This window comes from Streptomyces sp. NPDC088124, from assembly GCF_040685895.1.
In the GTDB taxonomy this organism is placed as follows: domain Bacteria; phylum Actinomycetota; class Actinomycetes; order Streptomycetales; family Streptomycetaceae; genus Streptomyces.
This window is the reverse complement of sequence record NZ_JBFBJB010000018.1, coordinates 57,672-112,162: the sequence shown is the minus strand read 5'-3', so window position 1 is coordinate 112,162 and position 54,491 is coordinate 57,672. Positions and strand designations below refer to the sequence as shown.

The window sequence follows — 54,491 nt, the reverse complement described above, 5'->3', positions numbered from 1 at the left end:
GGGGAACGCGTCTGGCCGGCCTGGGCCTCGGCCAACCGCGATCCGGACCGGTTCGTCATGCCCGAGACCTTTGATCCCACGCGTGACACTCATGGGCACCTTGCCTTCGGCCACGGCCCCCATTACTGCCCCGGTGCTTCCCTCGCACGGCTGGAGAACGAGATCGCCGTGACCAGTCTGGTTCGCCGGTTTCCGGAGCTGTCGCTGGTCGGCCCTGTCAGCGAGTTGCGGTGGACCACGTCGCTGCGCAACAGGAGCCTGGACGAATTGCCCGTCTCCGTGAAGCGCAGGCAGACCCGCACGCCGCCCGCCCAGAGCACACCGCGCGCCTGACCCGCTCGTACGGAGGCCGTTCCTTGACTCTCCTACCTCGCGGTCGGGGTGACGGTAAGTCCGGCCGAGCCGTGGCCGCGTTCGCGCGACCAACGGCGCCGGGTGCCACCGAGTCCGTACGCCATCATGACCTGGCCGGTCTCAGACCCGGCGCAGCGCGGACCACTGCAGGACGGCGAAACCGGCGACGGTCAGCGCCTGCACCGGGATCCAGACCGCACCGGCCGTGGTCGGCTCGAACCAGAGCAGCAGTGCCGCGACGCTGAGGACGGCCCACAGCAGATTCGCCTCGACGACGACCTGCACCGGTAGCGGCGGGGCCTGCCGACGGTTCGCGAGAAAACCGACCCCAGCCGCGAACAGAACGAGGAAGACACCCACTCCGAACAGGAACGTGCCATCGATCCCGAGCAGCCGGCCGAGCGGTCCGGACGCCACGACGTACGCCAGTCCGTTGACCCCGGTGACCATGGCGTCGAGGGCGAGAAAACGGCGCAGCATCGCCTGCGGCTCAGTCGTGCGGGAAATACCGGCGAGCAGGGTTACGGACATGGCGAATCGGCCTCCATCGAGTACACACGGGCTGGTCGAGGAACTGGAACTCGGACGAAGTGCGTCGCCCGAGTTCCAGTTCCTCAAGCGTGCCCGGCCGCACCGGGAGCGTCGATTACGTACGAGGTAATGCCGGCCGGCCGCTCCCTGCCGTACGGCTCAGATCGTCGCCGTGTCGTTCACGAGGCGGTAGCGGACGTCCGAGGTGAGCACGCGCTCGTACGCCTCTCGAAGGTGAGCCGGGCCCGTCAGCCGTTCGGATACAGCTCCGCCCCCAGTCTCGCCTTCAGCATCGTCCACTGCGCGGTCATGTCGTGCACCAGATAGAGGTCACGCCGCCTCGTCCAGATCTGCCCGGACTCGGGATCGTAGGTGCCCGGCATCTCGAAGCCCTCGGGCGCGAACGCCTCCATGTTGCGCCCCCGCGTGGTCAGCACACAGCGCTTGATGTGGTCACGGAATCCGACAACGCCGGCTCTCCCGGGACCACCAGGGCTCCCCTTGCGCGCCTGCTCGATCTGCGCGGCCACCCCGTCGGTGCTCAGGTATGTGATCGTGCCGTCCGCCGCTATCTCGGGCTCGATGGAAACAACGTGGGACATCCGGTACTTCGACTCCAGGAACCGCGCGATCTCCCACTGCGCGAACACCGGCACAGTGCGCTTCGCCCTGATACGGGCGATCGTATCGGCGAGCTGCTCGTTCACCGGGCCCGGCTCGTAGAGCACCTTCGCCGGATCCCCGCCGCCCGCGGGCGCACGGTTACCGAACGCGTAGCCGACAAGGAAGTCGAACGTCTCGACCCGCGCGGTGGGCGGGGACCAGTCGAAGCCGATGTCGTAACTCCAGGGAGCCACACGCCGCGCCGTGGCCCTGTCCTCCAGCTCCCCGGCCAGCACGGCCGCCATGTCACGCTCAAGGCGGGCCCCGCCTGCGCCCGAGTGGTGCCCGGCATCCCCGGCGTAGGCCGGCGTGGCCCCGAACAGGACCGGTGCGCCCGCCGCCACGGACAGCGCGGCGGTGAACTTACGTCGCTCCACGATGATGTGACCTCTCTCGCTCTCGAAGTACCCCTCATGGGAATCAACGCCGGCTCCTTCTCCGGCCGGGGTGAACAGGATGTCCTTCGCACGAACCATGGAAAAACCCTGATGACTCCCCACCGGAACCCGATGAGATGTGTTGCGAGAAGCGTCATCTCTCAGTGCCGCGGGTGCAGCGCTGAGGGGGCTCGCACTCGCACGGAAGCCGGTGTCCGGCTCCGGCGCGGAGCCCGGGCAGCTGTTCGCCGGTGTGCCGCGAGCGCGCTCCGGCTCGGCCGACCGTGACCGGCCGAGCCGGCTCACGTCACCGGCGTCGCTGGTCGGCCCGCAGCTCGAAGTCGCCGTAGCTGTTGTCGACCGGGTTGACTGTGACGCCGGGAGCGACGATCTCGTCGATGGCGTCGAGTACGTCGGCGGAGAGTGTGACGTCGGCGGCGGGCAGGAACGCCTCCAACTGCTCCATGGTGCGCGGGCCGATGATCGCCGAGGTGACGCCGGGGTGGTTGATGACGAAGGCGACGGCGAGCTCGATCAGGGTGAGGCCGGTCTTTTCCGCCAGGACGGCGAGTTGTTCGACGGCGTCGAGCTTGCGCCGGTTGGCAGGGGTGCTCATGTCGAAGCGGGCCGTCGGGCGGGCCGCGGAGGCGGGACCCTCGGCGGTGTTCTTACGGTAGCGGCCGGAGAGCCAGCCGCCGGAGAGCGGGCTGTAGGTGAGGGTGCCCATGCCGTGGCGGCGCACGGTGGGCAGCACATCCTCCTCGATGCCGCGGACCAGGATCGAGTACGGCGGCTGCTCGGTCACGAACCGCTCCAGGTTCCGCTCGCGCGAGGTCCACTGGGCCTCGACGATTTGGGACCCGGCGTAGGACGAGGAGCCGATGTAGCGGACCTTGCCCTGGCGGACGAGGTCGGTGAGGGCGCCGAGGGTCTCGGCGACGTCCGTGTCGGGGCTGGGCCGGTGGACCTGGTAGAGGTCGATGTGGTCGGTGCCGAGCCGCCGCAGGGAGTTCTCGACCGCGCGGAAGATCCAGCGGCGCGAGCCGCCACGCTGGTTGGGGTCGTCGGGGTCCATGGGCATGAAGAACTTGGTCGCCAGGAACACGTCCTCGCGGCGGCCCTTGAGCGCCTTGCCGACGATCTCCTCCGAGACGCCGGCGGAGTACACGTCGGCGGTGTCGACGAAGTTGATACCGGCGTCGAGGGCGCGGTGGATGATCCGGATCGAGTCGGCCTCGTCCTCGTTGCCCCAGGGGCCGAACATCATCGCGCCCAGGCAGAGCGGGCTGACCTGGACGCCGGTGCGGCCGAGCGGACGGTAGCGCATGGGAGTTCTCCTCGTTCTTGTGGTCGTTCGGTCAGTCGTTTCCGGCCGGGACGACCGTGCCGGTGGTCGTCCAGCTGGCGAGCAGGTCCAGGGCCTCCCGCTCCGGCGAGTCCGGTTCGGGGGTGTAGAAGTTGAGGCGCAAGCCGGGGTCGGACGGCAGATCCATCGCTTCGTAGGGCAGCGCGAGGCTGCCGACCAGCGGGTGGCGGAAGTTCTTCACTCCGGATCGGTGGAACTTCACATCGTGGCGGGCCCAGCGGCGGGCGAACTCGTCGCTCTTGGTCGTCAGCTCGCCGATCAGGTCCGTCAGCGCCTTGTCGTGCGGCGCGCGGCCCGTTTCGGTGCGCAGGAAGGCGACCGCGTCGTCGGCGCCCTTGTCCCAGTCGACCCAGAAGTCCTGGGCTGCGGGATCGAGGAACAGGAAGCGGGCGCTGTTGACCGGCCCGCGCTGGGCGAACAGCGGCGAGTCGAAGAGCGGCGCGTACAAAGCGCGTCCCAGGGCGTTGGCGGCCAGGATGTCGAAGCGGGCGTTACGCACGAAGGCGGGGACACCGGTCATCGAGTCGAGCAGCCGCAGGATCGTGGGCCGTACCCGGGATGAGGTCGCGGTGGGCCGCCGCCCGGCAGGGGTGGCAGCACGGGCCAGGTCGTAGAGGTGGGTGCGTTCGGCCTCGTTCAGCTGCAGGGCGTGCGCGAGGGCTTCGAGGACGGAGTCGGAGGCGCCGCTGAGGTTGCCGCGTTCGAGGCGTACGTAGTAGTCCACGCTCACGCCCGCGAGCAGGGCGACCTCCTCACGGCGCAGACCGGCAACGCGGCGGTTGCCGCCGTAGACCGGCAGCCCGGCCTGTTCCGGGGTGATGCGGGCGCGCCGGGTGCTGAGGAACTCGCGGACCTCGGCGGCCAGGTTGTTCCGATCAGTGCCGGCCATGGTCGGGCTCCGCGCTGGTGTGCCACGGCGATCCCAGGCGGCATCGCCGGTGGCGGACGGTGGCTTCGGGGGTGGTCAGTGGCACGGGGAGACTCCTTGGGATCGGCGTGAATCTTGTGCCGGTTTCTCCACGGTAGGTCGCCCGGCGAGGGCCTGCGAGGTACTGCCAGTACCTGGAAGAGCAGTGACTCCCACCTGCACGGCCGCGCGAGGTTTCCTGGAGAGGACCGAGACCAAGGACGCGGCGATCACGCGTCTGACCTCGGCGTTCTACCGATCTGAAGGAGCACCGTGCGCGCAGCACTCATGTACCGAGCCGGTGACGTCCGCGTCGAGGACGTGGCCGCCCCGTCCCTCAAGGAGCCCACCGATGCCGTCGTCCGCATCACCACAGCATGCGTGTGCGGCAGCGACCTGCATCCCTACCGGTCCATGCCCGGCGCGGGCGGCCCGGTCCGGATGGGCCACGAATTCATCGGCGTCGTCGAGGCGACGGGCCGGGACGTCCGGACGGTGACGAAGGGTGACCTGGTCGTCGCCCCGTTCGCCTACTCGGACGGCACGTGTGAACACTGCCGGGCCGGGCTGCAGACCTCCTGCGTACACGGGGGCTTCTGGGCGGTGAACGGCATCGACGGCGGACAGGGCGAAGCGGCCCGGGTCCCGCTGGCCGACGGGACCCTGGTCAAGCTGCCGGTCGGTGCGGACGACGCGCTCATCCCGTCCCTGCTCACCCTCTCCGACGTCATGGGCACCGGCCACCACGCCGCCGTGCGCGGCGGGGTACAGCGGGGCAGCACCGTCACCGTGATCGGGGACGGTGCGGTCGGTCTGCTCGCCGTGCTGGCCGCCAAGCGGCTCGGCGCCGAGCAGATCGTCCTCATGGGGCGGCACACGGCGCGCACTGACCTGGGGCGTGCGTTCGGGGCGACCGACGTGGTCGCCGAGCGCGGCGAAGAAGGCATCGAGAAGGTCCGCGAGCTCACCGGCGGCGGCAGCGCCATCGTCCTGGAAGCGGTCGGACACCGGCCCGCCTATGAGCAGGCGTACGGCGTGGTCCGTGCCGGCGGGACCATCAGCCGTGTGGGCGTACCGCAGTACGAGGAGGCCCCGGTCGGCTTCGGCAGCCTCTTCGGCCCGAACATCACCCTGACCGGAGGCCCCGCTCCGGCCCGCGCCTACATCGAGGAGCTTCTCCCCGACGTCCTCGACGGCCGAATCGAACCCGGCCGGGTCTTCGACCGGACCGTCTCTCTCGACGAGGTCGCCGAAGGCTACCGGGCCATGGACACGCGCGAGGCTCTCAAGGTGCTGGTACGCCCGTGAACAGGCACTCTGTGATCAGCACCGGGGCGCCTCCGCCCGCGTGGACGGCAGCCTGCCCGTCGCCCGGGTGCTCACGGCAACCGATGCCGGGATGGGGCTGGTGACATCGTGACCGCCACCGCGCATCGTGTACCGGCGTCCATGGCGATGCGGCCGGGCAAGGCGCCGGTCCACTCGACGGTGATCCTCACGATCATCTGCGTCAGCTACTTCATGGTCATCCTCGACAACTCGATCGTGTTTACCGGGCTGCCGCAGATCCGCTCCGACATGGGCTTCTCCGAGACCGGTCTGTCCTGGATCACCAACGCCTACGTTCTGGTCTTCGGTGGGCTGCTCCTGCTGGGGGCCCGGGCCGGTGACATGTTCGGCCACCGCAGGGTGTTCCTGTTCTCCCTGGCCGTCTTCTCACTGACCTCGCTCCTGGTGGGGGCCGCGGGGACCCAGGGGTGGCTGATCGCCGCCCGTGCGCTCCAGGGCGTCGGCGCCGCCGTCCTGGCGCCGTCCGCGCTGTCCCTGCTCACGCGCAGCTTCGCCGAGGGCCGGGCCCGCAACCGGGCGATGGCCGCCTACAGCGCGGTCGCTGGTCTCGGCGCCGCTCTCGGTCTGGTGGTGGGAGGGCTCGCCGCGGAGCTGATCTCGTGGCGGGCCGGATTCTTCCTGAACGTTCCGGTCGGCGTTGTGATGATGGTGATGGCCCTGCGGTTCCTGCCCGAGACCGACCGCCAGGGCGGTCGTTTCGATGTGGGCGGGGCTCTGCTGGCCACGCTGGGGTCCACCGCGCTGGTTCTCGGCATCGTGGACGCGGCCGACTTCGGCTGGACCGCTCCAGCCACCCTGCTCCCGCTGGCAGCAGGCGTGGTGATGCTCGGGCTGTTCGTGAGGGTGGAGCGACGAGCCGCGCAGCCGATCGTGCCGCTGCGGCTGTTCGCCGGCCGGGAGCGCTCCGGCGCGTACGTCACCCGGATGCTCTACATGGGCGCGATGATGGGGTTCTTCTTCTTCACCGCGCAGTTCGTGCAGAGCGTCTACCAGTGGACGCCGCTGCAGGCCGGTCTCGCGTTCCTGCCGATGACGCTGGTCAACTTCTGTCTTGCCGTCCAGGTGCCCCGGCTCCTGGAGCGGGCCGCCCGGCCGCTGGTGCTCCTGTCCGGTGTCGCCCTGACCGCGGCCGGCATGGCGTGGCTGAGCCGTCTGGGCCTTCACACGCCCTACCTGACGGGCGTGGCGTTGCCGATGGTGCTCATCGGCGCCGGCCAGGGCCTGACCCTGGCCCCCCTGACCTCCAGCGGCGTCGACGGTGTCGCCCCCCAGGACGCGGGGGCCGGTTCGGGTCTGGTCAACGCCGTGCACCAGATCGGCAGCGCGCTGGCCCTGAGCATCCTGACCGCCGTGGCCGCCACCGTCTCCACCGGCCACACGGCATCCGACATCGCGGCCCGTTCAGGCGCGGCCCTGACCGGCTCCGCCGTCCTGCTCGCCCTGGCCGTCGTGACCGTTTCGATCCTCATCGTGCCCGCACGCGCATCCCGTAAGGAAAGGACCCTGTGATGCAGACCCTCACCCTCAACAACGGCGTCGAGATGCCCGCCCTGGGACTGGGCGTCTTCCAGACCCCGCCCGACGAGACCCGGGCCGCCGTCACGGCCGCCCTCGACCTCGGCTACCGGCACATCGACACCGCCGCCGCCTACGGCAACGAACGCGAGGTCGGCCAGGCCCTGCGCGCTTCCGGCGTGCCCCGCGACGACCTGTTCGTCGAGACCAAGATCTGGATCAGCGACTACGGCTACGACGAGACCCTGCACGGCTTCGACAAGAGCGCCGCCAAGCTCGGTATGGACCGGATCGACCTGCTCATCCTGCACCAGGCGCTGCCGTCCGGCTTCGACAGGACCCTCGCCGCCTACCGCGCTCTGGAGAAACTCCTGGCCGACGGCAAGGTCCGCGCCATCGGCGTCAGCAACTTCATGGTCGACCACCTGACCGCCCTGCTCGACGCCGCCACCGTCGTCCCGGCCGTCAACCAGCTGGAGATCCACCCCTACTTCCAGCAGCGCGCCGTCCTCGACTTCGACGACACCCACAGCATCCTCAACCAGGCGTGGTCCCCCATCGGCGGCATCACCTTCTACCCGGGCTACGGCGAGAACCGCCGAAGTGTCCTCCAGGATCCGGCCGTCACCCGGATCGCCGAGGCACACGGCAAGAGCCCGGCCCAGGTCCTGCTGCGCTGGGGCCTCCAGCACGGCCGCTCGGTCATCCCCAAGTCCACCAAGCGGCACCGCATCGCCGAGAACATCGACGTCTTCGACTTCGACCTCACCCCGGACGAGCTGAAGGCCCTCGACGCCCTGGAGACCGGCCGCCGCGGCGGACCCGAGCCGGCGGCCGTCACCCTGGCGGACTACGGCCGCGCCATCCCCGAAGCCTGACGCCGAACCCCGCACAACCTGCAAGAAGGAACAACATGCCCACCACCGTCCACGCGTTCGGCGCATACGAGGCCGGCCGCTCACCCCCGTCACCATCGAGCGCCGTGACATCGGCCCGCACGACGTCAGGCTCGACATCCTGTACTGCGGCATCTGCCACTCCGACATCAACTTCGTCGACGGCTCCTTCGGCCCGCTCCCGGTCAGCCCGCTCGTGCCCGGCCACGAGATCGTCGGCCGGGTCACCCAAACCGGCCCGGACGTCACCCGCCACTCGGCGACCTGGTCGGCATCGGCTGCATGGCCAACTCCTGCCGCGAGTGCGAGAACTGCCGCGCCGGTCAGGAGCAGTACTGCCTCAAGGGCCACACCCTGGTCTTCGGCAGCCCCGACCCCGCCGAGCCCGGCACCCACACCCAGGGCGGCTACTCCGAGGCGATCGTCGCCCCCGAGGACTTCGTGGTCCGCGTCCCCGAGACTCTCGACCCGGCCGCCGCCGCTCCCCTGCTGTGCGCCGGCATCACCGTCTACGCCCCGCTCAAGCGGTTCGGTACCGGCCCCGGGAGCAAGGTCACGGTCGGCGTGAACGGCGTCGACGGCGGCCAGGGACAGGCCGCCCGCGTGCCCCTGGCCGACGGCACCCTGGTGAGGCTGCCCGTCGCCGAGGACTCCGGCCTGCCCCCGGACCTCCTCACCCTCTCCGACGTGCTGTGCACCGGCTACCACGCCGCCCGGACCGCCGGTGTCCGCCGCGGCGACACTGTCACCGTCATCGGGGACGGCGCGGTCGGGCTCTCCGCCGTGATCTCCGCCAGGCTGCTCGGCGCCGAACAGATCATTCTCATGGGCCGTCACCAGGCCCGCACCGACCTCGGCCGCGACTTCGGCGCCACCGACGTCGTCGCCGAACGAGGCGACGCGGGCGTCGCCCGGGTCCGCGAACTGACCGGCGGCGAGGGCACCCGCAAAGTCCTGGAGTGCGTCGGCCTGAAGGACGCGCTCGTACAGAGCTTCGGTGTGGTCCGCGACGGCGGCACCGTCAGCCGTGTCGGTGCCCCGCAGTTCACCGACGTGCCGTTCGGCTTTGCGGACTTCCTGCGCAACATCACCCTCACCGGTGGCGTCGCGCCCGCCCGGGCCTACATCGAGGAACTCATGCCGCACATCCTCGACGGCTCCATCCGGCCCGGACGCGTCTTCGACCGCACCGTCGCCCTGGAAGACATCGCCGAGGGATACCACGCCATGAACGACCGCGAGGCGCTGAAGACGCTGGTACGCCCGTGACCGCCCGCAAGCCGAACCCCGACGCGGCGGCCGCGCACGAGCGCCTGTTCCCCGGCCACGTCTCCACCCTCGCCGTCACCGACCCGGAACTGATCGCCTACTTCGACGACTTCGCCTTCGACGAGGTACTGCGCCACACCGGCGTCCTGCCGGAGCGCACCCGGCTCATGACCCAGCTCGCCGCGATGATCGCAGTGGGCGCCGTCGCCGAGTACCGGGTGATGCTGGGCGCCGCGCTCACCACCGGTGTCACCCCGGTGGAGGCGAAGGAGATCGTCTACCAGGCGGTGCCCTATGCCGGCATGGCTCGCGTCTTCGACTTTCTGCACGCCACCAACGACGTCCTCACCGAACGAGGCGTCCCACTCCCGCTGGAGGCCCAGTCGACGACCACGCCCGACACCCGCGGGACCGAGGGACTGGACATGCAGAAGCGGATCGTGGGCGCCGACGCCGTCGACACGATGCACGCCGGCGCCCCCGCCGACCAGCAGCACATCCAGCACTTCCTGAGCGCCAACTGCTTCGGCGACCACTACACCCGCGGCGGCATCGACGTGCCCACCCGCGAACTGCTCACCCTCGCCATGCTTGCCGCGCTCGGCGGCGCGGACGCCCAGGTACGCGGCCACGTCGCCGCCAACCTGAACGTCGGCAACGACCGCGCCCAACTCGTCGCCGTACTCACCGGCCTGCTGCCTTTCATCGGCTACCCCCGCACCCTCAACGCCCTGGCCGCTGTCAACGCCGGTACCACCTCGTGCCCTCAGGAGGACGCATGACCGCGCATACCCAGCTCATCACCGGCGTCAGCAGCGGCTTCGGCCACGCACGCGCCACCCACGTTCACCGGGGCCTTCAATGAGACAGATGTGGTAGCTCTCATAATGGTCGCAGCAGCCGCGTTCGAACATGGCAAGGACGAAAGGTTCCCGAGTGAGTGACTGCCCCTTCTGCTTGATCGGCCAAGGCGAGATCGACGCGGACCTGGTCGCATACCGATCGAAGAACGTCTTCGTCATCCCCACTCTCATGCAGCGCGAGAACAATCCAGGTCACACCCTGGTGCTGCCGCTCGCCCACGTGACCGGCCTGCATAAAGCCGGAAGTGACCTTCTGCAGGAAGTCTTTGAGGTCGTCGCGCGAGTGTCGACCGCGGTGAAAGACGCCTACCAAGCTGTCGGAAGCACGATCACGCAGAACAACGACATACCCGGTCAGGTACTTCACCACCTGCACGTCCACGTCATCCCGCGCTTCGACGGAGATGCCTTCCAGATGCCTGATCCCGAAGTATCCGAAGCACCGCGCGACGCTCGGCTCACCCGCGCTTCCTTGTTGCGGAGATCCCTGGCATCCTGACCCGCCGGGGCCTGCACAACCCTTGACGACTGCTCGTCGTCGACGAGTCCTTCGAACTGCACACGCAGACGTTCTCGTCCCGGACGAGCCGGAATCGGAACACCGGCCGTGGTCCGGACGTCGGCTCTCATCTCCGCCTCCGCAGCCAGCGGAGGGAGGCCAGCCCCAGCGCGGTCATCATCTCCACCAGGTTCTGGTCCGCCCCCATGCCCGCAGATGCGACGATCCGGAGCAGGAAGCCGGAGTGCGCGGCAAGCAGGACGTCGATCTGCTCCTTGTCCGCGGCGCGCGTGAGGGGATGGCGTTCGGCGAGTTGCTGGGGGTCCGCACCGCTGAGCGAGGCGCTCGACAGCAGCGTCACCGTGTCGCAGTGCGGCGCGCCGATCCACGCGTGCGGCCAGTCGACGACGAAGACCCGCTGGTCGTGGAGCATGATGTTGAACGGGTACAGGTCGCCGTGTTGCAGGGTTGCGCCGGCCAGCGCCTGTGGGGCCTGTGCCTCCAGGTCGGCCAGGTCGGCGAGGTGGTCGGCCGCCCAGGGGGCCATCGTGCGTGCGCAGCCGGTCGACCGGCGGGCCGCCGCGCCCGGCCAGTGCCCGCCAACCGCCGAGTCGCGGCTCGGCCAGCAGCGTGCGGTCGACCGGTGACGGGGTCAACGCTTCGGTCAGCTCGGCGAGTTCGGCAAGGACCCGGTCGAGTTCGTCGGGGCGCCAGGGCTGCGCGGGCAGCCTTCCTCTGATCTCCTCGTAGACCCCCGCGACCCAGACACCATCGTCGTAGGCGTCCAGCAGCCGGGGCGTCCAGGCAGTGGCGAGTTGCCGCGTGACGGCGATCTCCCTGCGGTGGAAGGCGGACACCGCCGGAGCCCGCTCCGAACTCGCCGCCTTCACGAACATCCGGCGACCGTCGGTCAGCGTCAGCAGCGAAGCCACACCTTCCGAGAATCCACCGGGCTGCCCGGCCGCCGCGGCGACCTCGGCACCGAGCAGGCGCTCGATACCGGCCGCGACATCCTGCGGCACCGCATTCCACGCGATCCGGCGCGTGCCCGTCTGCTGCGGCAACCCGGCCGACGCAGTGGCGTTCCGCGTCTCGCGGGAGCTCTCTGAAATCATCTTGATCCTCGAATCGAAGTGCTACGACTGCCCTGGACTCCCTGACGAGGAGCCACCCCGCCCCCGTCCCCCACACATCCCGGATCTCCGTGAACGCTGATCGAGAAGGTGCCGTCTGCGAACCTCGTCGTCCGACCGTGCGGGTTCGCTCGCACTTCCGGGGCTCAGGTATCGGCCGCGGTGCTGGTGGCGCACGGAGAACACACTACGCAGCGGCTCCCGCGGCCCGGGCCCCCGTGGAGAGCTTCAGCGCCGCACTCCACTACGTACGACGAGCCGCTGAGCGGAGCTGTCGTCGCCCCTGGCGGGCCGAGGAACCGACCGAGCGAGCGCGAGGGTGCTGTTCCGGCGGGCCGGGGGCTCAGTAGCCGCCGAAGCCTCCGCCGCCGTAGTCCCCTCCGATGCCTCCGTAGTCGCTGCCGTGCAAGCCGTACGCACGGCCGTGGCCGGCCGGGGAAGACGGGGGCGGGGGCGGCGGCACCTGCCGGGGGGAGCGCCAGTGGCGCGCGGTGACGGTGGCCCACCAGACGTCGAAAGGGACGGGGTCGTCCGGAATCGAGCACTCCGCCTCCACGCGCCCCATCGCCGCTTCCTCCCATCGCACGTCCGTCAGGCCCAACTCCTCCCGGATTCCGTACAGTTCTCGTTCCAGAGAGCCCGCCGACAGCGGTTGCGCGGACTGACGTGAGGAGGCCGGCAACGGCTGCCCGGTAGGTACGTCGTGGCGGTGCGCCAAGATCTCCGTCCCGCCCCGCTCCTCGTCACCGACGACCGCCCAACCCCACACCTGCCGCCGCGCCAGGTCGTGGCAGCGGCCCGCGCGGGCCTCGGCCACCTGGCGTCGCGCCTCCTCTTCCGCCCGTTCGGCAGCCCAGCGGCGCTCGCGCTCCTCCCGCTCCCTCCCTACCTGCTCCGCTTCGGCGGCCAGGCGCCGCCCGATCTCCGCGCGTACCGGCGCGTAGTGTTCCTCGGCGACTGCCGCCGCTTTCCGGAACCGCTCCGCCGCCCGCTCCTTCCGCCGTCCCGCGCCCGGCAGGTGACGGCCCCTTCCCCGGACGACCGCCCGGTACGCGCCCTCCGCCTCCCGGACCGTGGCGGAGAACTGCTCCGCGGCCGCCCGCCATTCGTCCTGCTCGGCCCGGGTTCCCCGGACGGCGGTCCAGCCGAGCGTGCCCTGGTGCGAGCGGCCGACGGGGTGGTACGAGCACCCCGTCCGCCCCAGCTGCTCTGGGTAGAACGTCACCTTCGGCACGTTGATCACCAAGAGCCGCTGTCCGTCGTCAACCATGAGGTGGTCACCTCCCCACCGACCAGGGTCCACCGTCCCGGCCGCAGAAGGAACAGTGGCGCGCGATCTTCAGGCAACGTTGTGCGGCTACGACCGCCACGAAGCCGGACGGGCGCTCCTCGCCACCGTCGACCTCTACCGCAGATGGTCCGACGCCGGTGGAACGGCTGTGGAACGGCGTCACCACGCCGAGACGCTCGCCGTACGGTACCTCCACGACGTCGTCGCTCAGGGCCGCTGACGGAAGCGGGCCCGTGTAACGGGACATCACCGATGTCGTATCAGCACCGGTCAGCGATATCCGTTGGGTGGTGCGGCAATTGCTTCGAGCACCCCTGTGCGGAGGAGGAGATCCGCCGGTGCTCGGGGTCAGGCGTCGCCGTCGAGCATGGCTGCGGTCAGGATGTTGCCGGCGACGCCCCAGCCGCCGTCGACGACTTCGTCGACGAGGACGACGGTGGTGGGACGGGCGCGCTCACCGTAGATTTCCGCATACAGGTCGGTGGTGCGCTCGACGATCTTCTTCTTGTCCGCTGCGGTGAGGGTGCCTGCGGGGACCTTGAAGTTGGCGAAAGGCATAGCGGTCTCTCCTCGGAGTGGTTTCTTCCGCGGACGCGGACGTGTCTGTTGGTGCCGGTTGCGGTGTCGGTGGTCAGAGGTCGGCCAGGAGTGCTCGCGCCACGGCTTTCGGCCGGCCGCTCACGCCATGCCCCCGTTGGCCCGCAGGATCTGGCCGTTGATCCAGTGCCCCTCGGGGCTGCTGAGGAAGGCGACGACGCGGGCGATGTCCTGCGGGGTGCCCAGCCTCTCCAGGGGCGGGGTCCTGGCGAGCCGCTCGATCTGTTCGGGCGTCTTGCCGTCGAGGAACAGATCCGTGGCCGTGGGGCCGGGTGCGACGGTGTTCACGGTGATGTCCCGGCCGCGCAGCTCACGGGCGAGGATCAGCGTGATCGACTCGACAGCACCCTTGCTCGCCGCGTACGCGCCGTAAGCGGGGAACTGGGTGGCCACCACGGAGGTCGAGAACGCCACGAACGAGCCACCCTCGCGCAGTCGCCGGGCGGCGCTCCGGGCCACGACGAACGTGCCGCGGAGGTTGGTGCGCAGCACGGCGTCGAGAACCCCGAGGTCGAGGTCGGCGATGGGCGACAGGGCGAGTCGGCCGGCCGCGTTCACGACGACGTCGACGCCGCCGAATTCCTGCTCCGCCCGGTCGAACAGCGCGGTGACGGCGTTCTCGTCCGCCACGTCCGCCCGCACGGACACCGCACGGCCACCGGCGGCGGTGATCGCTGCCACCGTCTCCTCGGCGGCCGCCGCGTCGCGGGCGTAGTTCACCACGACGGCCAGCCCGTCGCGGGCGAGCCTCTCGCAGACCGCCCGGCCGATGCCGCGCGATCCGCCGGTCACGACGGCGACCCGCGCGGCTGCCGGTGCGGCTGGCGGCGTATGAGCTTGGTGGTTCGTAGTCATGTCCTCCACGATCCGTGGTCCTGACCAGGTCAACCAGGGGATGTCATCCCCTGGGTCCGTGACCTGGCCGAGCGCAGAATGGGGTGCATGGGTTCTGCGAAGTACACCGAACTGGGTGCCTTTCTGCGCTCGCGGCGCGATCGCCTCCGCCCGGGCGACGTCGGGCTGCCGACCGGTCCCCGGCGCCGCGTACCCGGGCTGCGCCGTGACGAGGTCGCCCAGCTCGCGGGGGCGTCGGTCGACTACTACAACGAACTCGAACGCGGAGCCGGATCCCAGCCCTCCGAGCAGATGCTCGCGGCCCTCGCCAGGGCCCTGCGCCTGACCGCCGACGAACGCGACTATCTGTTCCACCTGGCGGATCGCCCGGTGCCCGTACAGGGCGGAGCCGCCTCGCACGTGCACCCCGGCATGCTCGATCTCCTCGATCGCCTGACATCGACACCGGCTCAGGTGATCACCGACCTGCATGTCACCCTCGTACAGAACCCGCTCGCGGTGGCCCTGCTCGGAGACCAATCCGGGTTCCGGGGCGCTCGGGCCAGCTTCGTACACCGGTGGTTCACCGATCCCGACGCGCGGCGCCTCTACCCCGAAGCCGATCACGAGGTCCAGTCCCGCGCCTTCGTCGCCGATCTGCGCGCGGCCGCCGCCCGACGGGACGCCAGGGACACCGAAGCAAGCTCCATGGTCAGCTCGCTGCTCGACACCTCCCCCGAATTCGCCACGCTGTGGGCCGACCACGACGTGGCGTTCAGGCGGGACGACCGCAAGCGCCTCAACCATCCCGCAATCGGCCTGATCGAGGTCAACTGCCTCAATCTGTTCAGCGAGGACGGCCGGCAGCGGCTGCTCTGGTTCACCCCCGCACTCGGCACCGACAGCGCCGACCTCCTCAGTCTGCTCTCGATCATCGGCACCCAGGAAATCGCCGGGCCGGCACTCGAAGACCCTGCCGGCTGACCGGCCACCTGGGACGTGAACGTGGACTCCCCCGTCTGCCGGGCCCGGCGGGAAGCGTCAGCGATGGCTCAGAACGTTGACCACACGGCCGTTGGGATCGCGGACGAAGAACCGCCGTACGCCCCACTCCTCGTCCTGCAGGGGATGAACGATCTCCGCGCCGCTGTCCCGCATGATCGCGTAAGCCGCCTCCACGTCGTCGACCTCGACGCTCATATCGGGGGTAACCGGGGCGGTTCTGTCGCTGGTCATGACGCTGACCTGCGCTGCCGGACTGGACGGCGAGGCAAGCGTCATGATCCAGCCGAGATTCATGACTTCCTCGAAGCCCAGCAGGCCGTAGAACTCCCGGCTCTCCTGCGCGGCCTCCGACTGAATGATGGGCATGACACGGCGAACGGTCATCGACGGCTCCGGACGAGAACGGAAACGGATCCAGGACTGTCCAGGGGTACTACGGCCCCACCCGTCGGCGCACGTGCTTTCACCAGACGCCCTGGGGCGTGTCGTTTGGAAAACCGCCCTGACCGTCACCGCCCTGGCCGTCACGGCCCCGTCCTCGCTCTCACAGGACTCGTCCCCGACGCGTGACGCCTGCCGCACTTCAGCGGGCGGGATCGCCCGGCGGTGAGCCGGCCGATGTCGCGGGTAGTTCCACAGTGACGCGCATCCCGCCGGCGGGGCGCGGGGTGAGGGTGAGTGTTCCGTCGTGTGCCTGGGTGATGGTTTTGACGATGGCCAGGCCGAGGCCGACGCCCGCGTGGTCGGTGTGTATCCGCTCGGTGCCGCGCCGGAACGGTTCGGTGAGTGTCAAGACGAGCTGCGGGGTGAGCTTCTCGCCGGTGTTCTCGACAGCGAGCACCACGGTCCCGGGGCGGATGCTGGTGGTCACCCACACGGTGCCCTGGTCGGGCAGGTTGTGGGCGATCGCGTTGTGGACGAGGTTCATGGTCAGCTGCAGCAGGAGCGCTGGTGATCCGATCGTGGGGGTGATGTCACCGCGGGTCTCGATGGTGACGCCGTGCTTTTCCGCGAGCGGGAGAAGTGTTTCGGTGGCCTCTTCCGCCACGAGGGACAGGTCGACGGGTTCTCGGGTGAATGACCGCTGCTCGGCTCGGCTGACCAGGAGCAATGCCTCCGTAAGGTCGATCGCTCGGGTGTTGACGGCGTGGAGGCGGTCGATGAGTTCGCCGGCGTCGCGGTGCGGATCGGTGCGGGCCACGTCGAGAAGCGCCTTGGAGATCGCCAGCGGGGTGCGCAACTCGTGAGAGGCGTTGGCTGCGAATCTCCGCTGTTCGGCGACGTGTGTTTCGAGCCGTGCGAGCATCGTGTCGAAGGCGTCGGCGAGTTCGCGGAACTCGTCCTTGCGCCCCTGGAGCCGGATCCGGTGGGAGAGTGATCCGGTAGCGGCGGCGCGTGCGGCGCCGGTGATGCACGTCAGGGGGGCGAGCATACGGCCGGCGAGCAGCCACCCTCCCACGAGACCGAACACGAGCAGGAATGCCAACACCGCGGCTGCTCTCGGAGCGAAAACGCGCAGGAGGTTGGAACGGATGGGAAACACACCATGCGTGGGGGCGTCGGCGGAGACCATAAGCGCGCGCTCGGGAACGTAACGCAGGAGGAACACCCACACCGCGGCGAGCAGGAGGACGCCGGCAATCGTGAGGAACCCGGCGTAGCTGAGGGTGAGTTTGAGGCGAACACTCGTTCCCGGGGCTCTATCCACGGTCTCCTCCCTCCTGTCCGGTGTCGGGCGCTGTGTCGATGCGGTAGCCGACGCCCGGCACGGTGGCGATGATCCAGGGTTCACCGAGACGCTTGCGCAGTGCCGAGACGGTGATGCGTACGGCGTTGGTGAATGGGTCGGCGTTCTCGTCCCACGCGCGTTCCAGGAGATCTTCGGCGCTGACGACACCGCCTTCGGCAGCGACGAGGACTTCGAGCACCGCGAACTGCTTCCTGGTGAGCGCGACATAGCGGCCGTCCCGGTAGACCTCTCTGCGGAACGGGTCCAGCCGCAGACCCGCAATCTCTCGTACGGGAGGCCTGTTGTGGGCACGTCTGCGGTCGAGCGCTCTGAGCCTGAGCGCGAGTTCCCGGAGCTCGAAAGGTTTCGTGAGGTAGTCGTCGGCGCCGAGTTCGAATCCGGAGGCCTTGTCGTCGAGACGGTCGGCCGCGGTGAGCATGAGGATCGGCATGCCGCTGCCGGAGGCGACGATGCGTGTGGCGATCTCGTCACCGGACGGTCCGGGGATGTCGCGGTCGAGGACGGCGATGTCGTAGGTGGTGGTGCTCAGCAGTTCCAGAGCGGTGTCGCCATCACCCGCGATGTCGGCGGCGATCGCTTCCAGACGCAGACCATCACGGATGGCTTCTGCCAGATAGGGCTCGTCCTCGACGATCAACACACGCATGGTGTCGATGCTACGAGTCGGCGCATATCGTCGGCATATCGAGAACCGCATACGTGCCGGCAACACCGTGCCACCTTGACTGGCGGCATGATTCGGCCCCCACCACCGGCGCGGACAAACGGCCCACCGGATTCGGTGGCTCCTTGCCGTCGGCCTGATGATCGTCACGACCGTGATCACCGCGGCCTTCGGCCACCAGGCGCCGAGACTCTCGTCCGCCTCCGCCTCCGCCTCCGCCTCCTCGTCCCTCCGGATCCGTTCGAGGCCCTCCCCCAGGCTGCGCGCGCCACTGCGAGCGATCGTCGTTGCCCGCGTATGTGTACCGACTCCCCCATGACCCGAGGACGCAGCAGTGACCGGCAGTGAACGAGGACAGACCATGACGCAGGTGGACACGGCGGAGGCCGGACAGAGCGGCGCCGAGATCCGGGATGCCGGCACCGGGACCCCGCGCACGGACGTCCGCCGGGCGATCCGCATCGTCTTCCGGCCGGAGCCCTGGAAGCGCGGCCCGGTGCTCGCGGCGCTGGCGCTGCTGCTCGGCCTGGTCATGCTGCTGCACGCGCAGATCACGGACCGCGGGGGCCTCGGCAGCCTGGTGGAGACCTGCCTGCCGTGGTTCGGCCTGTTCATCCCGGTGCTGCTGGCCGGGGCACTGTGGCGCCGCTCCGCCTCCGCGGTGGCCGCGCTGCTGCTGCCGGTCACGGCGTGGCTGAGCCTCTTCGGCGGGCTGCTCAGCGACAAGTCGCACCCGTCCACCGACCTCACCGTGGTCAGCCACAACGTCGGCGCCGGCAATCCGGACCCGGCCGGCACAGCCCGCGACCTGGCCGCCTCCGGAGCGGAGGTGCTGGCCCTGGAGGAGGTCACCGCGCAGGCGAAGCCGCTGTACGAGAAGGAGTTGGAGAAGGCTTACCCGTACCACACGGTGCAGGGCACGGTCGGACTGTGGAGCAAGCTGCCGCTGTCGGACACCCGACCGGTCGACATCAGCATGGACTACGGGCCGCTGGGAGACACCAAGCCGGCCGACGTCAAGATGGCCTACAACCGGGCGCTGCGCACCACGGTGGCCACGGACCGGGGTCCGCTGACGGTGTACGTGGCCCACCTGGGATCCGTACGCGTGTTCCCCAGGAACGGCTTCTGGACGGACAGCCGGGACCGCGGTGCGCAGGCGCTCGGCAAGGCCATCGCCGCGGACCGGAGTGAGCGGGTGGTGCTGCTCGGCGACCTGAACGGCACCCTGGACGACCGCGCCTTCGCCGGCATCACCTCGCGGATGAACTCGGCCCAGGAAGCGGCAGGGGACGGCTTCGGCTTCAGCTGGCCGACGACGTTCCCGGTGGCCCGGATCGACCAGATCCTGGTCCGCGGTGTGCAGCCGACGAGCTCCTGGGTCCTGCCGGCCACCGGCAGCGACCACCGGCCGGTGGCGGCCGGAATCAGCTGGTGAACACCGCGTCGCAGGCCGTCGTGCGCACGTGTAAGGCCGCCGGGACTTTGCTGGCGGATCCGGTGCGGCGCACGGTGGTGTTCCAACTGGCCCGAGCGGGCACGGACATGAGTTGCGGAACGTTCGACGCGCCGGTGTCACTGTCGACGCTCACGCACCACTTCAACGTACTGCGCGAGGCGGGCGTGATCCGCCAGTACTACGTGGGCACGACCAAGATGAACAGCCTGCGCACCGATGAGATGGAGCAGCGCTTCCCCGGCCTGCTCTCCGCCGTGGTGACCGCCTCCACCGCGGAGGCAGCGGCGGGCGTGGCCTGAGCCGCCGGACAGACGCAGCCCGCCGGTGCGGCGGATCGGCGCACTTATTTCGATGGAGTTCAAAATTTGACTCACGTCGAACTCAGGTGCAGGCTGGGTCGCGGTGCCGAGCTGGTCCGGTGCCCACCCCCGACGTTCGCCGCGGCGACGCCTCCTGAACCTGCCGTTCGTATCGATGTTCCGGCTGGGCCAGTACGGCATCGACCCGGTCCTCCCGTCCGGTCTCGGCTATGAGGCGGCCGGCGTGGTCGAGGCCCTCGGGCCTGATGTCACCGGCCTGCGCGTGGGCGACGCGGTCAGCGTGGTGCCCTCGTTCACCATGACCGACTACCCCGTGCACGGTGAACTCGTCCTCGCCCCCGCCCACGCGGTCGTCGTCCATCCCGAGAACCTGTCCTTCGAGGAGGCGGCCTCGGTGTGGATGCAGTTCATCACCGCCTACGGCGGGCTGGTCGACCTGGCGGCCGTGCGCCCCGGGGACACCGTGCTCATCCCCGCCGCGTCCAGCGGCGTGGGACTGGCCGCGATCCAGATCGCGCACAAGGCCGGGGCGCGCGCGATCGCGCTGACCCGCACCAGCGCCGAACGCCGACACCTGCTGGACGCCGGCGCCGACGCGGTCATCGCCACCGCCGAGGAGAACGTCGTCACCCGCGTGCACGAGCTGACCGGCGGTGCGGGCGCCCGCGTGATCTTCGACCCGGTCGGCGGCCCCGCACTGGCCGACCTCGTCGAGGCGGCCGCCCACGAGGCCGTCATCGTCGTCTACGGCCTGCTGGACCGCGAGCCCGTACAACTGAACGTGGGCACGGTGCTGTTCAAGCACCTGACCATCCGTGGTTTCGAACTGTTCGAGATCACCACCGATAGCCGGCGCCGGGCTTCCGCCGTCGCATTCGTCCGGGACGGGCTCGCCCGCGGTGAACTGACCCCGGTCATCGACAGAACCTTCCCCCTGGACGCCATCGTCGACGCCCACCGCTACCTCGAAGCCGGCTCCCAGGTCGGCAAGATCGTCGTCACCCTGGCCGCCGAGGAGAACGCGTCGTGAGACACAGGGCCGTCATCTCCGGTCCGAGAGACGCGCCCGCACCCATGTCCGGTCCTCGGTCAGGTACGTGTCCACCCTCAGGCCCGCCTCCGCGAGCGCGCCTTCGAACTGCCGCTTCGTCAGAGGTCGGGACAGGAATGTCTGTGTCCAGGTGGCGTCCAGGAACTCGTACTCCGCGTGGATCGAGTTCGCCCCGTCGCCGATCGGTTCCGCCGACACGATCCGTACCGTGAAACCGCTGGGATCGACGCGCTCACGCGGCAGGTTCGTGTGCCAGTCGTCGCCCTCCCGCTGGATCAGCACGCAGCCGTCCGGCGCGACATGCCGGACACAGGTACGCAGCAGGGCACGCCGCACCGCGACGTCTCCGGCGTGTACGAGGAACGATGCGAGCATCACCACGTCGAATGTCCCGCCCAGGTCGAGGTCCTCAATCGGGCTGCATATCGTCCGCGCCTCACGGACGCGGTCGAGCATCTCCTGGGACTCGTCCACCGCAGTCACCGCAAACCCCCGCTCCAGAAGCGGGTGGGTCACGCGTCCCACGCCACAGCCCAGCTCCAGGATGCGCGCACCGGCCGGCACGGCAGCCGTGACGACGTCCGGCTCGGCCCCGACCGGCAGCCGCGAGTACAGCTCGACCGCGCAGCCGTCCGGAGTAATCGCTCCTGGCCCGCTCCCCTGATGTCCCACTCGCACCCTCAGCTCCATACCTGTCCAACGGGCCGGATCGGACGGCCGTTCCCCACCGCCCGACGTGTGCCCCGCGCGTCAACCCGCACCTGGGACACCGAAGGCACAGCCACCGTCGCCCGTACACAGGCACACGGCCGGATTTGATACGCATCCGGCATGAATATATGCCGGTTTGATGCTGGACGCCGATCCGCTGTCGCTCGGAAACTCTCGCGTAGCACATCCGCCCCGCCCCTTCCGCCCTCCGCGCTCTCCCGCGCGGAAAGCCCAGGCCACCGGATGACGAGAAGAGGACCCATGCCAAGGTTCACCAGACGTACGGCCCTGACCATCGCCGCAGGCGCCGTCACCGCGGCAGCGGTAACTCCTGCGGCGACCGCGGCGGCGGCCGACGCCGCGGCAGCGGACCCGTCGACGGCGCCCGGGCTGAATCCGGTTCTGCGGTGCGACCTCCTCACACGGGTGACGCCGAGGCACAACTGGCTGGTGGCAGCGGTCGCCATCCGGTACGCGGCACCCATCGATCCGTGCGGAGGTGTGATCCCGCCCTCCGCGTTCCACGTCACCGCCACCGTGGGCGGGAAGACCGCGGCCCGGACGGTGACCCGCGTCTACCCGAACACCACAGCCGAGGTGGACGACCGGGCCGACCCAGGACGACCGGGCGACCACCTGATCATCGAACTCGACCCCGGCGACGCCAACGCGCGGGCTGCCGGGGCGACCGATCCGCTTCCGCTCGACCGCGCCTACGCGGTCAGGCAGGTGGCCGATGTGACGGCGCGCGGCGGCGGCCCCGTACTCGCGGCGGATCCGTTCGCCATCCGGAACGAGGGAGTGCGCACCCCTGTGGTGGACGACTTCACCGCCGGATCGTTCACCGACTCGACGGGGTTCGAGCTGGACTTCCGTCTCCATCAGCCGGCCGGGTACCTACGGCGCCCCGGGGCGGGCACCCGGTACCCGCTCGTGGTCACCCTGCACGGCGGCGGCGAGGTCGCCGACAACAACATGACCCAGCTCACCGCCAACCGGATCGCGGTCACGTTCGCCAAACCCGAACGCCAGCGCAGGAACCCGGCGTTCGTGCTCGCCCCGCAGATCCCGCTGCCCCGCCCCATGGAGGGCCAGGACGGCACGGACTGGACCGATGCCACGGTGCAGGGCGCGCTGATCCAGCTCATCGACGCCGCGACGGCCGCGTACCCGGTCGACGCGGGCCGGCTCTACCTCGTCGGCCTGTCGTCGGGCGCGCGGGGAATCCTCAACCTGCTCCCGAAACAGCCCGGCAGGTACGCCGCGGCCCTCGCCACCGCCGGCTGGGGCGACCCCTCCGTCATGGAAAGGATCACGCACATCCCGCTCTGGGCCGACCACTCCGTCGACGACCCCGTCGTCCCCTACAAGGAGGGGCGCTTCGGCAAGCCAGGTACCTGGACGCTGATGAACGCACTGGAGAACGCGGGCGCCAAGGTCACCCGCGGGCAGTGGGGCAACGACCTGCCCAAGGACCAATTCGAGGCCCGCTCCCGGGCCTTGCTGCATCAGGCCCGCCGCGCGGGCAGCCATACGCTGTTCACCAGCTACCCGGCCGGCACCACACCGGTGAGCCCGCACGGGGCCTGGGCACAGACGTACGAGAACGACGTCGTCATCGACTGGCTCTTCGACCAGTCGCGCCGGTGAGCTGCGTCGGAGCTGCGGAGCGCTGAAATCCATCCGGTGATCGTGGTACCAGAGCGTCGCCGCCTGCTGGTCCATGGGGTAGTTGTACTCCCTGGTCAGTTCGGATGTCTCCCAGGCGTCGGCCGGTATGCGCATCCCCGTGTGACCGGAGTGCCCCGAGGGCTGCCGCCATCCCCTGGGTACGACGATGTCGGTGGGATACCCGTCCGAACCAGGCGGTGTGACGCCGCCGTGCAGGTGCGTGGAGGTCGGCACCGGTAGTTCATTGCGTACGGTGAGCAGCACCCCGCGCCCCGACCGGCCGACGACCGTCGGGCCGGGGAACTGCCCGTCGTACCCCCACACCCGGGTGCGGAGCCCGGGCAGGATCTCCACGTCGGTGCTCCGCTGCACCATCTCGTAGCGGTCCACACCGCCGGTGGTGCTCGCCGGGCGGACCGGCCGTGTCGGCTTCCTCCCGTCCCGCGAACCGCGCACCGACGGCGCTGCCGGTCACCGCCGCGACAGCGGTGCCGCCCGCCACGCCGAGGAAGCCACGCCGGCTCAACGCGCGTGCTCGCATCACAGCGCCTCCCTCGTCAGGACGGTTTGCCAGGAGGGCGCCGGGGCCGCTCTCGGTGAGGACGACGAGCAGCACGAGCATCGCGAGCGCCGCTGCCCTCGGCCCCGGCGCTCGACGAGGGCGAGGGCGAGGGCGAACTGGACGAGGGCGAAGAGGGAGATGACACTGCCGAGCACGTTGTGCACCGTCAGCAGTCCGACGTCTCCGGTGACGATCAGGCCGGCCAGCAGCCCTTGCGCCAGAGCGGAGAGCAGCGCGAGGGCCGCGGTGGCGCGCAGTACCCGGGTGTTGGCCGACCGCGACCCGAGGGCAGCAAATGAACCATCCGGATGGTTAAGTAATTGGGGTGGGCGCCTCCGCCGGGGACCTCGCGCAGGTACGGGTGACGGGACGAGACCGGCATCCACAAATGAAGTTGGTTCAGATCGTGAGGATCGAGCATCGAATGGACAAACCCTGGACAGCAGGCTCTTTCTCGCAGGATCCCGTTCGCCGACCGTCGAGGCTGATCTCACTCATTCACTTCATTGAATCTACTTCATCTCTGGTATTTTGTTGCGTCGCCCACCCGAGCACGCACTGCAGAAGGGAAGTCCGTCATGCGCTTCCAGGGAAAGGTCGCGATCGTCACCGGAGGGGCCCGGGGCATGGGAGCCTCCCATGTACGCGGCCTGGCCGCCGAAGGCGCCCGGGTCCTTGTCGGCGACGTACTGGACAGCGAGGGAGAGGCCCTGGCCAGGGAGGTGCCCGGTGCGCGGTACGTCCACCTCGATGTCACCCGTGAGGACGCCTGGCAGCATGCCCTGCGTACCGCCGAGGAGAGCCTCGGCCCCGTGGACGTGCTGATCAACAACGCGGGGATCGTTCACTTCGGCGGTGTCGAGGAGCAGTCGCCGGAACACTTCCGGCGCACCCTCGACGTCAACCTGGTGGGCGCCTTCCTCGGGATGCACACCCTTCTTCCCGGCATGCGCGAACGCGGCGCGGGGGCCGTCGTCAATGTCTCGTCGGCGGCCGGAATGACGGGGTTCGCCGGCGCCGTGGGCTACGTCGCGAGCAAGTGGGGCGTGCGGGGCATGACGAAGGCGGCCGCACTCGACATGGCGGGCAGCGGGGTACGGATCAACTCCGTGCACCCGGGCGTCATACGGACCCCCATGGGCGAGAGCGCCTCGGCTCAGCTCTTCGCCCATCAGCCGCTGCCGCGCATCGGGGAGCCGGCCGAGGTCACCCGTATGGTGCTCTTCCTCGCCGGCGACGACGCCTCCTTCACCACCGGGGGCGAGTTCCTCATCGACGGCGGGCAGACCATCGGTGTGGCCGGTCACGGCGAGGCCGCGGCGGGCTGACCGCGGGCCGGTGGCGTCCGGCGGGCTGACCTGCTCCGCCGGCCGCCACCGGCCCCGCCGCTACAGGTCCTTGCGGACGGTGAGCAGGGTTCCGATGCCGATCAGGCAGACCGTCATGACGAAGAACGCCGGCGAGAGCAGGTTGCCCGTCCGGTCGACGAGGTAGGCGGCGATGTAGGGGGCCGTTCCGCCCGCGAGCACGGTACCGATGTTGTAGCCGATGGCCATGCCGGTGTAGCGGACCCGGCGCTCGAACAGGTGCGGCCACAGGCTCGCCGCCGGAACCTGTACGAGGGCGCTGCTGAACATGTAGAGCAGGTACGCCACGCCCGCCAGGGCCAGGCTGTGGCGGCCCATCAGCATCATCGCCGGGTAAGCGGTCACCAGGAATCCGATCAGCCCCACCATCAGAACGGGCCGGCAGCCGAACCGCGCGGACAGCCAGCCGGCCGGCACCATGAGCAGGACGGTGAAGAGGACGACGCCCGCGCTCAGCCAGTACACGTGCGTGGAGTCGTAACCGAGTTCGGTCGTCATGTAGATGCCTATGTACGTCAGCCCGAGGAAGATGGCCCCGCCCTGCGCCATCGCCAGACCGATGGACTGCAGCAGCGCCCCGCGGTGTGTGGACAGCACCTCGCGGATCGGCGCCGTGGGGATGTCGGCGGCCTCCGCGGCCTTCTGGAACTCCGGGGTGTCCTCGATGCGCAGCCGGGCCCAGAGGCAGATCAGGGTGAGCGGGATGGCCATCAGGAAGGGCAGTCGCCAGCCCCAGGAGTTCATCTGGTCCGTGGTGGTGAGCGCGGAGATCGCCCCGGCCGTGGCCGCCGCGAACATGAATCCCAGGTTGGACCCGATGGGGGTCACCGCCCCGAGGAACGACCTGCGCTTCGGCGGCGCCGACTCGTAGATGTAGGTGTAGGCGCCGACCGACTCGCCGCCGGAGGAGATGCCCTGCACCACACGGATGAGGAAGAGCAGCACCGTCGCGGTGACACCGATCTGCTCGTACGTCGGCAGCAGACCCGTGATGCTGCTGGCCACCCCCATGGCCAGCACCGAGGAGACCAGAGCCTTGCGCCGTCCGAGCCGGTCGCCCAGCCAGCCGAAGAAGACGCCGCCGATCGGACGCACCACAAGTCCGGTGGCGAACACCAGGAGCGCCGCCAGCAGGGAGGCCGCAGGGTTGTCGCTGGGAAAGAACTGCGGAGCGATCACCACGGCGAGATAGCCGTAGACGCTGAAGTCGTAGTACTCGATCAGGGTGCCGATACTGCCGGCGAGCATCGCACGGCGTACTGACCGCGGATCGAACGACGCGTCCTCCGCCCCTGGCGCGGCGGACCGCTGAGTCGCACTCATGATCCGGCTCTCCTTTCCTGCGGCAAGGACCGATCCCTGCCGATGTGCGGGGAGGGTAGTCGAACTGAACTCAGTACAGCTACCCTCGTGCATTCATGCGTGGACCACATAAGGAGAGAGACGGACTCACCGAGGCGACAGGGTTGTTTGGGTGCTGGCGCACCTCGGGGAAGCCGGGGCACAGATGCCGTCGTCCGACTGGAGCCAAGCCGAGTTCATGTAGAAACCGGGGGTGACGGGGAGGGAATCGCTTTCTACCCGGCCGGCCGCCGGACCGACGGGGTACGGGCGCGGACGTGGCCTGCGCGGCGTCCACCGCGCAGGCCGGAACCTCGATGACACCACACCGGTCCGGGCCCGTACACGACCGCGGCCCCTTCCCGACGCGCCCTATGCCGTCGCGAGGGCCTCGGTGGGGGTCAGGCGGGCGGCGCGGAGGGACGGGTAGACGCCGGCGAGCATGCCGATCAGGATCGCGCCGCCGAGTCCGGCGGTCACCGAGCCGAGCGGGATGACCGGCTCCCAGCCCTGATGGGCGGCATAGGCGACGGTGGCCAGGGCGCCGAGTACGGTGCCCGCCAGGCCGCCGAGGCCGGACAGGACGACGGATTCGGTGAGGAACTGGCCGCGTATCTGGCCCCGGTTGGCGCCCAGGGCGCGGCGCAGTCCGATCTCCCGGCGGCGTTCGAGGACGGAGATGACCATGGTGTTGGCCACACCGATGCCGCCGACGAGCAGGGCCACCCCGGCGAGTCCGAGGAAGAGCGCGGAGAAGGTGCTCTCGGTGGCCCGCTTGGCGGCCAGCGCGTCGGACGGGCGGCTGATCTGGACCAGGCCGGGCAGTTCGGGGTAGATGGTCGCGGGCAGCACGTCGCGTACGGCCTCGATCTCCGATTCCCTGGCCTTGAGGTAGATCACGGTGGGGTGGCCGTCGAACCTGAGCAGGCTGCGCGCGGCGTCCCAGCCGACCAGGACCGAGCGGTCGATGTCCGGCGACAGCGGGGTCTTCTCCAGGGTTCCGATCACCGTGAACCAGCGGCGGTTGATGTAGATCTGCGGGGCGGGCTGCCCCGCGGTGATCTTCGGGATGCCGAGGCTGGAGGCGGCGGCCGAGCCGAGGACGGCGGTGGGGAACTTCTCCGTGTCCACGCTGAGGAATCGGCCCGACGCCACCTTTCCGTTGATCGCCCGGAGCAGATCGGCCTTGCCGGCCAGGACGGTCAGGCCCGCGTAGTCGGCGGCGCCGACGCGGTCGTTGCGGAAGACCTCGGCATGGGTGTTGGCGACCGCGCTGGCCACCGTGACCGGCCCGATCCGGTCGGCCATGGCCACCGATTCCGGTGGCAGCAGCACCGGTGGGTCCTGGCGGGCGGGCACGGCCTGGAGCATGTTGGTGCCCATCGCGGAGAGCTCGCTCAGCAGGGCCTTCTGGCTGGAGGCCGGGATCCCGGTGACGACGATCAGGGTGGCGATGCCGATCGAGATGCCGAGGGCGGACAGGGCCGCCCGCACCTTTCGGGTCCGGATGCCCAGCAGCCCCAGGCCCAGGATGTCCAGCGGCGCCAGCCGCACCGGCCTGCTGTCGGCGCCCCCGCCGGTGGGACGGCCGCGGGCGGGCCGGGTCGATGTGAGGGTCATGACCAGCTTTCCGTACGGGCGGCGATGCGGGCGTCGGCGGAGGAGTCCATGCGGGTGTCGGAGAGGATGCGGCCGTCGCGGACCTCCACCCGGCGGGGCAACTGGTTGGCGATGTCCCGGTCGTGGGTGATGACCGCGATGGTGGTCCCCTCGCGGTTCAACGTGGTCAGCAGATCCAGTACGGCCACGCCGTTGGCGGTGTCCAGCGCGCCCGTGGGCTCGTCCGCGAGGACCAGGACGGGCCGGTTGACGAGCGCGCGGGCGATCGCCACCCGCTGCCGCTCGCCGCCGGACAGTTGGTGCGGCAGATGCCGGGCACGGCGCGCCAGCCCCACCCGGTTCAGCGCCTCCAGCGCCAGGGGGCGGCGCCGGCCGCGCCGCACCCCGGCGTACAGCAGGCCGGTGGCGACGTTCTCGGCGGCGGTCAGTCCGTCGGTGAGGTGGAACTGCTGGAACACAAAGCCGAGTTGGCGGCCCCGCAACGCCGACAGCCTGCGGTCGGAGAGTTGTGCGACGTCCTGACCGCCGATCTCCACCGTGCCGCTGGTCGGCCGGTCCAGCGTGCCCATGATGTTCAGCAGGGTCGACTTCCCGGACCCGGACGGGCCGACGATGCCGAGCAGTTCGCCCTGTGCGACGGTGAGCGAGACGTCGTCGAGGGCCGTGACCCCGCCGGGGTACACCATGCTCGCGCCGCGCACCGCCAGGACCGGGGGCGACGTCATGAGGTCGTCACCACCTTGGTTCCCTCACTGATGCCACTGCCGCTGATCTCCACCACGCCCTTGGAGAACATCCCCGTCTTCACCGCCACCAGCCGGCCGCCGGGCAACTGGACCGCGTAGCCGCCCTCGCGCAGCGCCAGCAGCGCGCCGACGGGCACGGCCAGCACGCCCTTGCGGGTCTCCGAGGTGAACCGCACCTGCACCGGCGCGGAGTTCAGCTTGCGCACCGCCGCCGTATCGCGCAGTGTGACACCGACGGTCATCTGGGGCTGCCCGGGGGCGCTGTTGCCGTCACCGGTCCCCGCGTCGCCGAGCTGGACGGTGGCGCCGATGGAACCGATGGAGCCCTCGGCCGTGGAGCTGTCGGGCAGGCTCACCGTCACCGGGTCGCCCCGCTTCATCGAGCCCGCGTCCGCCGGCTCCACCGCGACGGTCACCGACTTGGTGGTGGAAGTGACCGTCATCACGGGCCCGTCGGCCGCGTCGGCGAGCTGGGCCTGCACCCCGTCGACCCGTACCGCACCGGAGAGCACCGCGAGGTCGCCGACGCCCAGGGTGCCGGTGGCAGGCAGGCCGGCTCGGGTCTGCCAGCGCTTGACCGCGGCGACGAGGCCGCTGGTCAGGACCCCGTCGCCGCGCTTGACCCGCACCGGCGCCGGGGTGGAGGGAGCGGCGCCGGGCGAGGTGCTCGGCCCGGCGTCCGGTGCTCCCGCCGCCGCGGTGCCCGGGCGCCCCGCCGCGCCCCCGGTCGTTCCGGCCGTGTCCGTGCCACCCGTCGTACCCGCGGCCGACGTAGCGGCGTCGGTACCACCCGTCGCACCGCCATCGGTCGCACCGCCACTCGTCGCACCGCCGGCCGTCGCCGATGGGTCCGTACCGCCCGTCGTGCCCGCGTCCCCCTGTCCGGTGTCCGCCCCGTCCCGTGTGACCGGTTGTCGGGCGATCCAGGTGCCCACCGGGGGCTGCGCGCCGATGTCGTAGCCGAGTCCGCGGAGGTTGTCGGCCACCATTTTCACGTCCGGCCCGGTGGTGCCCTGGGCCGCCAGCGTCCGGTACAGCGGCGTGGCACCGTAGAAGACGGGCACCGGAACGTTGTCCACCCGGTACAGCGGCTCGCCCCGCCGCACCGTGGTCCCGGCCGCCGGCAGCCAGGTGATCAGACCTGCCTTGCCACCCTTCACCGTCGTCGTCCGGCCGTAGCCGAGGGTTCCGTTCAGTGTCTGGGCGTTGGACAGGTCGGTTCTGGTCACGGCGGCGGTCACGACCCGCGCGCCGCTGTCGGCCTTGGTCTCCGGTTTCCCGTCGCGGTTCTGCCATACGGTCACGGTCAGTGCGCCCGCCATGACGACCGCCAGTGCCACCGCCCCGAGGACCACCCACCGTCCGCGCGGCGGACGGGCGGTCCCGGTGTCGTCAGTCATCGCCACCGAACGCCTTCACCTGGCAGTCGGTCCGGGCTTCGTCGTAGTGGGGAACGCTCATCGCGGCTCCGTCTTCCAGGCCCCAGCCCTCCTCCGTGACCACGCTCTTGATTCCGCGCTTGTTCATGCACCGCACCATGGTCCGCGCGTCGTCGCGGTATTCCGGATTCCTGGCCGGGTCCAGCTCCGGCGGATCGAGCGGCTGCTTCCCCTCGCAGGCCTTCACACCGGGGGCGTCCGGCGGGGTCTTCTCCTTGTCCCCCGCGCCGTTCTCTTTCAGGCAGGCGGTCCAGGCCTCGTACATGCGGTTGATCTCTTCGTTGGTGCTGTCCAGCCGGATCTGCGGGCGGCCCGAGTCGGGGTCGGCGCTGGTCGGCGGCGGCCAACCGCCCTCCCCCGCCGGGCTGGTGATCGAGGCGACATCGCCCTGACCACTCGCGCCCGTGTCCGCCTCGCCTCCGCCGCATGCGGTGAGGACGGCCAGCGCGGTCGCGCCGGCGAGGGTGAGGAGCGCGGCTCGGGGTGTACGGCCGCGCCCCGGCCGCGAGCGAGGGGCGGACGCCGCGGGCCGGCCCCGCCGTGCCCGACTGAAGAGATTCGACATGGCTCACACCATGGGCCGAAGTTATTTCGATCCTGTCAGGGCGCCATCAGAAATCCGTCTGGTCTCCTCTCGCCGCCCTAATCTGACCTCCATGAACGCCCGTGTCCTCGTGGCCGAGGACGACACCAAACAGGCCGAGGTGATCCGCCGCTATCTGGAGCGTGAGGGCCACACCGCCCTGCTCGTCCATGACGGGCGCGCCGCGCTGGACGAGGTGCGCCGCCACCGGCCCGACCTGCTGGTCCTCGATGTGATGATGCCCGTCGTCGACGGGCTGGACGTGTGCCGCATCCTGCGGCGCGAGAGCGACCTGCCGGTGCTGATGCTGACCGCCCGCAGCACCGAGGAGGACCTGCTGCTCGGCCTCGACCTCGGCGCCGACGACTACTTGACCAAGCCGTACAGCCCCCGCGAGCTGATGGCCCGTATCCGCACCCTGCTGCGGCGGACCCGGGAAGCCGCCGCGCCGGACGACCCGGTGCTGCGGATCGGCGCCCTCGCCCTCGACCCGGTCCGCCGTACCGTGGAGGTCGAGGGCCGGCGCCTGGCGTGCACGCCGGGTGAGTTCGATGTCCTCGCCGCCATGGCCGCCGAACCGGAACGGGTCTTCACCCGGCGCCAGTTGCTGGCCCGGACGCGGGGGGACGACCGTTACATCACCGAGCGGACCATCGACGTACACGTCCTGAATCTCCGCAAGAAGATCGAACCCGTGCCCCGGCAGCCCGTCTATCTGCGGACGGTGTTCGGAGTCGGCTACTGCCTCGTCGACGGCAGCCGTGGCCGCTGAGACGGAGGCCCGGGCCGCGGGGGAAGCCCCGGCCAAGGGCAGAGTCATAGACAGGGGCAGGGGCAGGGGCAGGGGCAGAGGCAGGGGCAAGGACAGGCTGCCGCTGCGGCGGAGCCTGCTGGTCCGGCTGCTGGCGGCGTCGATCACCATCGCCATGTGCTCGGTCGCGGCCACCGCCTGGCTCGCCGCGCGCACCACCACGAGCGCCATCCAGCACGAGCAGGGACAAGTCCTCGCCAACGACGCCCAGATCTACGACGCGGTCATCGGCTACGCCGCCGGTCACAGCGACTGGTCCGGGGTGCAGCCCCTCCTGGACCGGCTGGCCGAGCGGACCAAGCGCCGGATCACCCTGACCACCCAGGACCGCCGGCCTCTCGCCGTGGCCGGCTCCGCCACCGCCCTCCCCACCAGGGCCTCGGCGCTCGTCGACCCGCTGCGGGCCGACCCGGCGCTGCTGCCCGGCGTCACGGCGGGGGGCATCGACCCGCGGGCGGTGGGCCCGTACCGGCTGCCGGAGGCGGAACGCGAGGAACTGCTGGGCCGCGTGGAGACACTGCAGGCCTGCCTGCGCAACACCATCGGTTCCCCCGCCGCGGTGACCGAGGCGCCGAGCGGTCGGCCCTCCATCGTCCTCACCGGCGACAACGGAACCCGGCAGAAGACCAGCGAGGCGTGCGGTCTGTACGCGCTCGACGCTCCCACGCCCACCGAGTCACGGGCGCTCGATCAGCTCAACTCCCTGGTCGACGCCTGTGTGCGACGCCAGAACCTGGCCCCCGTGACGGTCGGCCTCAGCTTCGCCCCCAACGGAAACGGCGACGAGGCCGTACAACGGTGCATCGACACCGCCCGCCGCGAGCAGCTCGCGCCGCATGTGGCTCCGCCCGCGCTGCTGTTCGTCACCGCCCAGGGCGGCTCGGCCACCCCCGGGTTCGATCTCTCCCCGGCCAACACGGTCCGGGTCGCCGGCGTCGCCGCTCTCGTGCTCCTCCTCACCGTGGCGGTCACCGTCACCGTCGGCACCCGGCTGGTCAGACCGCTCCGGGCGCTGACCGACGCCGCCCGCCGCCCGCCACACCAACAGCACCCGCCGGTACCGGTGACCACCCACGACGAGATCGGTCATCTGGCCGCCGCCTTCAACGACCTGTCGGAGCGCCGCGAGCGCATGGAGGGCGAGCGCAAGGCCATGGTCAGCGACATCGCCCATGAGCTGCGCACCCCGCTCAGCACGATCCGCAGCTGGCTCGAAGCGGCCCAGGACGGCCTGGCCGACTCCGACGACGCGTTCATCGCCTCGCTGCTGGAGGAAGCCCTGCTGCTCCAGCACATCGTCGACGACCTCCAGCACCTGGCTCAGGCCGACGCGGGCCAGTTCAGGATGCACCCCGAACCCCTCGGCCTGCGCGAACTCCTGGACCAGGTGGCCGCCGCCCACCGTGGCCCGGCCGCGACCGCAGGTGTCACGCTCACCACGCACACCGAGGGCGCCCCCGTCCTCTCCGCGGACCCCGTTCGCCTGCGCCAGACCATCGACAACCTGCTGTCCAACGCCATCCGGCACACCCCTCCCGGCGGCAGTGTCACGCTGCGCTGCGGCCACACCTCCGACCACGTGGTGATCGAGGTCGCCGACACCGGCACCGGCATCGACGCCGGCGACCTGCCCCGTGTCTTCGACCGTTTCTGGCGTGCCGACAAGTCCCGCAGCCGCCGGACCGGCGGCAGCGGCCTGGGCCTGGCCATCGTCCGCCAGCTCACCGAAGCCCACGGCGGCACGGTCACGGTGGCCAGCATTCCGGGCACAGAAACGGTCTTCACCCTCACCCTGCCGCGGTGAGGGGAGAGCCGAGCCCTCGTGCGGGTGGCGAGTTTCCGTTGGGTAAAACCCGGATTGCCTCTGGTCGAAGCTCTTCCCCCTGCTGTGCATCCACTGTATACACAGCATATGAGTCGAGATGACAGAGCCCTGCGCGCCGATGTGAACGGCGCCGACGCCCTCACCGGCAAGCTGCGGCAGCTGATTGTCGAGGGTGTCTATCCACCGGGGCACCGCCTTGTCCAGGATGAACTCGCCGACCGTTTCGGAGTCAGCCGGATTCCACTCCGGGAGGCCATGCGCACCCTGGCCAGCGAGGGGCTGCTGCGCACCACGCCGGGCCGTGGCACCTTCGTCACGGCCCTGGACCTGGACGAGATCGACGAGATCTACAACCTGCGGCGGCTGGTCGAGCCGAGCTTCGCCGAGCACGTCACCGAACGGGTGTCCCGGCGTGACATCAGCCGGTTCGACGAGATGGCCCACGCGATGGAACGGGTGGCCGATACCGGCGCGGATTCCTGGTCGCGGACCAACCTGGCGTTCCACCTCGACATGTACCGGCTGTCCCGGCTGCCCCTGCGCTACGAGATCATCTCGGGGATGTACCACCGCCTGGAGCCGTACTCACGGTTCTACGTGCACGGCACGTGCGCCTACAGCCGCGTCCAGCAGGAGCACGCGGCGATGGTCCAGGCGCTGGCCGACGGCGACGCGGAGGAGCTCTCCCGGCAGATCCTCGCGCACATCGACGGGGGGCAGCAGGGCCTGCACGCGGCCTGGGAGAACAGCGGCTCGGCCATGCAGACCTATTGGGCGGAGTCGGCCCGGTGACCGCGCCGGCGATCAACACGGATGTGGGCGAGGGGTTCGGGGTCTGGGGCCCGGCCGACGAGGGTGATCTGCTCGACCAGGTCACGGCCGCCAATGTCGCCTGCGGGTTCCACGCCGGCGACCCCGACATCCTGCGCCGGACCTGCGAGGCGAGCGCCTCGCGGGGCGTGGCGATCGGCGCGCAGGTCTCCTACCGCGATCTGGCGGGCTTCGGCAGACGTTTCATCGACGTGCCGCCGGCCACACTGGTCAACGAAATCCTTTACCAGATAGGCGCGTTGGAAGTCTTCGCCCGTCTGGCGGGCAGCCGGGTCAGTTATGTGAAGGCCCACGGCGCGCTGTACAACGCGACGGCCCGTCACACGGGGCACGCGACGGCCCTCGTGGACGCGGTCGCCCTGTACGACCCCGGACTGCCGCTGCTCTGCCAGCCGCGTACGGTCCTCTGGGAGCGGGCCACGGCGGCCGGACTGCGGCCGCTGGCCGAGGGGTTCATCGACCGTGGCTACACCGACGAGGGGCTTCTGGTGGCGCGGTCCGCGCCGGGCGCCCTCGTGACGGACCCCGCGGAGGCGGCGCGGCGGGCGTTGCGGATGGCGCAGACCGGCATGGTGACCTCGGTGACCGGCAAGGCCGTGCGGATCGCCCCGGACGGCGAGGAGTTGTCGGCGCTGTGCGTGCACAGCGACACCCCGGGCGCCGTCGCCATGACCGCCGCGGTACGGACGGGCCTGGCCTCGGCCGGGATCACGGTCGGTAGCCCCGGGGACCTCGTCCCCGGGCGCGCGGAGGCACGGCCGTGACCCCCGCCCGGCCGGTTCTCAGGCGGGCGGGCGACCGCGGCTGGCTGATCGAGTGCGCGGGGCGCCGCCCCGCGGACGTCGCCACGGCGATCCGCGGGCAGTCCTGGGCCTCGGAACTGCGTGAGGTGGTGCCCGCGGCGACGACCGTCCTCGTGGTGGCCGGGAGCGCCTCCGGGATGGGGCGGATCGCCGAAGGGCTGCACCGTGTGCTCGACGGGTCCGGCACCCGGCGGACCCGGCCGGCCGCCGGGAAAACGGTGGTGATCCCCGTCCGGTACGACGGAACGGATCTCGCCGCGGTCGCCGAACTCGTCGGCATGACTCCGGAGGAGATCGCGCGCCTGCACACCGCCGGTGAGCACGCGGTCGGGTTCTTCGGCTTCGCCCCCGGATTCGCCTACCTGGACGGCGTACCGGAGAGCCTGCGGCTGCCGCGGCTGTCCAGCCCCCGGCCCAGGGTGGCCGCGGGGGTGGTGGCGATCGCCGGTAACCAGACGGTCGTGTACCCCGGGGGAACGCCCGGGGGCTGGCACCAGATCGGTGTCACCACCGCGCGGCTGTGGGATGTGACGGCCGAACCGCCCAACCGGCTCGCGGTCGGCGACCGGGTCGTCTTCGAGGCGGTCGCGTCATGACCACTGCTCTCCGTCGCGGCCGAAGCCCCGGCGCGCCCGGCCGGACCGGCACGGGCCCGGAGCCCGGCACCGCGCGGGACACTCTCGGCGGCGGCCCGACGGCCCCGGACGACGCCGCAGTACTGACCGTGGTCGAGGCGGGTATCGCCACCAGTGTCCAGGACCTCGGCCGGCCCGGTCTCGCGCATCTGGGCGTCCCGGCGTCGGGGCCCACCGACCGGCGCAGCTTCCGGCTCGCGAACCGGCTGGCCGGCAACCCGGAGAACACGCCCGCTCTCGAAGTCACCCTGGGCGGCCTGGCGGTGACCCTGTCCGCGCCCCGGTACGTGGCCATCACCGGAGCGCCGGTGCCCATGACGGTGGACGGCGTACCGGCCGTCGACGGCCCGCTCGTGCGGCTGCCCGCCGGATCCGTACTGAGGATCGGACGCCCCTGGGCCGCCTGCCGCAGCTATCTGGCCGTCTCCGGGGGGATCGAGACGGACCGGGTACTGGGGTCGGCCTCGCGCGACTCCCTCACCGGCCTGGGCCCCGCCCCGGTCCGCGCCGGCACGGAGTACGGACTCGGTCCGGCGGCCCCGGTCCCGGCGGTTCCGCTGGAGCTGGCGTTCAGCGTCGTCCCCTGCGGAGGCCGGGTCACCGCCCGCTTCCGCTGGGGCCCGCGGCACGACCTGTTCAGCGCCGCCGACCGGCACGCGCTGACCACGACGCCGTGGACGATCTCCGCCCAGTGCGACCGGGTGGGCGCCCGTCTGACCGGTCCGCCGCTCACTGTCGGCTCGGTCGACCTGGCCAGCGAGGGGACCGTGCGCGGCGCCATCCAGGTGCCCCCCTCCGGCGAGCCGATCGTGTTCCTCTCCGACCATCCGGTCACCGGCGGCTACCCGGTCATCGGAGTGGTCACCGACGCGGACATCGACCTCGTCGGTCAGACCCTGCCCGGGGACGAGCTCCGGCTCACCCCGGTGTACTGAGGCGAAGAGAGAGGAGATCACCGGCAGCCGTCACACACACCGCACGTTCCTACCGACCGCACACCGCACACCGCACGTTCCGAACCGCCGCACACCACACACCCACCACTGTCACACCTCAGCCAAGGAAGAGACATGACCGTTCAGCCCACCGCCCTCGCCCCCTTCCACCTGGCCATCCCGGTCGACGACATCGAAGCCGCCCGGGTGTTCTACGGCACGGTGCTCGGTTTCAGCGAGGGCCGCTCGGACACCAAGTGGATCGACTGGAACTTCGCCGGCCACCAGGTGGTCACTCATCAGGTCGGTGACGGGTCCTCCGGGACCGACCGGGACGCCATCGCCGGGACCAACCCCGTGGACGGCCACCAGGTGCCGGTGCCGCACTTCGGACTGGTGCTCCCCGTCGCCGAGTTCAAGGAACTCGCCGACCGGCTCACCGCCGCGGGCACCGACTTCGTGATCGAGCCCTATGTCCGGTTCCAGGGTGAGCCGGGCGAGCAGTGGACGATGTTCTTCCTCGACCCGGCCGGCAACGCGATGGAGTTCAAGGCGTTCGCGGACATCAACCAGCTCTTCGCCGCCTGATCCGTCACCGGAACGGGCCGGGGCCCGGCATCGGACGACGGTCATCAGCAGGAGGACTGGTCCCGCTGATGACCGTCGTGCGGGCCCCCGTGCCGTACGGCCCGTCCGTCCGCGGTACGCACCGCATCCGTACGACCCGCACGACTGACACCACATCCCAGCCATAGGACATGTCAGATCCGGAGGACCCCCATGACGAGCGTATCAACGGTTTCCACCGCCCCCGGGAACACCTCGGCCCCCGGGGCCGGGGCAGGCCCGTCGGCCCCGGCGGCCCGCAGGGCGGCGATGGCGGCGGCGGCCGGTACCGCCATCGAGTACTACGAGTTCGGCGTCTACAGCTACCTGGCCGTCGTCATCGGCCCGCACTTCTTTCCCAGCGACGACCCCACGGCCACCCTGCTCGCCACCCTGGCGGTGTTCGGCAGCGCGTTCCTGATGCGGCCGCTCGGCGGCATCGTCCTCGGCAGGCTCGGTGACCGGGTCGGGCGCAAACCCGTGCTGATCCTCACGGTGGTGGGGATGGGCAGCGCCACCGCCGCCATCGGACTGCTGCCCACGGCCGGCACGATCGGTGTGGCCGCGCCCGTGGCGCTGCTCCTGATACGGCTGACGCAAGGGTTCTTCGCGGGCGGCGAGGTGACCGGTTCCGCCACGTATCTCGCCGAGTCGGCCCCACACGGCAAGCGCGGACTCTTCGGAGCCTTCACCCCCGTCGGCGTGGCCCTCGGAGGCGGAACGGCGGCTCTGGTGGCGGGCCTCACCACGACCGTACTGAGTGAGCGTCAGCTCGACGCCTACGGCTGGCGCATCCCCTTCCTGCTCTCGCTTCCGCTGGTCGCCCTCGCACTGTTCGCGCGCAAGCGTCTTGAGGACTCCGAGGCCTTCCTCGCGAAGAAGTCGGAACAGGCCACGGCGAAGGCGCCGCTGACCGAGGTGCTCACCCAGCACCGCGCTCCGCTGCTCAAGGTGACCCTGCTGGCCATCGGTTCCAACTGCGGCTACTGGGTCGGCCTGATCTTCATGAACATCTACCTCACCACCGAACTCGGCTACGCCAAGTCCTCCACGTTCTGGATCATGGGCGGGATCAGCCTGTTCGTGGCAGCACTCATGCCGGTCTGCGGAGCGCTCTCCGACCGGTGGGGCCGCAAACGCCTCCTCACGGTCGGCTTCGCCGGATACGCGGTCCTGGTCATCCCCGCCATGCTCGTCATGGGCCTGGGAAGCTTCCCGCTCGCGGTCGCCGCCATGGTGGTCCTCGCCCTGCCCATGCCCATCGTCCAGTCCGTCACCTACCCGACGTACGCCGAGATGTTCCCCACGAGGGTGCGCTACACGGGTCTCTCGTTCAGCTTCAACATCGGCACCATCGTCGGCGGCGGGCTCAGCCCCTACCTGGCGACCTGGCTCATCTCCGCCACCGGCAACCTGCTCGCCCCGGGGTTCCTGCTGATGGTTGCCGTGGTGATCGCCCTGCTCACCCTGCGCACCGTCCGGGAATCCAGCCGGGAGACGCTCGCATGACCACCACCGGGTCCGGGCCCACCCACCGCGACGCCGTACCGTCCACCCCCGCAGCGCTCCGCCGTCTTGTGGCGGACGGCCGGTGGACCGGGCCCACCGCCGGGATCCTGGACGGATACCAGCAGGCCAACCTCGTGATCGTCCCGCAGGACCTCGCCTTCGACTTCCTGCTGTTCTGCACCCGGAACCCGAAGCCCTGCCCGGTCATCGCCGTGACCGAGCCCGGTGACCCGGTCGTCCGCCTCGGCGGCACCGAGGCGGATCTCCGTACCGACCTGCCCCGCTACCGGGTGTGGCGGCACGGTGAACTGACGGACGAACCGGGCGACATCACGGGCCACTGGCGCCCGGACTCCGTCGGTTTCCTGCTGGGCTGCAGCCACACCTTCGAGGGGCCGCTGCGCGCGGCGGGGGTCCCCGTCCGCTACGCCGAGGACTCGGCGGCGCCGCCCGTCTACGTCACGAACGTGCCGACGAGGCCGGCGGGGAGGCTGTCCGGGCCCCTGGTGGTCAGTCTGCGGGCGATCCCCGCCGGGCTGGTGGCGCGCGCCGTCGAGATCACCTCCCGCTACCCGGCCGGGCACGGCGCGCCGGTGCACATCGGTGATCCTGCGGCGCTCGGCATCGCCGATCTGACCCGGCCGGACTTCGGACCGGCCCCCGTCGTCATGCCCGGTGACGTGCCGGTGTTCTGGGCCTGCGGGGTGACGCCGCAACTGGCGCTGCCCCAGGTCAGGGCCGAGTACGCGATCACGCACTACCCCGGCCACATGTTCGTGTTCGATCACACGGTCGACGCCGGGCCGGAGAACGTGGGGGAGGACGCCCGGGTGCCCGCGTCCTGGACGGCCCCCACCCTGTCCGTACCGCGGTGGGTCTCGTCGAGTGCCCCTGACGGGTGATCCCGGCGTGGCCGGCGGCGGTCCTGGGTCGCGGCAAACTCGCCCTGCTCACCGTGCTGGGCACCGACCGGTTCGCCGCCGACACGGAGTGACGCCCCCGCGCCACCGGGACAGAGGCCGGGACCGGGGCCGGAATCAGGCGGCTCCTCAGTCCTGGACCGCGTCGCCCGGTGCGTGGGGAAGCAGCGGGAACAGCCGGGTGATGAGGGCGACCGGTCGGGCGCCGTCCGGCCGGGCCAACGGGGTTCGGTGCGCCGGGTCACGGTGGTGGGTGAGGAGATCCTGAGCCGCTCGTGCCGGGAGGTGACCCAATTCGGCTCCCCCGGGTTGTCGGCGCTGATCGACGACATGTTCCTGACGATGTACGTGGCCGACGGCGCCGGGCTGGCTGCCAACCAGGTGGACGTCGGCCTGCGGCTCTTCGTCTACGACTGTCTGGACGACCACGGGATCCTCACGGGAGCGGAACCGGGTCGGATGGGCGCCGGGTGATGGCGGGCGGTGACGGCTATAGCCTTTGGTCATGAGTGTGAGCGAAGCCGGTCCTTTCGATCGTCGGAGTCTGCGCGAGCGGACCATCGCCTATCTGCGTGAACAGATCGTCTCGGGGGCGCTGCGCCCCGGCGAGCACGTCCGGGAGGTACCGCTCAGCGACACGCTCGGGGTCAGCCGGGGGACCTTGCGGGAGGCGCTGCGTCCGCTGGAGGCCGACGGTCTGCTCGTCAACGACGGGAAGGGGCGGATGCGGGTCAGGAAGCTCAGTGCCCAGGAGATCGGTGACGTCTTCGAGGTGCGGACGGCCCTGGAGATCCTGGCGGCCTCGAAACTCGCGGGGAGCGCCCGGCGTACGGAGTTCGCGGACGCGCTGGAGCGGAAGGTCGAGCAGTTGCGGGAGCCCGGTCTCGGGTTCGGTGAGCGGATCGACACCGACCTGGGTTTCCACGCCCTGATGTGCGAGCTGACCGGCAATGGCACGCTCAGCCGTTCCTGGCTCCAGCTGAGCAGCCAGATCCGGATGATGATCATCGCGGCGGGGCAGGAGCGGGCGATCGGCAGGATGGGCTACGAGGCGCACCTGCCGATCATCGAGGCCATCCGCACCGGTGACGTGGACGCCGTCCGGGAGACCCTCACCGAGCACATGGCGGACTTCACCCGCCGGTATGTCGGTGACGCGCTCGCCGAGGAGACGACACCCACGGAGAAGCCGTGACGGGTCGGGGTCGGCGGACCCTGCGGAGTGCGTCGAAGAAACCCCGCTTCGTCTCGGTGCCGGCCGCCCAGTCGACCGGTACGGCCTGATATCCGTTGTGGTAGTCGCCGATCGTCGGCCGCGGCGGGTCGGTGGTGACCGAGCCCGGGTCGAAGTAGCCCCAGGAGGCGCCCGCGGCGAGGGCGGCCTTCATGTGGTTGTGCGGCTGGTCGAAGTCGAAGTGGTCGTCCTCGTTGAACATGATGGGCTTCGCGGTGTACCCCGGTGCGGCCCTGACCTCCTCGGCCATCTCCCGCAGCCGGTCCGGGGCGGGGGTCCCGTTTCCGTGCAGCAGGACGAAGTCGGCCTCGGCGAGCACCCGTTCGGTGATGATGGGCGGGTGGGCGAGGAAGCTGGTGCTGACCAGCAGCCTGCGGCCCTCGTGGGTGATCGACTTGGCGAGTGCGATCAGTTCGTGGACGCGTTCGGCCTTGATCAGGCTGTGCGTGTAGTGGCGGTGCCAGTTCACCTCGTTGGCGATCTCGATCAGTACGTGCCGCCAGCCGGACCGGAGCACCCAGGCGCAGACCTCGGTGACGGCCCGCCGGATGGCCGGTTCGTCGCGCAGCCGGTGGTCCTGGCCGTGGTAGAAGATGTCCAGGATGACGACGAGGCCGAGCCGGTCGGCCTCCTCGATGATCCTTCCCAGGCGTCCGCGGTAGGCCGCCGACAGTTCGCCCTCGGGGGTGAACGCGGCGTTGTCCCAGGGCTGTTCGACGCTGTAGCCCTGGGGGCTGCCGCCCTGGACGCCGAGGGTGAAGGCGTCGAGGCCGTCCGCCTTCCACTGCGGCATGGCGGCGAGGAACTCGCGGGTGTTGCGCTCGGCGTCCCACACCCCGGTGTCGGGGTAGGCCCACTGGTGGACGGTGTCGGGATTGGCGTCGTCGAACACACCGTTGATCATGCGGCTGTTGAGGCCGCCGCCGGACACGATCTCGACGCCGTGGAGGCCCTGGCGCGCAGGGCCAACGAACGCACCCGCTCGATGGGCGTCGCCTTCTCCGGTTGCACCCTCCCCGGGGCCGGCCGGCCGCTGTTCACCGTCCCGGAGGGCCGGATGGCCATCGGACTGGGCATCCACGGTGAGCCGGGCATCGCCGAGGTGGACCTGCCGACGGCCGACGGGCTCGCCGAACTCCTCGTGGAGCGGCTGCTGTCCGGGGAGGAGGTGCCGCCGCCGGACGGGCCGGGTGGTGCCCGGGTCGTCGCCCTGCTCAACGGGCTCGGCACGGTGAAGTACGAGGAGTTGTACGTCGTCTACCGGCGCGTCGCCCAACTCCTCGACACCGCCGGCGTGTTCGTGGCCGACCCGCAGGTGGGCGAGTTCTGCACCAGCTTCGACATGGCGGGGGTCTCGCTGACCCTGCTGTGGCTCGACGACGAGTTGGAGCGGCTGTGGTTCGCGGCGGCCGACACCCCGGCGTTCCGTACCGGAAGCGTCGACGCCCCGCTGCCGCGGTCCGTACCGGCTCCGGCCTCGGAGGGGGCCGGGGCGGCCGGCGGAGCCACGGTGGCCGGGGCCGGATCCGGGCCGCCGCCGGAGGCGAGTGAGGAGTCGCGCCGGCTCGCGGCCCGTATCGCCGAGGTCCTCGGCGCCGCACACACCGCGATCGACGCCACCGCCGAGGAACTGGGCCGCATCGACGCGGTGGCCGGGGACGGCGACCACGGCATCGGCATGCGGCGCGGGACCCGCGCCGCGGCCCAGGCCGCCGCCGCGGCGGCCGGGCAGGGCGCGGGCGCTCTGACCACGCTCGACACGGCGGCGAGCGCCTGGTCCGACAGGGCCGGCGGCACCTCCGGCGCCATCTGGGCGGTCATCCTGCGCGCGGTGGGCCGTGAACTGGGCGACGGCCGCGCCCCCGTGGCGGCGGACCTCGTGCGCGGGCTGAACCGCGCCGTCGAGCAGGTCACGGCCTACGGCAAGGCGGTGCCGGGCGACAAGACACTGGTCGACGCGCTCGTACCACTGGCCGACACCTTCGCCGCGGCGGTCGCGTCCGGCGCCGATCCCGCCACCGCCTGGGCCAAGGCGACGGCGGCGGCCGGCGCCGCCGCGGACGCCACGGCCGGCCTGCTCCCCCGCCTCGGCCGGGCCCACGTCCATGGCGAACGGTCCCTCGGCACCCCGGATCCCGGCGCCGTCTCCCTCGCCACGCTCGCCGGGGTCGTGGCGGAATTCTTCCCCTCGGCCCGATGACCGCCCCTCGGCATCGAGACCCGACGGCCCGACGGCCGACGGCTCCGCACACTCCCGGCCCCCGGGGCCCCGGGGGCTCAGGCCCACGACGAACGGACTCCCCCTCATGAACGCCTGGCGCCTCGTCGTCGGCTCGGACGGCGCAGGATACGAGTACAAGCAGCGCATCAAGGCCGATCTCCAGGACGATCCCGAGGTGGCACATGTCCTGGACATCGGTGTGAACGCCGACGGGCACACCCCTTATCCCACCGTGGCCATCCAGGCCGCCGAGATGATCGCGCGGGGCGAGGCCGACCGGGCGATCCTCGTCTGCGGGACGGTACTCGGGGTCGCCATAGCGGCCAACAAGGTCAAGGGAGTGCGCACGGTCACCGCCCATGACAGCTACTCCGTCGAGCGGTCGGTCCTCTCCAACAACGCGCAGATCCTCTGCATGGGACAGCGGGTGGTGGGCATCGAGGTCGCCCGCAGGCTGGCCAGGGAATGGCTCGGCCACCGATTCGACACGGCCGGCCCGTCGCACGCGAAGGTCGCCGAGATCGACCACTACGAAGCACGGTGACCCGGTACGGCCCCGGGGCACCGCGTCCCGGAAGGAGCGCGGTGACCCCCGGCATGGGCCGTGGCCACCGGGCCGTGGTCACCCCATGACGGGTGCGCGCCGGGAGCCGGTCGCCCGCTCGACACCGTAGGGAAGCCCGCCCTACGGGCGGACGGCGCTATGTTCGTCACACGCCCCAGCGGCCCTGAGGGGACCTCCCGCGGGGCCGGGCGTGCGCCGTCGCGCGTGCGGCCGCCCCGCCCCGGCCCGCCCGACGCGCACCCCCGCCCCGATCCGCCAGAGGAGCAGAGGAACCGCCCATGACCGCCGCCCTGCCCGTGACCTTCGACGATGTCCGCGAGGCCGCTGTGCGCCTCGACGGCATCGCCCACCGCACTCCGGTGCTGACCTCCCGCACCCTCGACGCCCTCGTCGGCGCGGAGGTGTTCATCAAGTGCGAGAACTTCCAGCGCGTCGGCGCCTTCAAGTTCCGCGGCGCCTACAACGCCGCCGCGCAGTTGTCCCCGGGGCAGCTGGCCCGGGGCATCGCCGCGTACTCCTCCGGCAACCACGCCCAGGCCGCCGCGCTGGCCGCCCGGGAGCTGGGCACCGGCGCCGTCATCCTGATGCCCGAGGACGCCCCCCGGTCGAAGAGGGAGGCCACCGCCGGATACGGCGCGGAGATCGTCACGTACGACCGGTACACGCAGGACCGCACCGCGCTGGGCGAGGCGCTCGCCGCCGGGCGCGGCCTCGCGCTCATCCCTCCCTACGACCACCCGCACGTCATCGCCGGCCAGGGCACCGCGGCCCTCGAACTCTTCGAGGAGACCGGGGAACTGGACACACTCGTCGTACCCGTCGGAGGCGGGGGGCTCATGGCGGGCAGCGCCCTCACCGCCAAGACCCTGTACCCGGGTATGCGGACCGTCGGTGTCGAACCCGACAGCGGTGACGACACCAAACGCTCCCTGGAGGCCGGCGAGCGCGTCACCATCCCCGTCCCCCGGACCCTCGCCGACGGGCAGGCCCTGCCCACCCCCGGCGAGATCACCTTCGCCGTCAACCGGCGGCTCGTGGACGCCATCGCCCTCGTGAGCGACGACGAGATCCGCGACGCCATGCGCTTCGCCTTCGAACGGCTGAAGATCGTCCTCGAACCCAGCGGCGCGACCGCCCTGGCCGCCCTGCTCGCCGGACGGATCGGGAACCGTCGCCGGCGGATCGGTGTCATCGCCTCCGGGGGAAACATCGACATCCGGCGGTTCACCGACATCATCGGCGGCTGACAGGCCCGGGGCGGTCGCGGGGCACCGCCGCTCGGCTCAGATCGTCGCCGTGTCGATCACGAAGCGGTAGCGGACGTCCGAGGTGAGCACGCGCTCGTACGCCTCGTTGATCCGGCTCGCCTCGATCAGCTCGATCTCGGCACCGAGACCGTGCCCGGCACAGAAGTCGAGCATCTCCTGGGTCTCGGCGATGCCGCCGATCGCCGAACCCGCGAGGGTCTTGTTCCCGCCGATCAGGGAGAACAGGTTGAGGGACACGGGCTCCTCGGGGGCGCCGACGTTCACCAGGGCGCCGCCTGTCCTCAGCAGGCCCAGGTACGCGCTGAAGTCCAGGGGCACGGACACCGTGGAGAGAATGATGTCGAAGGTGCCGGCCAGGTTCTCGAAGGTGGCCGGGTCGCTGGTGGCGTAGTAGTGGTCGGCGCCCAGCTTCAGGCCGTCGTCCTTCTTGCGCAGCGACTGGGACAGCACCGTGACCTCGGCACCGAGGGCGTGCGCGATCTTGACGGCCATGTGGCCGAGGCCGCCCAGACCGACCACGGCGACCTTCTTGCCGGGCGCGGCGCCCCAGTGCTTCAGCGGGGAGTACGTGGTGATGCCCGCGCAGAGCAGCGGCGCGGCCACGTCCAGCGACAGCCCGTCCGGGATGCGGACCGTGAAGTTCTCGTCGACGACGACCTTCTGCGAGTACCCGCCGTAGGTGGGCTCGCCGTCGCGGCCGACGGCGTTGTACGTGCCGACGTTCCCGGCCACGCAGTGCTGCTCCCGCCCGTCCAGGCAGTTCTCGCAACGACGGCAGGAGTCGACCATGCAGCCGACGCCGACCCGGTCGCCGGCCTTGAACTTCGTCACGCCGGGGCCGACCTCGGCGACGACACCGGCGATCTCGTGGCCGGGCACCATCGGGAAGATGGCCTCGCCCCAGCCCTCACGGGCCTGGTGGATGTCGGAGTGGCAGATGCCGGCGAACTTGATGTCGATCAGAACGTCGAACTCGCCGACCGCGCGGCGCTCGATGGTGGTGCGCTCCAGCGGGGCCTTGGCACTGGGAGCGGCGTATGCGGCAACAGATGTGTTCATGTCCCCAGAGTGCCTCAGCACACTCTGTTCACCCAGGTCACAGCTTTGCGTATGTCCAGTGGTCCTACTACTGGCGGGGTCAGGAACCTGGTCGTACGAAGGGGAATACTGGAAGGCATGGACAACATCCCCGCCACGGCCGACGGACAGGCGCCCCTCCCCGACGGCCTCGACGGCCGGGCCGGGCTCAGCGAGTTCCTGCGCACCCGGCGGGCCCGGCTCAAGCCGGAGGACGTGGGGCTCCCCTCGCACGGGCGGCACCGGCGGGTACCGGGGCTGCGGCGCGAGGAGCTGGCGCAGCTGGCCGGGGTCTCGGTGGCGTACTACACACGCCTGGAGCAGGGCAACGGGCGCAATGTGTCGGCGGAGGTGCTCGACGCCATCGCCCGCGCCCTGCGCCTGACCGACGCCGAGCACGCACACCTCACCCACCTCGCCAAGCCGAAGCAGCAGCGCAGGAAGTACCGGGTGGCCAGGCGGCAGCAGGTGCGGGTGGCGCTGCAGCAGCTGCTGGAGTCGCTGGAGGGTGTGCCCGCGTACATCAGCGGGGCGCGCTCGGACATCCTCGCCTGGAACCGCAGCGCGGCGGCGTTGTTCGGCGACTGGGGCAAGCTGCCGCCCGGGGAGCGCAACTGGGCGCGGCTGACCTTCCTCTCCCCCGACTACCGTGAGCTGTTCCTGGACTGGGACTCCAAGGCGTCCGACATCGTCAGCTATCTGCGGCTGTACGCGGGCCAGCATCCGCAGGACCCCGACCTGTCGGCACTCGTGGGTGAACTCTCCGTCAAGAGCGACGAGTTCCGGCGGCTGTGGGCCACGCACGACGTGAAGGAGAAGGGCCACGGCGTGAAGCGGATGCGGCATCCGCTGGTCGGCGATCTCACCCTCGCGTACGAGACGATGCATCTCGCGGACGACCACGAACAGTTCCTGTGCGTGTACCACGCGGAGCCGGGCTCCGCGGCGGCGGAGGCGCTGCGCCTCCTGGCGAGCTGGGGCCCGGACACGGTCGGCGCGGACGGCCGGACTCCGCACCCCTGAGACCCCGCGGTGTGAGCGGGGTCGTCCGCGTCCGTGCGGGTGGGGTCAGCGGGTGACCGCCCGCGGGGCCGGGGGAACGGGCACGAGCCGGTAGGCGTCCCCGTACGTGACCACGCGGCCGGCGGTGGGCGGCGGGAAGTGGGTGCCCAGCACGAGGGTGTCGGTGTCGGCGACCGAGCCGAGCAGCTCGCGGCGCGAGGCCTCGGACCGCTCCGGATCGATGTCGACGCACGCACCGATGGAGGGGTGGGCGAGCTGGACCGGGTGGTGGACGCAGTCCCCGGTGACCAGCAGGGTCTCCCCCTGGCTGATCAGCTTGACGGAGATGTGACCGGGAGTGTGTCCGGGGGTGCTGATCAGGCGCAGCCCGGGGGCCGTCTCGACGCCCTCGGCGGGTACGTCGACGAGGTCGAGCAGTCCCGCCTCCTCGACCGGGAGCACGGAGTCGCGGAACATCTGCCGGCGCGGCTCGTCCATGGCGTGGCCGGCCCAGAACTCCCGCTCGACGCGGGAGGTGACGTGGCGGGCGTGGGGGAAGGTGGGGACCCAGGCGCCGTCCACCCACCGTGTGTTCCAGCCGACGTGGTCGGTGTGCAGGTGGGTGAGGATCACCAGGTCGACGCTCTCCGGGGCGTACCCGGCGGCCGTGAGGCGCTCGACGTAGTCGGTTCGCAGGTCGTGCCAGGCGGGGTTGGCCCGTGTCTTGCCGTTGCCGATGCCGGTGTCGACCAGCACCCGCAGCCCGCCGACGGTGAAGGCGAAACTGTGGCTGTCGATGCGCAGGGCGCCGTCCCGGTCGGCGAAGTCGGGGCGCAGCCAATCGTGCCAGTCGACGACCTCCCTGGTGGCGTCGGGCAGCAGCCAGGGGCCGACGGCGGGCGGCAGGAGGACCTCGTCGATGCGGTGGACGGTGACGTCGCCCACCGTCCAGGAAGGGAGGGCGGTGGCCCCGTGGGCCGGTGAGGGGTTCATGGTCGCTCGTTTCCTGAGGAATGTGGGACGAAATACGCCGTGCCGATGGGCGGCGTGAGGGGCGCGCCGGGCTGTGGTGCGGGGGCGGCCCGGTGTGACGCCGGGCAGGGACCTCTACGCCAAACGCAACCTGTTTGCGTTAAGGCACCGTAGAACCTAGAGTGCATTAACGCAAACTGTTAGCTTTTGCAGCGGAATCCTTCGCCCCCGGCAGATACAGGAGAGGACACCCATGTCCGCCGAAGACCTCACACCACCGGAAGCGGCCCGCTGGGCCGGCCGCGCCGGGCTCCCCCTGCCGGCCGACCGCCACGCCGCGGTGGCCGCCACCGTCAACCACATCCACTCCGTCGTCGCGGTCCTGCGCGAACTGGACTTCGCCGACACACCACCGGCCGCCGCCTACCGCGCGGAGGAGGAGAAGCCCGATGCAACCGTATGAACTGTCCCTCGCCGCGGCCGCCGACGCGATCCGGGAGCGGAGGCTCTCCCCCGTCGAGCTGGTGGACTCCGTCCTCGACCGGGTCGAGGAGGTGGAGCCACTCCTGGGGGCCTATGTCACCGTCACCGCGGAGCAGGCCCGTACGGCCGCGCGCGCGGCCGAACGCGACATCGCGGCGGGCCGCGCGCGTGGCCCGCTGCACGGCATCCCCATGGGGCTGAAGGACCTGATCGATGTCGCCGGCACGGCCACCACGGCCAGCTCCCGGGTCCGCGCGGAGCACCGCGCGCGGGCCGACAGCACGGTCGCCGCCCGGCTGTCCGCGGCCGGCGCGATCCTGGTCGGCAAGACCCACACACACGAGTTCGCCTACGGTCTGATCACCCCGCAGACCAGCAACGCCCGGGACCGGAACCGGATCGCCGGCGGCTCCAGCGGCGGGTCCGCCGTCGCCGTCGCCGCGGGCGGCGCGACCTTCGCCCTCGGCACCGACACCGGCGGATCGATCCGGGTGCCCGCCGCGCTCAACGGCGTCGTCGGCCTCAAGCCGACCTACGGCCTCGTCCCCCGCCACGGCATCACGTCCCTGTCCTGGTCGCTGGACCACGTCGGGCCGATCACCCGCACCGTCGAGGACGCGGCCCTGGTCCTCGCCGCCCTGGCCGGCCACGACCCCCGCGACCCCGCCTCCCTGGCCACGCCCGACACCTCCGCCTACCGGCCGGGCGCGGGGACGGACCTGACCGGGCTGCGGATCGGTGTGCCGCGCACCTTCTACTTCGACCACATCGACCCCGAGGTCGAGGCCGCCGTCCGGAGCGCCGTCGACCAGCTCCGGAGCCTCGGCGCACGCCTCGTCGAGGTCGAGATCCCCATGACGCGCTACCTCCAGGCCACCCACTGGGGCCTGATGGTCCCCGAGGCCACCGCCTACCACGAGCGCACCCTGCGCGCGGTCCCCGAGCTCTACCAGGCGGACGTACGCGTCCTCCTCGAAGCCGGCGAACTCCTGCCCACCGGGGACTATCTGCGCGCCCAGCGCGCCCGCACCCTCATGCGGCAGGCCTGGGCGGAGCTGCTGAAGGAGGTCGACATGATCGCCGCCCCCACGGTCCCGGCGACCGCGGTGGAGACCGGCCAGTCCGCCATCACCTGGCCCGACGGCACCACCGAGGGCGTCTCCGACGCCTACGTACGCCTCTCGGCCCCCGCCAACATCACCGGCGTGCCCGCGCTGTCCCTGCCCGTCGGCTACGACACGGCGAGCCTGCCGATCGGTATGCAACTGCTCGGCCGGCCCCTCGGTGAGGCCGCGCTGCTGCGGGCGGGTCACGCGTACGAGCAGGCACGCCTCGGCGCGACGGCCTCTTGAAGCAATGAAATTGCGTTAAGCTGACTGTATGAGTCCCAGACCAATGGCGCGCCCCGGCGGGCGCAGCGCCCGGGTGCAGGCGTCGGTGCACGCCGCCGTACGGGAACTGGAGTCGGAGGTGGGCCGGGAGGCGCTGACGGTGCCCCTGATCGCCGGCCGCGCCGGTGTCACCCCCTCCACGGTCTACCGCCGCTGGGGCGATCTGCAGGAGTTGCTGTCGGACGTCGCGGTCGAACGCCTGCGGCCCGAGACGCCGCCCGAGGACACGGGGGACCTGGGCTCCGATCTCGGGGCCTGGGCCGAGCAGTTCCTGGAGGAGATGGCCTCCCCCTCGGGCCGCGCCTACATCCGTGACGCCCTGCTCGGCGACCCGGACGGCGGCAACGCCGGTCAGTGCTCGGCCTACGCGGCCGAGCAGATCGACATCATCCTCGCCCGCGCGGCCGGCCGCGGCGAGGACACACCCGACGTCGGGACGGTACTCGACCGCGTCGTCGCCCCCGTCATGTACCGCGTCCTCTTCCGCCCCGACCGGCTCGACGCCGCCTACGCCCGCCGTCTGGTGACCGGGTTCCTCGGAGCACCGGCGTAGGGCCGTACCGCCCCGCACCGGTCGCGGGGCGGTACGGGGTCAGGCGAAGGCCAGGTCCGTCGACTCGGCGCGGATGCGTTCCTCGTCGACCTCGACACCGAGGCCTGGAGCGGTGGGGACGGTCGCGACGGCCGAGACGATGTCCAGCTTGTCGACGTAGAGGCCGGACAGCAGCTCGGGTCCGTTCAGTTCGGCCGGCAGGGCCAGTTCCAATTGGCTGAACAGGTGCAGCGCCGCCGCGAAGCCGATGCCGCAGTCGGTCAGGCCGCTGCCGAGCACCTCCAGGCCGCCGGCCAGGGCGACCTGGGCGGTCTTCAGGGCGTTGCGGATGCCGCCGGACTTGCAGATCTTGAGGACCACGAGATCCGCGGCGTCGAGGCGCATGACGCGCGCCAGGTCCCGGGCGGTGAAGCTGCCCTCGTCGACGGCGACCGGCAGGTCGATCATGCTCCGCAGCCGCCGCAGGCCGAGGAGGTCGGTGCTCGGCACGGGCTGTTCCACACAGTGGATCCCCGGTATGCCGTGCAGAGCGCGCAGCAGGTGCCTGAGCGCGCTCGGCCGGTAGGACTGGTTGGCGTCCAGCCAGATGGGCTTGCCCCCGGCGACATCGGCGACGGCCCTGACGGCCGCGGCGTCGGCGTCCGGGTCGCCGCCGATCTTCACCTTGAACGCCGGGTAGTGGGCGGAGGCCCGCGCGTGCTCGCGCACCGCGGACGGCTCCCCCACCCCGATGGCCGAGCAGAGCGGCACGGTGTCGCGCAACTTGCCTCCCAACAGGGCGTGCACGGGCAGCCCCGCCAGTTTGCCCGCCGCGTCGTGCAGGGCGATGTCGACGGCCGCCCGAGCGAACGGAAAGCCGTCGGAGACCGAGGGACCGAGTCGGCGGTTCGCCCGTGCGTGGAACAACTCCACGTCGAACGGGCTGAGTTGGAGCAGAATGGGGGCGAGATGCCGCTTGATGACCACGGCGATCGTCTCGGCGGTCTCGTAGCTCCAGCTCGGCAGGGCCCGCTGCTCGCCCCAGCCGACGATCCCGTCCTCGGTGGTCAGCCGGACGAAAATCACCGGACCCGCCCGGTCCGGGGTGCCGACGGTGCCACTGCCGAGCACGAACCGCCGGGCGAAGGGTACGGCCACGGGGAAGACGTCGACCGCGGTGATGCGCGACATGGGGTGCGGAGTCCTTTCGACGGAGGGGCCGTACCGGGGCCGTACGAGCCGTCGCGGGCGCCGGGACTCAGTCCGGCAGCCCCCAGGGCCTGGCCTCACCGATGGCGGGTACGTCACGTGGCCCCAGGTCCGGGCGGGTGCCGCGGGGGCTGACCACGGCGGTCCCCGCCCGGCCGAGCGCGATCTCGACCCGGCCGGGCGCCGTCTCCCGGTGGCGCAGCCGACGGCCCCGCTCGTCCCGTACGTCGACGGCGCCGTCGATGCCGTGGTCGAGGACGAGGGGTGCGCCGGCCTCGCTGTGGACCCGTACCCATCGGGTCCGGCCGTCCGACCGGTCCGCGTCGACGAGGAACGCGCCCTGCGTGCGCAGGGACTGGAAGGAGAGGTCGGGCCAGCGTGACGACACCGAGGGGAAGACCCGGACGACGCCGCCATGGCTCTGCACGGCCATCTCCAGGACCGACTGGGCCGCCGCCAGCGGGCTTTCCGTGCCGAGGTTGCCGTCCTCGACGTACATGGTGTTCGGGGTCAGCCGGGCGCCCCAGTTCTGGTGGACGACATTGCCGTCGGTGAAGTACGTCAGGAAGTCCAGGGCCTCTTCCGGCCGTTCCATCAGGGACGCCATGACCGAGGCGACGGCGTAGCTGTAACCCGCCCACAGGCCACGGTCCTTGACCCAGTGGTCGAACGTGGTCCGCATGATGTCCCGGTCGGCGGGCCGGTCCCAGGTCAGCTCGTGCAGGGGGTACAGCCACAGCATGTGCGAGAAGTGCCGGTGGGATTCGGTGAGCGGCTTTCCGGCGCCGATGATGATGCCCGTCGTGTCACGCGGGTAGTCGACGAGCCGTGTGAGGATCTCGCGCCAGCGGCCGGCGCGCGGGTGGTCCGTACGGAGCACGGTCAGGCAGTCGAGGAGGGTGGCGCAGCCCCAGCGGAGCAGGGAGAGGTCGTAGGTGCAGTCGGTGGCGTCCGCCCACTCGGGTGACCGGGTGAGCGGCAGGTGAAGGCGTCCGTCGCCGCCCTCGTACAGGAAGTGGTCGTAGAAGTTCACCGCGTTGACGAGGATCGGGTGGAGGACGTCGCGCACGATCCTGATGTCCATGGTGTGGCGGTGGCTGAGCCAGATGTTGTGCAGGGCCCAGATGAGGTTGCCGTTGTTGTCGGTCTTGGTGGAGGTGCCGGGGATGCCGACGGTCTTGGCGCCGGGCCGCAGCGTCCAGTCCGAGGGGTGGGCCAGGGCGTAGGTGCGGCCGTCCCGGTACTCCGGAGGGACGGAGACCGGCAGGTGCTTCTCGAAGTCCTTGAACGTGGAGGTGACGGAGTCGAGTTCGGGGTGGTTGGAGCCCTGGATCAGCCAGGTGGCGATCTGCACGTTGAGGTTCCACCAGACCGCGGTCCAACTGCCGCCGGTCTCCGGGTACCAGGGCCCCCACTCGGACATCGAGGGTCCGCCGGCCCGGGTGGCACAGGCGGCCTTGTAGAGCTGGATCCAGTAGAAGTCCTGGATGCGTTTGTCGGGTAACGACAGCAGGCTGCGCCGGTAGAAGCGGTGCCACCAGTCGCGGTGTTCGCGCACCAGCCGGTCCGGGTCCACGGCCAGGGTGCGGGCCACTTCGGAGAGGGCCGACTCGGTCGTGCCCGACAGGTCGTCGGGGAAGCGGTAGACGATGTGCGCGGCGAGCAGCCTGGCGGTGCCGGCGCGCCGTTCACGCCAGGCGGTGGTCCAGCCGCCGCCCACGATCAGCGGCTGTTCCACGTATCCGGTCCCCCGCGCGGAGCCGGTGCGGGGGTCGGGGTTGCCGGTGTAGTCGGCGGGTTTGTCCTTGGTGCGCGGCGAGGTCGCGGGCAGCCAGGTGAACGACCAGGCCGCGGCCTCCTCGCCGGCGCTGGGCCGGGTGGAGATCAGCAGCGCGGTACGGGTGTTGTGCACCAGCATCGAGAAGCGGACGCAGCCCCGGGTCGTGGTGATGGTGCCGCGCAGTTCGGCGTCCCAGAGGTCCAGGGTCCAGTCGACACCGGTCACCTCGCCGGCGAGCGTGAGGTCGAAGTGGCCGATGGGCAGGCGGGAGAAGCCGTAGGGGGCGCGCCACTGCGGCCGCTGGTCCTGCACCTGGCCGTGACTGACCATGACTTTCACCGAGTTGGGCGTCGCGCCCCGGTAGACCTGGGCGCCGAGCAGGCCGTTGCCGAGGAAGGGGCCGTCCTTCCAGTCGCCGGGCATCCGCCGCCATCGCGGGGCGGCGGCCCTGACCACCCGTTCGTGCACACTACGCGCTCCGGCGGAGTCCCGGGGCGCCGCCAGGACGGCACCGGACCCGGCCGACCAGCCGGCGGCCGCGACGGCGGCCGCCGTGCCGATCGCGCCTCTGCGAGAGATCCCGTTCCCTGTCGTCGGGGTCACGTATACGCCTCCCATGTCAGGTGGTGCACCTCCTGGCATGGTGCAGCTCCTTACGGCGACAGGGGAAGACCTCCGACGTATCGGAATTCCGGCGTCGGCAAATCCGCAGGTGAAGCGGGATCTCTCTCTATCTCTCGACTCAGAAGGCCGCCAGTCGGCCGATGTATCCGGCTTCTACGCGAACTCCCCCGCCGTCGGCCGGCGCGTCGCCGCCGTCGCCTCTCCGACGTCGGTGAGGGGGCGCAGCCGGTAGGTGTAGGAGTAGTCGCGGTCGGCGAGGAGCTTGTACTCGTCGTGGGTGTGGGCGCCCCAGCTGTTGTCGCCGCCCACACCCATCTGACGATGGTTCAGGCGCAGGACGACCGCGTCGCGCGGGGTGAGCTGGTAGTCGTGGCGCACTCCGCCCGACAGGTCCTCCGGGGTGAAGTGCGAGGCGTTGACCTCCAGGAGCGGTTCGCCGGAGACGAGCAGGCCGGCACCGTCACGTCCGGTCAGCGCGGCCCAGCGGACGTCGGTCTTGTTGCCGTTCTCCTGCGGGCGCAGGT

At 70.9% G+C, this 54,491-nt stretch carries 54 protein-coding genes and 5 pseudogenes (2 of these 59 cut by a window edge); 33 read left to right on the top strand and 26 right to left on the bottom strand.

What is annotated here, in order from left to right:
* On the top strand, nt 1–333 hold the final stretch of the coding sequence (locus AB0P17_RS17110; RefSeq protein WP_365811707.1) for a cytochrome P450. It extends 930 nt beyond the left edge of the window; the window shows 333 of its 1,263 coding nt (coding positions 931–1,263); its start codon lies off the left edge, out of view; the stop codon is at nt 331–333.
* 141 nt (nt 334–474) lie between these two features.
* Here the strand turns inward: AB0P17_RS17110 and AB0P17_RS17105 are convergent, their stop codons facing one another.
* The 4 genes from AB0P17_RS17105 to AB0P17_RS17090 all read right to left on the bottom strand — a co-directional run bounded on the left by AB0P17_RS17105 (nt 475) and on the right by AB0P17_RS17090 (nt 4,180).
* Nucleotides 475–885: a hypothetical protein gene (locus AB0P17_RS17105; protein WP_365811705.1), complete on the bottom strand. Its 411-nt coding sequence runs from the start codon at nt 883–885 to the stop codon at nt 475–477.
* 248 nt (nt 886–1,133) lie between these two features.
* Entirely contained in the window at nt 1,134–2,024 is an 891-nt protein-coding gene (locus AB0P17_RS17100) for a hypothetical protein (RefSeq protein WP_365811704.1), read from the bottom strand.
* A 208-nt stretch (nt 2,025–2,232) separates the two neighbouring features.
* The gene (locus AB0P17_RS17095) at nt 2,233–3,252 is read right to left on the bottom strand and encodes an aldo/keto reductase (protein ID WP_365811703.1); all 1,020 of its coding nucleotides are present in this window, start codon (nt 3,250–3,252) and stop codon (nt 2,233–2,235) included.
* A gap of 31 nt (nt 3,253–3,283) precedes the next feature.
* Nucleotides 3,284–4,180, bottom strand: coding sequence for a helix-turn-helix transcriptional regulator (locus AB0P17_RS17090; protein WP_365811701.1), 897 nt, complete (start codon nt 4,178–4,180; stop codon nt 3,284–3,286).
* Nucleotides 4,181–4,471: 291 nt separating this feature from the next.
* Between AB0P17_RS17090 and AB0P17_RS17085 the strand changes: the two genes are divergently transcribed.
* The 7 genes and pseudogenes from AB0P17_RS17085 (at nt 4,472) to AB0P17_RS17055 (ending at nt 10,590) form a co-directional block, all read left to right on the top strand.
* Nucleotides 4,472–5,506 carry an alcohol dehydrogenase catalytic domain-containing protein gene (locus tag AB0P17_RS17085; RefSeq protein WP_365811700.1) on the top strand — a complete coding sequence of 345 codons (1,035 nt, stop codon included), beginning with the start codon at nt 4,472–4,474 and terminating at the stop codon, nt 5,504–5,506.
* Nucleotides 5,507–5,614: 108 nt separating this feature from the next.
* Nucleotides 5,615–7,057 carry an MFS transporter gene (locus AB0P17_RS17080; RefSeq protein WP_365811699.1) on the top strand — a complete coding sequence of 481 codons (1,443 nt, stop codon included), beginning with the start codon at nt 5,615–5,617 and terminating at the stop codon, nt 7,055–7,057.
* On the top strand, nt 7,057–7,941 hold the full coding sequence (locus AB0P17_RS17075) for an aldo/keto reductase (protein ID WP_365811698.1): 885 nt from the start codon (nt 7,057–7,059) through the stop codon (nt 7,939–7,941). The genes AB0P17_RS17080 and AB0P17_RS17075 overlap by 1 nt, the downstream gene beginning before the upstream one ends.
* 64 nt (nt 7,942–8,005) lie before the next feature.
* Nucleotides 8,006–8,349: pseudogene (locus AB0P17_RS17070) on the top strand (alcohol dehydrogenase catalytic domain-containing protein); the annotation flags it as partial.
* Nucleotides 8,350–8,520: 171 nt separating this feature from the next.
* Nucleotides 8,521–9,228, top strand: a pseudogene (locus tag AB0P17_RS17065) (zinc-binding dehydrogenase); the annotation flags it as partial.
* Complete coding sequence (locus tag AB0P17_RS17060; RefSeq protein ID WP_365811697.1) at nt 9,225–10,010, top strand: carboxymuconolactone decarboxylase family protein; 786 nt, start codon at nt 9,225–9,227, stop codon at nt 10,008–10,010. The pseudogene AB0P17_RS17065 and the gene AB0P17_RS17060, both read left to right, overlap by 4 nt.
* Nucleotides 10,011–10,164: 154 nt before the next feature.
* Entirely contained in the window at nt 10,165–10,590 is a 426-nt protein-coding gene (locus AB0P17_RS17055; RefSeq protein ID WP_365811695.1) for an HIT family protein, read from the top strand.
* Between the two features lie 127 nt (nt 10,591–10,717).
* Here AB0P17_RS17055 and AB0P17_RS17050 read toward each other — a convergent pair whose 3' ends face one another.
* Both AB0P17_RS17050 and AB0P17_RS17045 read right to left on the bottom strand, forming a co-directional pair.
* Nucleotides 10,718–11,137, bottom strand: a complete 420-nt coding sequence (locus tag AB0P17_RS17050) for a phosphotransferase (RefSeq protein ID WP_365811694.1) — start codon at nt 11,135–11,137, stop codon at nt 10,718–10,720.
* Nucleotides 11,138–12,066: 929 nt separating this feature from the next.
* Nucleotides 12,067–12,993 (bottom strand): hypothetical protein, encoded by a 927-nt coding sequence (locus AB0P17_RS17045; RefSeq protein ID WP_365811692.1) that lies wholly within the window; start codon nt 12,991–12,993, stop codon nt 12,067–12,069.
* Between the two features lie 55 nt (nt 12,994–13,048).
* Here AB0P17_RS17045 and AB0P17_RS17040 point away from each other — a divergent pair, with 55 nt between their 5' ends.
* Nucleotides 13,049–13,234 carry a hypothetical protein gene (locus tag AB0P17_RS17040; RefSeq protein WP_365811690.1) on the top strand — a complete coding sequence of 62 codons (186 nt, stop codon included), beginning with the start codon at nt 13,049–13,051 and terminating at the stop codon, nt 13,232–13,234.
* Between the two features lie 128 nt (nt 13,235–13,362).
* Here the strand turns inward: AB0P17_RS17040 and AB0P17_RS17035 are convergent, their stop codons facing one another.
* Both AB0P17_RS17035 and AB0P17_RS17030 read right to left on the bottom strand, forming a co-directional pair.
* Complete coding sequence (locus AB0P17_RS17035) at nt 13,363–13,572, bottom strand: 4-oxalocrotonate tautomerase family protein (protein WP_365811689.1); 210 nt, start codon at nt 13,570–13,572, stop codon at nt 13,363–13,365.
* 120 nt (nt 13,573–13,692) lie between these two features.
* Nucleotides 13,693–14,466 (bottom strand): SDR family oxidoreductase, encoded by a 774-nt coding sequence (locus AB0P17_RS17030; protein ID WP_365811687.1) that lies wholly within the window; start codon nt 14,464–14,466, stop codon nt 13,693–13,695.
* A gap of 87 nt (nt 14,467–14,553) precedes the next feature.
* Here AB0P17_RS17030 and AB0P17_RS17025 point away from each other — a divergent pair, with 87 nt between their 5' ends.
* Nucleotides 14,554–15,429, top strand: coding sequence for a helix-turn-helix transcriptional regulator (locus AB0P17_RS17025; RefSeq protein WP_365811685.1), 876 nt, complete (start codon nt 14,554–14,556; stop codon nt 15,427–15,429).
* Nucleotides 15,430–15,486: 57 nt separating this feature from the next.
* Here AB0P17_RS17025 and AB0P17_RS17020 read toward each other — a convergent pair whose 3' ends face one another.
* The 3 genes from AB0P17_RS17020 to AB0P17_RS17010 form a co-directional block, all read right to left on the bottom strand.
* Nucleotides 15,487–15,834 carry a VOC family protein gene (locus AB0P17_RS17020; RefSeq protein WP_365811683.1) on the bottom strand — a complete coding sequence of 116 codons (348 nt, stop codon included), beginning with the start codon at nt 15,832–15,834 and terminating at the stop codon, nt 15,487–15,489.
* Nucleotides 15,835–16,033: 199 nt separating this feature from the next.
* Nucleotides 16,034–17,158, bottom strand: coding sequence for a HAMP domain-containing sensor histidine kinase (locus AB0P17_RS17015; protein WP_365811682.1), 1,125 nt, complete (start codon nt 17,156–17,158; stop codon nt 16,034–16,036).
* Complete coding sequence (locus AB0P17_RS17010) at nt 17,151–17,846, bottom strand: response regulator transcription factor (RefSeq protein WP_365811681.1); 696 nt, start codon at nt 17,844–17,846, stop codon at nt 17,151–17,153. The genes AB0P17_RS17015 and AB0P17_RS17010 overlap by 8 nt, the downstream gene beginning before the upstream one ends.
* 379 nt (nt 17,847–18,225) lie before the next feature.
* Between AB0P17_RS17010 and AB0P17_RS17005 the strand changes: the two genes are divergently transcribed.
* The 3 genes from AB0P17_RS17005 to AB0P17_RS16995 all read left to right on the top strand — a co-directional run bounded on the left by AB0P17_RS17005 (nt 18,226) and on the right by AB0P17_RS16995 (nt 20,673).
* Nucleotides 18,226–19,302, top strand: coding sequence for an endonuclease/exonuclease/phosphatase family protein (locus AB0P17_RS17005; RefSeq protein ID WP_365811679.1), 1,077 nt, complete (start codon nt 18,226–18,228; stop codon nt 19,300–19,302).
* Nucleotides 19,299–19,622: a helix-turn-helix domain-containing protein gene (locus AB0P17_RS17000; protein ID WP_365811678.1), complete on the top strand. Its 324-nt coding sequence runs from the start codon at nt 19,299–19,301 to the stop codon at nt 19,620–19,622. The genes AB0P17_RS17005 and AB0P17_RS17000 overlap by 4 nt, the downstream gene beginning before the upstream one ends.
* A 175-nt stretch (nt 19,623–19,797) precedes the next feature.
* Nucleotides 19,798–20,673, top strand: a complete 876-nt coding sequence (locus AB0P17_RS16995; RefSeq protein WP_365811677.1) for a zinc-dependent alcohol dehydrogenase family protein — start codon at nt 19,798–19,800, stop codon at nt 20,671–20,673.
* 12 nt (nt 20,674–20,685) lie between these two features.
* Here the strand turns inward: AB0P17_RS16995 and AB0P17_RS16990 are convergent, their stop codons facing one another.
* Entirely contained in the window at nt 20,686–21,384 is a 699-nt protein-coding gene (locus AB0P17_RS16990) for a class I SAM-dependent methyltransferase (RefSeq protein ID WP_365811675.1), read from the bottom strand.
* Nucleotides 21,385–21,666: 282 nt separating this feature from the next.
* On the opposite strand from AB0P17_RS16990, the gene AB0P17_RS16985 reads away from it, so the two are divergent.
* The gene (locus AB0P17_RS16985) at nt 21,667–23,055 is read left to right on the top strand and encodes an alpha/beta hydrolase-fold protein (RefSeq protein ID WP_365811673.1); all 1,389 of its coding nucleotides are present in this window, start codon (nt 21,667–21,669) and stop codon (nt 23,053–23,055) included.
* 255 nt (nt 23,056–23,310) lie between these two features.
* Here AB0P17_RS16985 and AB0P17_RS16980 read toward each other — a convergent pair.
* Nucleotides 23,311–23,451, bottom strand: a pseudogene (locus tag AB0P17_RS16980) (multicopper oxidase domain-containing protein); the annotation flags it as partial.
* Nucleotides 23,452–23,616: 165 nt separating this feature from the next.
* On the bottom strand, nt 23,617–24,024 hold the full coding sequence (locus tag AB0P17_RS16975; protein ID WP_365811671.1) for a hypothetical protein: 408 nt from the start codon (nt 24,022–24,024) through the stop codon (nt 23,617–23,619).
* A gap of 192 nt (nt 24,025–24,216) precedes the next feature.
* Here AB0P17_RS16975 and AB0P17_RS16970 point away from each other — a divergent pair, with 192 nt between their 5' ends.
* Nucleotides 24,217–24,966: an SDR family oxidoreductase gene (locus AB0P17_RS16970; protein WP_365811669.1), complete on the top strand. Its 750-nt coding sequence runs from the start codon at nt 24,217–24,219 to the stop codon at nt 24,964–24,966.
* A gap of 60 nt (nt 24,967–25,026) precedes the next feature.
* Here AB0P17_RS16970 and AB0P17_RS16965 read toward each other — a convergent pair whose 3' ends face one another.
* The 5 genes from AB0P17_RS16965 to AB0P17_RS16945 form a co-directional block, all read right to left on the bottom strand.
* Nucleotides 25,027–26,328: an MFS transporter gene (locus tag AB0P17_RS16965; protein ID WP_365811667.1), complete on the bottom strand. Its 1,302-nt coding sequence runs from the start codon at nt 26,326–26,328 to the stop codon at nt 25,027–25,029.
* 390 nt (nt 26,329–26,718) lie between these two features.
* A complete protein-coding gene (locus tag AB0P17_RS16960) occupies nt 26,719–27,966 on the bottom strand; it encodes an ABC transporter permease (protein WP_365811665.1) in 1,248 nt (415 codons plus the stop codon).
* Nucleotides 27,963–28,691, bottom strand: coding sequence for an ABC transporter ATP-binding protein (locus tag AB0P17_RS16955; protein ID WP_365811663.1), 729 nt, complete (start codon nt 28,689–28,691; stop codon nt 27,963–27,965). The genes AB0P17_RS16960 and AB0P17_RS16955 overlap by 4 nt, the downstream gene beginning before the upstream one ends.
* Nucleotides 28,688–30,112, bottom strand: a complete 1,425-nt coding sequence (locus AB0P17_RS16950; protein ID WP_365811661.1) for a hypothetical protein — start codon at nt 30,110–30,112, stop codon at nt 28,688–28,690. Before AB0P17_RS16950 ends, AB0P17_RS16955 begins: the two co-directional genes overlap by 4 nt.
* A complete protein-coding gene (locus tag AB0P17_RS16945) occupies nt 30,105–30,716 on the bottom strand; it encodes a hypothetical protein (RefSeq protein WP_365811659.1) in 612 nt (203 codons plus the stop codon). Before AB0P17_RS16945 ends, AB0P17_RS16950 begins: the two co-directional genes overlap by 8 nt.
* A gap of 91 nt (nt 30,717–30,807) precedes the next feature.
* On the opposite strand from AB0P17_RS16945, the gene AB0P17_RS16940 reads away from it, so the two are divergent.
* The 9 genes from AB0P17_RS16940 to AB0P17_RS16900 all read left to right on the top strand — a co-directional run bounded on the left by AB0P17_RS16940 (nt 30,808) and on the right by AB0P17_RS16900 (nt 39,591).
* Nucleotides 30,808–31,506 (top strand): response regulator transcription factor, encoded by a 699-nt coding sequence (locus AB0P17_RS16940; protein WP_365811657.1) that lies wholly within the window; start codon nt 30,808–30,810, stop codon nt 31,504–31,506.
* Nucleotides 31,496–33,349, top strand: a complete 1,854-nt coding sequence (locus AB0P17_RS16935) for a HAMP domain-containing sensor histidine kinase (RefSeq protein ID WP_365811655.1) — start codon at nt 31,496–31,498, stop codon at nt 33,347–33,349. The genes AB0P17_RS16940 and AB0P17_RS16935 overlap by 11 nt, the downstream gene beginning before the upstream one ends.
* Before the next feature lie 108 nt (nt 33,350–33,457).
* Complete coding sequence (locus AB0P17_RS16930) at nt 33,458–34,162, top strand: GntR family transcriptional regulator (RefSeq protein ID WP_365811653.1); 705 nt, start codon at nt 33,458–33,460, stop codon at nt 34,160–34,162.
* Nucleotides 34,159–34,965, top strand: coding sequence for a 5-oxoprolinase subunit PxpA (locus AB0P17_RS16925; protein ID WP_365811651.1), 807 nt, complete (start codon nt 34,159–34,161; stop codon nt 34,963–34,965). Before AB0P17_RS16930 ends, AB0P17_RS16925 begins: the two co-directional genes overlap by 4 nt.
* A complete protein-coding gene (locus AB0P17_RS16920; RefSeq protein ID WP_365811649.1) occupies nt 34,962–35,600 on the top strand; it encodes a carboxyltransferase domain-containing protein in 639 nt (212 codons plus the stop codon). The genes AB0P17_RS16925 and AB0P17_RS16920 overlap by 4 nt, the downstream gene beginning before the upstream one ends.
* Nucleotides 35,597–36,574: a biotin-dependent carboxyltransferase family protein gene (locus AB0P17_RS16915; protein ID WP_365811647.1), complete on the top strand. Its 978-nt coding sequence runs from the start codon at nt 35,597–35,599 to the stop codon at nt 36,572–36,574. Before AB0P17_RS16920 ends, AB0P17_RS16915 begins: the two co-directional genes overlap by 4 nt.
* Nucleotides 36,575–36,709: 135 nt before the next feature.
* The gene (locus tag AB0P17_RS16910) at nt 36,710–37,162 is read left to right on the top strand and encodes a VOC family protein (RefSeq protein ID WP_365811646.1); all 453 of its coding nucleotides are present in this window, start codon (nt 36,710–36,712) and stop codon (nt 37,160–37,162) included.
* Between the two features lie 192 nt (nt 37,163–37,354).
* Nucleotides 37,355–38,689, top strand: coding sequence for an MFS transporter (locus AB0P17_RS16905; RefSeq protein WP_365811644.1), 1,335 nt, complete (start codon nt 37,355–37,357; stop codon nt 38,687–38,689).
* On the top strand, nt 38,686–39,591 hold the full coding sequence (locus AB0P17_RS16900) for a putative hydro-lyase (RefSeq protein ID WP_365811642.1): 906 nt from the start codon (nt 38,686–38,688) through the stop codon (nt 39,589–39,591). The genes AB0P17_RS16905 and AB0P17_RS16900 overlap by 4 nt, the downstream gene beginning before the upstream one ends.
* Nucleotides 39,592–39,738: 147 nt before the next feature.
* Here the strand turns inward: AB0P17_RS16900 and AB0P17_RS16895 are convergent.
* Nucleotides 39,739–39,858: pseudogene (locus AB0P17_RS16895) on the bottom strand (ArsR family transcriptional regulator); the annotation flags it as partial.
* Here AB0P17_RS16895 and AB0P17_RS16890 point away from each other — a divergent pair.
* Both AB0P17_RS16890 and AB0P17_RS16885 read left to right on the top strand, forming a co-directional pair.
* A pseudogene (locus AB0P17_RS16890) lies at nt 39,841–40,041 on the top strand (peptide deformylase); the annotation flags it as partial. The pseudogenes AB0P17_RS16895 and AB0P17_RS16890 overlap by 18 nt on opposite strands.
* A 73-nt stretch (nt 40,042–40,114) precedes the next feature.
* Entirely contained in the window at nt 40,115–40,804 is a 690-nt protein-coding gene (locus AB0P17_RS16885; RefSeq protein ID WP_365811640.1) for a GntR family transcriptional regulator, read from the top strand.
* Here AB0P17_RS16885 and AB0P17_RS16880 read toward each other — a convergent pair.
* A complete protein-coding gene (locus tag AB0P17_RS16880) occupies nt 40,743–41,747 on the bottom strand; it encodes a hypothetical protein (protein WP_365811638.1) in 1,005 nt (334 codons plus the stop codon). The two genes, AB0P17_RS16885 and AB0P17_RS16880, sit on opposite strands and share 62 nt — an antisense overlap.
* Here AB0P17_RS16880 and AB0P17_RS16875 point away from each other — a divergent pair.
* The 3 genes from AB0P17_RS16875 (at nt 41,703) to AB0P17_RS16865 (ending at nt 44,876) form a co-directional block, all read left to right on the top strand.
* Entirely contained in the window at nt 41,703–43,043 is a 1,341-nt protein-coding gene (locus AB0P17_RS16875; protein WP_365811636.1) for a dihydroxyacetone kinase subunit DhaK, read from the top strand. The two genes, AB0P17_RS16880 and AB0P17_RS16875, sit on opposite strands and share 45 nt — an antisense overlap.
* Nucleotides 43,044–43,149: 106 nt before the next feature.
* Nucleotides 43,150–43,608, top strand: coding sequence for a ribose-5-phosphate isomerase (locus tag AB0P17_RS16870; protein WP_365811634.1), 459 nt, complete (start codon nt 43,150–43,152; stop codon nt 43,606–43,608).
* A 299-nt stretch (nt 43,609–43,907) separates the two neighbouring features.
* Nucleotides 43,908–44,876, top strand: coding sequence for a threo-3-hydroxy-L-aspartate ammonia-lyase (locus AB0P17_RS16865; protein WP_365811632.1), 969 nt, complete (start codon nt 43,908–43,910; stop codon nt 44,874–44,876).
* A gap of 36 nt (nt 44,877–44,912) precedes the next feature.
* Here the strand turns inward: AB0P17_RS16865 and AB0P17_RS16860 are convergent, their stop codons facing one another.
* Nucleotides 44,913–45,956: an NAD(P)-dependent alcohol dehydrogenase gene (locus AB0P17_RS16860; protein WP_365811630.1), complete on the bottom strand. Its 1,044-nt coding sequence runs from the start codon at nt 45,954–45,956 to the stop codon at nt 44,913–44,915.
* Nucleotides 45,957–46,073: 117 nt separating this feature from the next.
* Between AB0P17_RS16860 and AB0P17_RS16855 the strand changes: the two genes are divergently transcribed.
* Entirely contained in the window at nt 46,074–46,997 is a 924-nt protein-coding gene (locus tag AB0P17_RS16855) for a helix-turn-helix transcriptional regulator (protein WP_365811628.1), read from the top strand.
* 45 nt (nt 46,998–47,042) lie between these two features.
* Here AB0P17_RS16855 and AB0P17_RS16850 read toward each other — a convergent pair whose 3' ends face one another.
* The gene (locus AB0P17_RS16850) at nt 47,043–47,969 is read right to left on the bottom strand and encodes an MBL fold metallo-hydrolase (protein WP_365811626.1); all 927 of its coding nucleotides are present in this window, start codon (nt 47,967–47,969) and stop codon (nt 47,043–47,045) included.
* A gap of 232 nt (nt 47,970–48,201) precedes the next feature.
* Here AB0P17_RS16850 and AB0P17_RS16845 point away from each other — a divergent pair, with 232 nt between their 5' ends.
* Genes AB0P17_RS16845 through AB0P17_RS16835 form a run of 3 tightly spaced genes read left to right on the top strand, consistent with a single transcriptional unit; the run spans nt 48,202 to nt 50,375 of the window.
* The gene (locus tag AB0P17_RS16845) at nt 48,202–48,411 is read left to right on the top strand and encodes a hypothetical protein (RefSeq protein ID WP_365811624.1); all 210 of its coding nucleotides are present in this window, start codon (nt 48,202–48,204) and stop codon (nt 48,409–48,411) included.
* Nucleotides 48,398–49,783, top strand: a complete 1,386-nt coding sequence (locus tag AB0P17_RS16840; protein WP_365811623.1) for an amidase — start codon at nt 48,398–48,400, stop codon at nt 49,781–49,783. The genes AB0P17_RS16845 and AB0P17_RS16840 overlap by 14 nt, the downstream gene beginning before the upstream one ends.
* Before the next feature lie 28 nt (nt 49,784–49,811).
* Nucleotides 49,812–50,375 carry a TetR/AcrR family transcriptional regulator gene (locus AB0P17_RS16835; RefSeq protein ID WP_365811621.1) on the top strand — a complete coding sequence of 188 codons (564 nt, stop codon included), beginning with the start codon at nt 49,812–49,814 and terminating at the stop codon, nt 50,373–50,375.
* A 39-nt stretch (nt 50,376–50,414) separates the two neighbouring features.
* Here AB0P17_RS16835 and AB0P17_RS16830 read toward each other — a convergent pair whose 3' ends face one another.
* From AB0P17_RS16830 to AB0P17_RS16820, 3 genes are all read right to left on the bottom strand, one after another.
* A complete protein-coding gene (locus tag AB0P17_RS16830) occupies nt 50,415–51,545 on the bottom strand; it encodes an enolase C-terminal domain-like protein (protein WP_365811619.1) in 1,131 nt (376 codons plus the stop codon).
* Nucleotides 51,546–51,612: 67 nt separating this feature from the next.
* Nucleotides 51,613–53,946, bottom strand: coding sequence for a glycoside hydrolase family 95-like protein (locus tag AB0P17_RS16825; protein ID WP_365811617.1), 2,334 nt, complete (start codon nt 53,944–53,946; stop codon nt 51,613–51,615).
* 174 nt (nt 53,947–54,120) lie between these two features.
* Nucleotides 54,121–54,491, bottom strand: the 3' end of a protein-coding gene (locus AB0P17_RS16820) for a glycoside hydrolase family 2 TIM barrel-domain containing protein (protein ID WP_365811615.1). It continues 3,523 nt past the right edge of the window; the window shows 371 of its 3,894 coding nt (coding positions 3,524–3,894); its start codon lies beyond the right edge, outside the window — the gene reads right to left on this strand; the stop codon is at nt 54,121–54,123.

What these genes read in the sequence shown, in the direction of transcription:
- AB0P17_RS17050 (WP_365811694.1), bottom strand. Translation starts at nt 11,137, where the DNA reads ATGGCCCCCTGGGCGGCCGACCACCTCGCCGACCTGGCCGACCTGGAG.
- AB0P17_RS16900 (WP_365811642.1), top strand. Translation starts at nt 38,686, where the DNA reads ATGACCACCACCGGGTCCGGGCCCACCCACCGCGACGCCGTACCGTCC.
- AB0P17_RS17075 (WP_365811698.1), top strand. Translation starts at nt 7,057, where the DNA reads ATGCAGACCCTCACCCTCAACAACGGCGTCGAGATGCCCGCCCTGGGA.
- AB0P17_RS16830 (WP_365811619.1), bottom strand. Translation starts at nt 51,545, where the DNA reads ATGTCGCGCATCACCGCGGTCGACGTCTTCCCCGTGGCCGTACCCTTC.
- AB0P17_RS16965 (WP_365811667.1), bottom strand. Translation starts at nt 26,328, where the DNA reads ATGAGTGCGACTCAGCGGTCCGCCGCGCCAGGGGCGGAGGACGCGTCG.
- AB0P17_RS16870 (WP_365811634.1), top strand. Translation starts at nt 43,150, where the DNA reads ATGAACGCCTGGCGCCTCGTCGTCGGCTCGGACGGCGCAGGATACGAG.
- AB0P17_RS17020 (WP_365811683.1), bottom strand. Translation starts at nt 15,834, where the DNA reads ATGACCGTTCGCCGTGTCATGCCCATCATTCAGTCGGAGGCCGCGCAG.
- AB0P17_RS16995 (WP_365811677.1), top strand. Translation starts at nt 19,798, where the DNA reads ATGTTCCGGCTGGGCCAGTACGGCATCGACCCGGTCCTCCCGTCCGGT.
- AB0P17_RS16860 (WP_365811630.1), bottom strand. Translation starts at nt 45,956, where the DNA reads ATGAACACATCTGTTGCCGCATACGCCGCTCCCAGTGCCAAGGCCCCG.
- AB0P17_RS17100 (WP_365811704.1), bottom strand. Translation starts at nt 2,024, where the DNA reads ATGGTTCGTGCGAAGGACATCCTGTTCACCCCGGCCGGAGAAGGAGCC.
- AB0P17_RS17025 (WP_365811685.1), top strand. Translation starts at nt 14,554, where the DNA reads ATGGGTTCTGCGAAGTACACCGAACTGGGTGCCTTTCTGCGCTCGCGG.
- AB0P17_RS16915 (WP_365811647.1), top strand. Translation starts at nt 35,597, where the DNA reads ATGACCACTGCTCTCCGTCGCGGCCGAAGCCCCGGCGCGCCCGGCCGG.
- AB0P17_RS16940 (WP_365811657.1), top strand. Translation starts at nt 30,808, where the DNA reads ATGAACGCCCGTGTCCTCGTGGCCGAGGACGACACCAAACAGGCCGAG.
- AB0P17_RS16930 (WP_365811653.1), top strand. Translation starts at nt 33,458, where the DNA reads ATGAGTCGAGATGACAGAGCCCTGCGCGCCGATGTGAACGGCGCCGAC.
- AB0P17_RS16880 (WP_365811638.1), bottom strand. Translation starts at nt 41,747, where the DNA reads ATGATCAACGGTGTGTTCGACGACGCCAATCCCGACACCGTCCACCAG.
- AB0P17_RS16855 (WP_365811628.1), top strand. Translation starts at nt 46,074, where the DNA reads ATGGACAACATCCCCGCCACGGCCGACGGACAGGCGCCCCTCCCCGAC.
- AB0P17_RS16845 (WP_365811624.1), top strand. Translation starts at nt 48,202, where the DNA reads ATGTCCGCCGAAGACCTCACACCACCGGAAGCGGCCCGCTGGGCCGGC.
- AB0P17_RS17090 (WP_365811701.1), bottom strand. Translation starts at nt 4,180, where the DNA reads ATGGCCGGCACTGATCGGAACAACCTGGCCGCCGAGGTCCGCGAGTTC.
- AB0P17_RS16835 (WP_365811621.1), top strand. Translation starts at nt 49,812, where the DNA reads ATGAGTCCCAGACCAATGGCGCGCCCCGGCGGGCGCAGCGCCCGGGTG.
- AB0P17_RS16945 (WP_365811659.1), bottom strand. Translation starts at nt 30,716, where the DNA reads ATGTCGAATCTCTTCAGTCGGGCACGGCGGGGCCGGCCCGCGGCGTCC.
- AB0P17_RS16970 (WP_365811669.1), top strand. Translation starts at nt 24,217, where the DNA reads ATGCGCTTCCAGGGAAAGGTCGCGATCGTCACCGGAGGGGCCCGGGGC.
- AB0P17_RS16955 (WP_365811663.1), bottom strand. Translation starts at nt 28,691, where the DNA reads ATGACGTCGCCCCCGGTCCTGGCGGTGCGCGGCGCGAGCATGGTGTAC.
- AB0P17_RS17045 (WP_365811692.1), bottom strand. Translation starts at nt 12,993, where the DNA reads ATGGTTGACGACGGACAGCGGCTCTTGGTGATCAACGTGCCGAAGGTG.
- AB0P17_RS16865 (WP_365811632.1), top strand. Translation starts at nt 43,908, where the DNA reads ATGACCGCCGCCCTGCCCGTGACCTTCGACGATGTCCGCGAGGCCGCT.
- AB0P17_RS16840 (WP_365811623.1), top strand. Translation starts at nt 48,398, where the DNA reads ATGCAACCGTATGAACTGTCCCTCGCCGCGGCCGCCGACGCGATCCGG.
- AB0P17_RS16885 (WP_365811640.1), top strand. Translation starts at nt 40,115, where the DNA reads ATGAGTGTGAGCGAAGCCGGTCCTTTCGATCGTCGGAGTCTGCGCGAG.
- AB0P17_RS17095 (WP_365811703.1), bottom strand. Translation starts at nt 3,252, where the DNA reads ATGCGCTACCGTCCGCTCGGCCGCACCGGCGTCCAGGTCAGCCCGCTC.
- AB0P17_RS17105 (WP_365811705.1), bottom strand. Translation starts at nt 885, where the DNA reads ATGTCCGTAACCCTGCTCGCCGGTATTTCCCGCACGACTGAGCCGCAG.
- AB0P17_RS17030 (WP_365811687.1), bottom strand. Translation starts at nt 14,466, where the DNA reads ATGACTACGAACCACCAAGCTCATACGCCGCCAGCCGCACCGGCAGCC.
- AB0P17_RS16950 (WP_365811661.1), bottom strand. Translation starts at nt 30,112, where the DNA reads ATGACTGACGACACCGGGACCGCCCGTCCGCCGCGCGGACGGTGGGTG.
- AB0P17_RS16910 (WP_365811646.1), top strand. Translation starts at nt 36,710, where the DNA reads ATGACCGTTCAGCCCACCGCCCTCGCCCCCTTCCACCTGGCCATCCCG.
- AB0P17_RS17035 (WP_365811689.1), bottom strand. Translation starts at nt 13,572, where the DNA reads ATGCCTTTCGCCAACTTCAAGGTCCCCGCAGGCACCCTCACCGCAGCG.
- AB0P17_RS17010 (WP_365811681.1), bottom strand. Translation starts at nt 17,846, where the DNA reads ATGCGTGTGTTGATCGTCGAGGACGAGCCCTATCTGGCAGAAGCCATC.
- AB0P17_RS17005 (WP_365811679.1), top strand. Translation starts at nt 18,226, where the DNA reads ATGACGCAGGTGGACACGGCGGAGGCCGGACAGAGCGGCGCCGAGATC.
- AB0P17_RS16960 (WP_365811665.1), bottom strand. Translation starts at nt 27,966, where the DNA reads ATGACCCTCACATCGACCCGGCCCGCCCGCGGCCGTCCCACCGGCGGG.
- AB0P17_RS16850 (WP_365811626.1), bottom strand. Translation starts at nt 47,969, where the DNA reads ATGAACCCCTCACCGGCCCACGGGGCCACCGCCCTCCCTTCCTGGACG.
- AB0P17_RS16905 (WP_365811644.1), top strand. Translation starts at nt 37,355, where the DNA reads ATGACGAGCGTATCAACGGTTTCCACCGCCCCCGGGAACACCTCGGCC.
- AB0P17_RS16990 (WP_365811675.1), bottom strand. Translation starts at nt 21,384, where the DNA reads ATGGAGCTGAGGGTGCGAGTGGGACATCAGGGGAGCGGGCCAGGAGCG.
- AB0P17_RS16985 (WP_365811673.1), top strand. Translation starts at nt 21,667, where the DNA reads ATGCCAAGGTTCACCAGACGTACGGCCCTGACCATCGCCGCAGGCGCC.